General features: G+C 57.5%; 56 protein-coding genes (2 of these 56 cut by a window edge). 30 read left to right on the forward strand and 26 right to left on the reverse strand.

The features are described from left to right. Positions 1-864 carry the end of a DNA polymerase III subunit alpha gene (dnaE, locus tag BM320_RS01235; RefSeq protein WP_090195404.1) on the forward strand. The gene continues 2637 nt to the left of window position 1, outside the view, so only the last 864 of its 3501 coding nucleotides appear in the window; its start codon lies off the left edge, out of view; it ends in the stop codon at positions 862-864. Here the strand turns inward: dnaE and BM320_RS01240 are convergent. After that, positions 861-1160 carry a hypothetical protein gene (locus tag BM320_RS01240; RefSeq protein WP_090195407.1) on the reverse strand — a complete coding sequence of 100 codons (300 nt, stop codon included), beginning with the start codon at positions 1158-1160 and terminating at the stop codon, positions 861-863. The genes dnaE and BM320_RS01240 overlap by 4 nt on opposite strands. 339 nt (positions 1161-1499) lie before the next feature. On the opposite strand from BM320_RS01240, the gene BM320_RS01245 reads away from it, so the two are divergent. Next, entirely contained in the window at positions 1500-2408 is a 909-nt protein-coding gene (locus BM320_RS01245; protein ID WP_165614966.1) for a Hint domain-containing protein, read from the forward strand. Position 2409: 1 nt separating this feature from the next. On the opposite strand, the gene BM320_RS01250 is transcribed toward BM320_RS01245, so the two are convergent. After that, entirely contained in the window at positions 2410-2613 is a 204-nt protein-coding gene (locus tag BM320_RS01250) for a SlyX family protein (protein WP_090195414.1), read from the reverse strand. A gap of 165 nt (positions 2614-2778) precedes the next feature. Here BM320_RS01250 and hisS point away from each other — a divergent pair, with 165 nt between their 5' ends. The 4 genes from hisS to BM320_RS01270 are packed head-to-tail and all read left to right on the forward strand — an operon-like array spanning position 2779 to position 6575. Next, on the forward strand, positions 2779-4257 hold the full coding sequence (gene hisS / locus BM320_RS01255) for a histidine--tRNA ligase (RefSeq protein ID WP_090195416.1): 1479 nt from the start codon (positions 2779-2781) through the stop codon (positions 4255-4257). Continuing rightward, complete coding sequence (locus tag BM320_RS01260) at positions 4257-5330, forward strand: ATP phosphoribosyltransferase regulatory subunit (protein ID WP_090195419.1); 1074 nt, start codon at positions 4257-4259, stop codon at positions 5328-5330. Before hisS ends, BM320_RS01260 begins: the two co-directional genes overlap by 1 nt. Continuing rightward, positions 5327-6019 carry an ATP phosphoribosyltransferase gene (hisG, locus tag BM320_RS01265; protein WP_090195422.1) on the forward strand — a complete coding sequence of 231 codons (693 nt, stop codon included), beginning with the start codon at positions 5327-5329 and terminating at the stop codon, positions 6017-6019. The genes BM320_RS01260 and hisG overlap by 4 nt, the downstream gene beginning before the upstream one ends. 16 nt (positions 6020-6035) lie before the next feature. Then, positions 6036-6575, forward strand: a complete 540-nt coding sequence (locus tag BM320_RS01270; RefSeq protein ID WP_131802239.1) for a hypothetical protein — start codon at positions 6036-6038, stop codon at positions 6573-6575. A 21-nt stretch (positions 6576-6596) separates the two neighbouring features. On the opposite strand, the gene BM320_RS01275 is transcribed toward BM320_RS01270, so the two are convergent. Next, complete coding sequence (locus BM320_RS01275) at positions 6597-7028, reverse strand: DUF1489 family protein (protein WP_090195428.1); 432 nt, start codon at positions 7026-7028, stop codon at positions 6597-6599. 148 nt (positions 7029-7176) lie between these two features. Here BM320_RS01275 and BM320_RS01280 point away from each other — a divergent pair, with 148 nt between their 5' ends. Together BM320_RS01280 and BM320_RS01285 are read left to right on the forward strand one after the other, a co-directional pair. Further along, positions 7177-9459, forward strand: a complete 2283-nt coding sequence (locus BM320_RS01280) for an adenosylcobalamin-dependent ribonucleoside-diphosphate reductase (RefSeq protein WP_090195431.1) — start codon at positions 7177-7179, stop codon at positions 9457-9459. 19 nt (positions 9460-9478) lie between these two features. Further along, positions 9479-10093 (forward strand): exonuclease domain-containing protein, encoded by a 615-nt coding sequence (locus tag BM320_RS01285; RefSeq protein ID WP_090195434.1) that lies wholly within the window; start codon positions 9479-9481, stop codon positions 10091-10093. On the opposite strand, the gene BM320_RS01290 is transcribed toward BM320_RS01285, so the two are convergent. Further along, positions 10090-11601 carry a CRTAC1 family protein gene (locus BM320_RS01290; RefSeq protein WP_090195437.1) on the reverse strand — a complete coding sequence of 504 codons (1512 nt, stop codon included), beginning with the start codon at positions 11599-11601 and terminating at the stop codon, positions 10090-10092. The two genes, BM320_RS01285 and BM320_RS01290, sit on opposite strands and share 4 nt — an antisense overlap. 283 nt (positions 11602-11884) lie before the next feature. On the opposite strand from BM320_RS01290, the gene xylF reads away from it, so the two are divergent. From xylF to BM320_RS01305, 3 genes are all read left to right on the forward strand, one after another. Continuing rightward, positions 11885-12907: a D-xylose ABC transporter substrate-binding protein gene (gene xylF, locus BM320_RS01295; protein WP_375342062.1), complete on the forward strand. Its 1023-nt coding sequence runs from the start codon at positions 11885-11887 to the stop codon at positions 12905-12907. A 92-nt stretch (positions 12908-12999) separates the two neighbouring features. Then, on the forward strand, positions 13000-14304 hold the full coding sequence (locus BM320_RS01300) for a sugar ABC transporter permease (RefSeq protein WP_090195443.1): 1305 nt from the start codon (positions 13000-13002) through the stop codon (positions 14302-14304). Beyond that, entirely contained in the window at positions 14304-15056 is a 753-nt protein-coding gene (locus BM320_RS01305; RefSeq protein ID WP_090195446.1) for an ATP-binding cassette domain-containing protein, read from the forward strand. Before BM320_RS01300 ends, BM320_RS01305 begins: the two co-directional genes overlap by 1 nt. A 56-nt stretch (positions 15057-15112) precedes the next feature. Here BM320_RS01305 and glpK read toward each other — a convergent pair whose 3' ends face one another. Together glpK and glpD are read right to left on the reverse strand one after the other, a co-directional pair. Then, positions 15113-16606, reverse strand: a complete 1494-nt coding sequence (gene glpK, locus BM320_RS01310) for a glycerol kinase GlpK (RefSeq protein ID WP_090195448.1) — start codon at positions 16604-16606, stop codon at positions 15113-15115. A 20-nt stretch (positions 16607-16626) separates the two neighbouring features. After that, positions 16627-18219 carry a glycerol-3-phosphate dehydrogenase gene (gene glpD, locus BM320_RS01315; protein ID WP_090195451.1) on the reverse strand — a complete coding sequence of 531 codons (1593 nt, stop codon included), beginning with the start codon at positions 18217-18219 and terminating at the stop codon, positions 16627-16629. A gap of 266 nt (positions 18220-18485) precedes the next feature. On the opposite strand from glpD, the gene BM320_RS01320 reads away from it, so the two are divergent. Further along, positions 18486-19250, forward strand: a complete 765-nt coding sequence (locus BM320_RS01320) for a DeoR/GlpR family DNA-binding transcription regulator (protein ID WP_090195454.1) — start codon at positions 18486-18488, stop codon at positions 19248-19250. On the opposite strand, the gene purU is transcribed toward BM320_RS01320, so the two are convergent. The 7 genes from purU to BM320_RS01355 all read right to left on the reverse strand — a co-directional run bounded on the left by purU (position 19247) and on the right by BM320_RS01355 (position 27960). After that, positions 19247-20131 (reverse strand): formyltetrahydrofolate deformylase, encoded by an 885-nt coding sequence (purU, locus tag BM320_RS01325; RefSeq protein ID WP_090195457.1) that lies wholly within the window; start codon positions 20129-20131, stop codon positions 19247-19249. The two genes, BM320_RS01320 and purU, sit on opposite strands and share 4 nt — an antisense overlap. Positions 20132-20272: 141 nt before the next feature. Then, entirely contained in the window at positions 20273-23692 is a 3420-nt protein-coding gene (locus BM320_RS01330) for a YhaN family protein (protein ID WP_090195459.1), read from the reverse strand. Continuing rightward, positions 23692-24918 (reverse strand): metallophosphoesterase family protein, encoded by a 1227-nt coding sequence (locus BM320_RS01335; RefSeq protein ID WP_090200216.1) that lies wholly within the window; start codon positions 24916-24918, stop codon positions 23692-23694. The genes BM320_RS01330 and BM320_RS01335 overlap by 1 nt, the downstream gene beginning before the upstream one ends. Positions 24919-24973: 55 nt before the next feature. Then, the gene (locus BM320_RS01340; RefSeq protein ID WP_090195462.1) at positions 24974-25789 is read right to left on the reverse strand and encodes an amidohydrolase family protein; all 816 of its coding nucleotides are present in this window, start codon (positions 25787-25789) and stop codon (positions 24974-24976) included. Further along, positions 25786-26202 carry an RbsD/FucU family protein gene (locus tag BM320_RS01345; RefSeq protein ID WP_090195465.1) on the reverse strand — a complete coding sequence of 139 codons (417 nt, stop codon included), beginning with the start codon at positions 26200-26202 and terminating at the stop codon, positions 25786-25788. The genes BM320_RS01340 and BM320_RS01345 overlap by 4 nt, the downstream gene beginning before the upstream one ends. Positions 26203-26205: 3 nt before the next feature. Further along, positions 26206-27234, reverse strand: coding sequence for an aldo/keto reductase (locus BM320_RS01350; protein WP_090195468.1), 1029 nt, complete (start codon positions 27232-27234; stop codon positions 26206-26208). Positions 27235-27252: 18 nt separating this feature from the next. After that, entirely contained in the window at positions 27253-27960 is a 708-nt protein-coding gene (locus tag BM320_RS01355; RefSeq protein ID WP_242650928.1) for a GntR family transcriptional regulator, read from the reverse strand. A 109-nt stretch (positions 27961-28069) separates the two neighbouring features. On the opposite strand from BM320_RS01355, the gene BM320_RS01360 reads away from it, so the two are divergent. From BM320_RS01360 to fnrL, 7 genes are all read left to right on the forward strand, one after another. Beyond that, positions 28070-29584 (forward strand): D-arabinonate dehydratase, encoded by a 1515-nt coding sequence (locus BM320_RS01360; protein WP_090195471.1) that lies wholly within the window; start codon positions 28070-28072, stop codon positions 29582-29584. A gap of 24 nt (positions 29585-29608) precedes the next feature. Next, positions 29609-30355, forward strand: coding sequence for an SDR family oxidoreductase (locus BM320_RS01365; RefSeq protein WP_090195474.1), 747 nt, complete (start codon positions 29609-29611; stop codon positions 30353-30355). A 33-nt stretch (positions 30356-30388) separates the two neighbouring features. Beyond that, positions 30389-31903 carry a sugar ABC transporter ATP-binding protein gene (locus tag BM320_RS01370; protein ID WP_090195476.1) on the forward strand — a complete coding sequence of 505 codons (1515 nt, stop codon included), beginning with the start codon at positions 30389-30391 and terminating at the stop codon, positions 31901-31903. A 1-nt stretch (position 31904) separates the two neighbouring features. Beyond that, positions 31905-32912, forward strand: coding sequence for an ABC transporter permease (locus tag BM320_RS01375; RefSeq protein ID WP_090195479.1), 1008 nt, complete (start codon positions 31905-31907; stop codon positions 32910-32912). Between the two features lie 41 nt (positions 32913-32953). After that, positions 32954-33898, forward strand: a complete 945-nt coding sequence (locus tag BM320_RS01380) for an ABC transporter substrate-binding protein (protein WP_090195482.1) — start codon at positions 32954-32956, stop codon at positions 33896-33898. Between the two features lie 63 nt (positions 33899-33961). Beyond that, positions 33962-34816 (forward strand): fumarylacetoacetate hydrolase family protein, encoded by an 855-nt coding sequence (locus tag BM320_RS01385; RefSeq protein ID WP_090195485.1) that lies wholly within the window; start codon positions 33962-33964, stop codon positions 34814-34816. Between the two features lie 167 nt (positions 34817-34983). Continuing rightward, on the forward strand, positions 34984-35703 hold the full coding sequence (gene fnrL / locus BM320_RS01390; protein ID WP_090195487.1) for a transcriptional regulator FnrL: 720 nt from the start codon (positions 34984-34986) through the stop codon (positions 35701-35703). 1 nt (position 35704) lies between these two features. Here the strand turns inward: fnrL and BM320_RS01395 are convergent, their stop codons facing one another. Further along, positions 35705-36160 (reverse strand): hypothetical protein, encoded by a 456-nt coding sequence (locus BM320_RS01395; RefSeq protein ID WP_311135487.1) that lies wholly within the window; start codon positions 36158-36160, stop codon positions 35705-35707. Between the two features lie 417 nt (positions 36161-36577). Beyond that, positions 36578-37411 carry a universal stress protein gene (locus BM320_RS01400; protein WP_090195488.1) on the reverse strand — a complete coding sequence of 278 codons (834 nt, stop codon included), beginning with the start codon at positions 37409-37411 and terminating at the stop codon, positions 36578-36580. Positions 37412-37605: 194 nt separating this feature from the next. Here BM320_RS01400 and ccoN point away from each other — a divergent pair, with 194 nt between their 5' ends. From ccoN to ccoP, 4 genes are read left to right on the forward strand one after another with little or no spacing between them, the layout of a single operon-like run. Continuing rightward, positions 37606-39204 (forward strand): cytochrome-c oxidase, cbb3-type subunit I, encoded by a 1599-nt coding sequence (gene ccoN / locus BM320_RS01405; protein WP_090195491.1) that lies wholly within the window; start codon positions 37606-37608, stop codon positions 39202-39204. 12 nt (positions 39205-39216) lie between these two features. Next, on the forward strand, positions 39217-39966 hold the full coding sequence (ccoO, locus tag BM320_RS01410) for a cytochrome-c oxidase, cbb3-type subunit II (RefSeq protein WP_090195494.1): 750 nt from the start codon (positions 39217-39219) through the stop codon (positions 39964-39966). A gap of 12 nt (positions 39967-39978) precedes the next feature. Continuing rightward, positions 39979-40194, forward strand: coding sequence for a cbb3-type cytochrome c oxidase subunit 3 (locus BM320_RS01415; protein WP_090195497.1), 216 nt, complete (start codon positions 39979-39981; stop codon positions 40192-40194). After that, on the forward strand, positions 40191-41060 hold the full coding sequence (ccoP, locus tag BM320_RS01420; RefSeq protein ID WP_165614967.1) for a cytochrome-c oxidase, cbb3-type subunit III: 870 nt from the start codon (positions 40191-40193) through the stop codon (positions 41058-41060). Before BM320_RS01415 ends, ccoP begins: the two co-directional genes overlap by 4 nt. A 109-nt stretch (positions 41061-41169) precedes the next feature. Here ccoP and BM320_RS01425 read toward each other — a convergent pair whose 3' ends face one another. Together BM320_RS01425 and BM320_RS01430 are read right to left on the reverse strand one after the other, a co-directional pair. After that, a complete protein-coding gene (locus BM320_RS01425) occupies positions 41170-42312 on the reverse strand; it encodes a Hint domain-containing protein (RefSeq protein ID WP_090195504.1) in 1143 nt (380 codons plus the stop codon). 222 nt (positions 42313-42534) lie between these two features. Beyond that, positions 42535-43035, reverse strand: a complete 501-nt coding sequence (locus BM320_RS01430; protein WP_090200221.1) for an Lrp/AsnC family transcriptional regulator — start codon at positions 43033-43035, stop codon at positions 42535-42537. A gap of 167 nt (positions 43036-43202) precedes the next feature. Between BM320_RS01430 and trxB the strand changes: the two genes are divergently transcribed. From trxB to BM320_RS01450, 4 genes are all read left to right on the forward strand, one after another. After that, the gene (trxB, locus tag BM320_RS01435) at positions 43203-44144 is read left to right on the forward strand and encodes a thioredoxin-disulfide reductase (RefSeq protein WP_090195507.1); all 942 of its coding nucleotides are present in this window, start codon (positions 43203-43205) and stop codon (positions 44142-44144) included. Between the two features lie 228 nt (positions 44145-44372). Further along, positions 44373-46082 (forward strand): bifunctional sulfate adenylyltransferase/adenylylsulfate kinase, encoded by a 1710-nt coding sequence (locus BM320_RS01440; protein ID WP_090195510.1) that lies wholly within the window; start codon positions 44373-44375, stop codon positions 46080-46082. A 30-nt stretch (positions 46083-46112) separates the two neighbouring features. Next, entirely contained in the window at positions 46113-46928 is an 816-nt protein-coding gene (locus BM320_RS01445; protein WP_090195513.1) for a glycosyltransferase family protein, read from the forward strand. A 34-nt stretch (positions 46929-46962) separates the two neighbouring features. Then, the gene (locus BM320_RS01450) at positions 46963-47805 is read left to right on the forward strand and encodes a glycosyltransferase family A protein (protein ID WP_090195516.1); all 843 of its coding nucleotides are present in this window, start codon (positions 46963-46965) and stop codon (positions 47803-47805) included. Here the strand turns inward: BM320_RS01450 and BM320_RS01455 are convergent. Both BM320_RS01455 and BM320_RS01460 read right to left on the reverse strand, forming a co-directional pair. After that, positions 47802-48026: a DUF1150 family protein gene (locus BM320_RS01455; RefSeq protein WP_090195519.1), complete on the reverse strand. Its 225-nt coding sequence runs from the start codon at positions 48024-48026 to the stop codon at positions 47802-47804. The two genes, BM320_RS01450 and BM320_RS01455, sit on opposite strands and share 4 nt — an antisense overlap. Before the next feature lie 3 nt (positions 48027-48029). Then, positions 48030-48443 (reverse strand): Hsp20 family protein, encoded by a 414-nt coding sequence (locus BM320_RS01460; protein WP_090195522.1) that lies wholly within the window; start codon positions 48441-48443, stop codon positions 48030-48032. Between the two features lie 169 nt (positions 48444-48612). Here BM320_RS01460 and BM320_RS01465 point away from each other — a divergent pair, with 169 nt between their 5' ends. The 3 genes from BM320_RS01465 (at position 48613) to BM320_RS01475 (ending at position 50451) form a co-directional block, all read left to right on the forward strand. Beyond that, complete coding sequence (locus BM320_RS01465; protein ID WP_090195525.1) at positions 48613-48831, forward strand: YdcH family protein; 219 nt, start codon at positions 48613-48615, stop codon at positions 48829-48831. 68 nt (positions 48832-48899) lie between these two features. After that, a complete protein-coding gene (gene purE, locus BM320_RS01470; protein WP_090195526.1) occupies positions 48900-49388 on the forward strand; it encodes a 5-(carboxyamino)imidazole ribonucleotide mutase in 489 nt (162 codons plus the stop codon). After that, positions 49381-50451, forward strand: coding sequence for a 5-(carboxyamino)imidazole ribonucleotide synthase (locus BM320_RS01475; protein ID WP_090195529.1), 1071 nt, complete (start codon positions 49381-49383; stop codon positions 50449-50451). The genes purE and BM320_RS01475 overlap by 8 nt, the downstream gene beginning before the upstream one ends. Here the strand turns inward: BM320_RS01475 and BM320_RS01480 are convergent. From BM320_RS01480 to BM320_RS01510, 7 genes are all read right to left on the reverse strand, one after another. Further along, positions 50448-51170, reverse strand: coding sequence for an esterase/lipase family protein (locus BM320_RS01480; RefSeq protein WP_090195532.1), 723 nt, complete (start codon positions 51168-51170; stop codon positions 50448-50450). The genes BM320_RS01475 and BM320_RS01480 overlap by 4 nt on opposite strands. Positions 51171-51219: 49 nt before the next feature. Further along, a complete protein-coding gene (locus BM320_RS01485) occupies positions 51220-52050 on the reverse strand; it encodes a DMT family transporter (protein ID WP_090195536.1) in 831 nt (276 codons plus the stop codon). After that, positions 52047-52589 carry a GNAT family N-acetyltransferase gene (locus BM320_RS01490; protein WP_242650929.1) on the reverse strand — a complete coding sequence of 181 codons (543 nt, stop codon included), beginning with the start codon at positions 52587-52589 and terminating at the stop codon, positions 52047-52049. The genes BM320_RS01485 and BM320_RS01490 overlap by 4 nt, the downstream gene beginning before the upstream one ends. A 183-nt stretch (positions 52590-52772) precedes the next feature. Further along, positions 52773-54419 carry a chaperonin GroEL gene (gene groL, locus BM320_RS01495; protein ID WP_090200225.1) on the reverse strand — a complete coding sequence of 549 codons (1647 nt, stop codon included), beginning with the start codon at positions 54417-54419 and terminating at the stop codon, positions 52773-52775. A 70-nt stretch (positions 54420-54489) separates the two neighbouring features. Then, positions 54490-54774, reverse strand: a complete 285-nt coding sequence (locus tag BM320_RS01500; protein WP_090195539.1) for a co-chaperone GroES — start codon at positions 54772-54774, stop codon at positions 54490-54492. Between the two features lie 177 nt (positions 54775-54951). Then, on the reverse strand, positions 54952-55107 hold the full coding sequence (ccoS, locus tag BM320_RS01505; RefSeq protein WP_090195541.1) for a cbb3-type cytochrome oxidase assembly protein CcoS: 156 nt from the start codon (positions 55105-55107) through the stop codon (positions 54952-54954). Continuing rightward, on the reverse strand, positions 55104-56904 hold the 3' portion of the coding sequence (locus BM320_RS01510) for a heavy metal translocating P-type ATPase (protein WP_090195543.1). Its footprint extends 347 nt past the window's final position; the window shows 1801 of its 2148 coding nt (coding positions 348-2148); its start codon lies off the right edge, out of view; the stop codon is at positions 55104-55106. Before BM320_RS01510 ends, ccoS begins: the two co-directional genes overlap by 4 nt.

Raw genomic sequence — 56904 nt, forward strand, 5'->3', positions numbered from 1 at the left:
CTCAAACGGGTTGGCAAGCGTCCGTTGGAGATGCTCGCGCGGGCAGGGGCGTTTGATGTGCTGGACCGTAATCGCCGCCGCGTGATGCAAAGCCTTGATGCGCTGTCGGGGTATTCTGCCGCGATCCATGACCAGAAATCATCCAATCAGGTGTCATTGTTTGGCGAGGCGGGTGATGATCTGCCCGAACCGCGGCTTGCGGCCGGTGATGATTGGCTGCCTGCCGAACGGTTGGCCGAAGAATTCAAAGCGATCGGTTTCTATCTGTCGGGTCATCCGCTTGATGACTATATGGGCGCGCTTAAGCGCAAGGATGTGCTGACCTTGGACGAGGTGACAGCCAAGGCCGAACGCGGCGCTTGCGTTGTGAAAATGGCGGGCACCGTGTCGGGGCGGCAAGAACGCAAATCAGCGCGCGGCAACCGCTTTGCCTTTGCGCAACTGTCTGATCCAACAGGACAATATGAGGTGACCCTGTTTTCGGACACGCTCGAAAAAGCGCGCGATTTTCTGGAAACGGGCAGTCAGGTTGTGCTGACTTGCGAAGCGACGATGGAAAGCGATCAGTTGAAACTGCTGGGCCGGTCTGTCGCACCAATTGATAATGTGGTGGCCGATGCAGGTGGGGCCGCTTTGCGCGTGTTCATCGACACGCCCGATGCGATTGATGCGGTGGCCAGCATTCTGGCCAAAGCGGCCAATGACAACGTGCGCGCGGGGCGCGGGCCGGTGTTTTTCAACCTCATGCATCCGGATTTACCCGGCGAGGTGGAACTGGATCTGGGCGATGATTTTCCCGTCAACCCGCAAATCAAAGGCGCGCTGCGCAGCCTTGACGGCGTGATCGAAGTCGAAGACGCCTAGATCTCGAAAAACGGATCAAGCCGTGCAATGGCGCGCGCGTTTTGAATAATGCAGTAGTTGCGGCGATCACCTTCGAATTCGGGAATGGCCTTTGCGAGCCCTTCTAAATCTTTGACAGCTAGGATCATCGCCGCACCTGTTTCGCCATCGAATTCCGCTGTTTCCCTTTCTGTGAATGCGATCCCCATCACGATATCCGAAGCCGCGAACAGCTGGTGCGCCAAGTCTGGATCGAGCGCCGAAATTCGGTCGGAGAGCCGTTTGGCGGTTTGATTCGGAAGCGTTACGATAGCCATGATGAAGCCCTTTGTGTTTGAGCGCAGAAACGCGGCAAGCCCTATACTTTTGTCTAGTTTACGTAAGATTAGGGGTTTCCGTTCAGGTTGGGCAACAGATAGAGGAATTTTTTTCGAAGTTTATCAGATGGACTGGGGGCAATCATGCCATTTTTGTTCGATTGGACAACATTTTCGAGCCCGAATGGGTCGACCACCATCAACGATGGTGCAAATAGCACGACGTTTACGTCATCTGCGTTCAGCTCGTCCGGAGCAAATGACCCGCGTTATTACTCAAATTTTGGTGGTACCCTCTTTAGTCAAAACGTTGGTTCAGGCGAAGAATCGGGCATAAACATGACGTTTTCGACGCCGGTCGATAACCTGAGCTTTGCGATCGTTGATTTGGACCAAGGACCGGGCTGGGACGATCAGGTTCAAATTCTGGCCTACGACATTGACGGGAATCTGCTGACCCCAACATTCACGCTTGATCCAACCGTACACACGCAGATTAATGCAACCACGGTCGAGGCTAGCGGTAATAACAGTACAAGTATTGATGGACCAACCGCGCCGGATTCTGTGACCGTCACGTTTGATTCCCCCGTTGCGACAATTCAAATCATCACCTCGGGCAGCGACAGTAGTGGCGTAAGGTCTGCTGTCATCGGGATCAGTGATTTCACTGGCGACGTGGTTTGCTTTGCCCATGATACATTGATCGAAACGGATCGTGGTCAGGTTCCGGTTCAGGACCTAGCCCCATCGGATTTGGTGCAAACAATGGACAACGGCTTGCAGCCTATCCGCTGGGTCGGGTCGCGTCGGGTGGCCGCAGTTGGGAAATTTGCGCCAATCCATATCGCCAAGGATGTTTTGGGAAACACAATCCCGCTTGTTTTATCGCCGCAGCACCGTGTTTTGCTTCAGGGGTGGCAGGCTGAATTACTATTTGGCGAACCCGAAGTTCTTGTCGCGGCGAAGCACCTTGTGAATGGCGGTTCAATCACGCGCCGCGAAGGCGGTGAGGTGACATATTATCACATCCTGTTCGACCAGCACGAGGTTGTTTACGCCAACGAAGCCCCTTGCGAAAGCTTTCATCCCGGACAGGTCGGGCTTGATGGTATGGGGGGCGAACAACGCGCCGAAATATTTGCGCTATTCCCGGAGCTTGAACATGATATCGCGCATTTTGGCCCCTTGGCGCGGATGACCGTGAAAGCGACCGAGGCGAAGCTATTCACGCAGACCGCCGCCTGATCTACCAATGCGGCGGGCGTTGATCGGCAAGCGGAACAGAGCCGCCTGCGTCGAATTCGCGCGAGGCTTCGCGTTCCATCAGCATGGCAAGCCGCCGCATGGCAAGCGCCAGTTCGGTTTCCTGCCGCGCGATGATATCTGACAGGTCGTCAACGGTGCGTGTCAGATGCGCGATTTGTTCTTCAAGGTGCGTGATATCGGTCATGGCACTGCTCTAGCCTAATGCAGCCTTGCTGCATAGATGGGCCGGCGGCCCGTTTTTGAGTATTTTTGGAAAAAAGAAGATATGGCGCGAATTGCGGTGATTGCATTGCTCCTGTGACATTGGCGCGTTAAACGGCGTCCATGACCAGCGAAGGCAGATTCCGAAATGGCTAAAGTCAAGAAACAACCCCGTCCCAAGGCGCAGACCCCAAAGGGTTTTCGCGACTATTTTGGTGCAGAGGTGGCGCAGCGCACCGAGATGCTGACCAAGATTGCGGGTGTTTATCATCGGTACGGGTTTGACGCGCTGGAAACATCGGCAGTGGAGACGGTCGAGGCTTTGGGCAAATTTCTGCCCGATGTTGATCGCCCGAATGAAGGTGTGTTCGCATGGGAAGAAGATAATGACTGGCTGGCGCTGCGCTATGATCTGACTGCGCCCTTGGCACGTGTTGCGGCGCAGTATCGCAATGACTTGCCTTCACCCTATCGCCGCTATGCGATGGGCCCTGTCTGGCGCAATGAAAAGCCCGGCCCCGGCCGGTTCCGTCAGTTTTATCAATGCGATGCGGATACGGTTGGCGCGTCCAGCGTGGCCGCTGATGCCGAGATTTGCGCGATGCTTTCGGATACGCTTGAGGTTGTGGGCATCCCGCGCGGCGATTACGTGGTGCGCGTCAATAACCGCAAGGTGTTGAACGGTGTGCTAGAGGTCGCGGGTCTGGCGGGCGATGACAAAGAAGCCGAGCGCGGCATCGTGTTGCGCGCGATTGACAAGCTCGACCGGCTTGGCGTGGACGGCGTGCGTGCGTTGCTGGGCGAAGGCCGCAAAGATGCGTCAGGTGATTTCACCAAAGGTGCCGGGCTGTCGGATGAGCAGGCCGAGATCGTCGTGGGCTTTATGCAAGCCAAGCGCGCTGATGGTGCTGCGACGGTTGCGCGCTTGCGCGAATTGGTTGCGGGATCGCAGGTTGGTGCTGATGGTGTGGCCGAGCTGGAAACAATGGCAGAATTGTTGAGCGCAGGCGGGTATCAATCCGACCGGATCGAGATCGACCCTTCTGTTGTGCGCGGTCTTGGCTATTACACCGGCCCCGTGTTCGAGGCCGAGCTGACGTTTGAAGTGCTCGACGAAAAGGGGCGGCCGCGCAACTTTGGCTCTGTTGCGGGTGGCGGGCGCTATGATGATCTGGTGAAACGGTTTACCGGTCAGGAAGTCCCTGCAACCGGTGTGTCGATTGGTGTGGACCGTCTGCTGGCGGCGCTGCATGCCAAGGGACGGCTTGATAAAACGATGGATGGTCCGGTTGTTGTGACCGTGATGGATCGGGACCGCATGGCTGATTATCAAGGCATGGTCGCTGAATTGCGCAATGCCGGTATTCGGGCAGAGGTCTATCTGGGCAATCCCAAGAATTTTGGCAACCAGTTGAAATACGCGGATAAACGCAATTCACCGGCTGCGGTGATCGCAGGCGGCGATGAATTTGATGCAGGCATGGTGCAGATCAAGGATCTGATCTTGGGCGCTGAAATCGCCAAGAACGCGACCCTTGAAGAATGGAAAGATCGCCCCAGCCAATACGAAGTGCCGCGCGATCAGCTGGTCGCAAAGCTGCGTGAAATTCTGGATGGGCAGGGCTGATGCCAAATACACCCCAGACCCTGGCCGAGGCGCACCGCTTGCGTGATTTTTTTGCTGCCCAAGGCGCGCATGTGATTACGGCCGATGTGCTGCAACCGGCGGATACGCTGCTTGATCTTTATGGGGAGGATATCCGCGCGCGCGCTTATCTGACCTCTGACCCTTTGCGCGGTGAAATGGTGCTGCGCCCCGATTTCACGGTGCCCGTTGTGCAGATGCATATGCAGACCCACGCTGACCCTGCGCGCTATGCCTATGCGGGCAAGGTGTTTCGCAAGCAAGAAAACGACGAAACCCGCGCGAATGAATATATGCAGGCGGGCTATGAGGTTTTTGATGGTCAGAACCCTGCCGCGGCCGATGCCGAAGTTTTTGCCGTGATCGCGGATGCGCTGGCGGGCTTGCCCGTGCGCGCGGCCACGGGTGATATCGGCATTTTGACGGCGGCGGTGCATGGTTTGCGGACCAGTGACGCGCGCAAAGCGGCGCTTTTGCGTCATATCTGGCGGCCAGGGCGGTTCAAATCACTGCTGAAACGCTTTGCCGGCGGTAAGGTGCCTGCAGCGCGCACTGCACTTTTGGCGGCGGATGATCCGTTTGCAAATGCGGGGCCCGATATCGGGCTGCGCAGCCGCGCCGAAGTCGCGACCCGCATTGCAGCGCTGCGCGCCGATGCGCAAGAGCCGCCGATTTCCGGCGATGAAGTGCTGCTGATTGACGCCATTCTGGACCTGCGCGAAACCATGCCGAATGTGCTGAGCCATCTGCGCGATATTGCCGTTGATATGCCTGCGATTTCGGCTGCCGTGGCCCGTATGGATGCGCGTGTTGCGGCGTTGGCCGCGCGCGGCGTGGATGTTGAAAACCTGGATTTCGAAGGCAGCTACGGCCGCTCGTCGCTTGAATATTATGACGGGTTTGTCTTTGGCTTTTACGCCACCGCGCGCCCTGATTTGCCGCCAGTGGCGACAGGCGGGCGCTATGACGCGCTGACCGCGCGCTTGGGCGAAGGCCGTGCTGTACCCGCCGTGGGCGGTGTGATCCGCCCCGATCTAGCCTTGGGGATCAAATGATGTTGAAATTGGGTGTGCCGTCCAAAGGGCGGCTGATGGAAAAGACGTTTGACTGGTTCGGCAACCGTGGCGTGACCCTGCGCAAATCAGGGTCCGACCGCGAATATGCGGGCGAGGTCACCGGCATCGACGGGATCGAGCTGGTGCTGTTGTCAGCAGGTGAAATCCCGCGCGAACTGGCGGCGGGCAATATCCATTTGGGCGTGACCGGATCGGATCTGGTGCGCGAAAAGCTGGCCAATTGGGACAGTCAGGTCGGTGAACTGGCGCTGATGGGCTTTGGCGGTGCGGATTTGATTATTGCGGTGCCGCAGGCTTGGGTCGATGTCGATACGCTGGATGATCTGGATGCTGCCGCCGCCGCATTTCGTGCCAAACACGGGTTCCGGATGCGGATCGCGACGAAATACCACCGATTGGTGCGGGAATTTTTGCGCGAACAGGGCGTTGCCGATTACCAGCTGATTGATAGTCAGGGCGCAACCGAAGGCACGGTCAAAAACGAAACCGCCGAGGCGATTGCGGATATCACTTCGACTGGCGAAACCTTGCGTGCAAACGGGCTGAAGATTTTGAGTGACGGGTTGATCCACGCTTCGCAGGCGACATTGTTCCGTGGCCGCCGCAAGGACTGGACCGATGCGCAGCGCAAGACGCTAAAGGCCCTGCAAAAGCAGTTGGGCATCTAAGAAAATGGGGTTTGCGATGAAATCTTTCTTGGCGGCATTGGCGATTTTGCCCAGCATTGCGCATGCGGAAACCCAATATTGGGACTATGGCGCGTGGACAGTCATGGTTGAAACCGTCGATACCGGCGAGGATTTGCGGGTGTTTTGCACGGCTTTCACGGGGGGCGACGGCGCGCCGTCATTGCGCATTGACGTGTCAAACGGCGACGCGATGCCGCCTGATTTCTACCCCGCACCCGTGCTGCACGAATCCGCGCCGCGCGGCTATGCGACGATGATGCAAGACGGGGACCGGGTGCTTTTTGAATTTGACCGCGAAGGCGTGACAGAAGGATTTGTGCAGGCGTTTCATGATGAAGACGGGATCATGCAGGCCCAAGCCTTTGCGCATACCGCTGATAATCTGTGGCTTTTGCAAACCATGCGCCACGCGGATCAAATGTGGACCACTCGCGACGGCGAGGTCATCTATGGCGCATCACTGGCCGGGTTTACCGCAGCCTATGGCAAGATCGCGGAGCAGTGCGGATTTTCGACAGTTGGCGTGATTGAATAAATTTCGCGAAATTTATTGCGTCTAGCGCACACCGATATCGGCCAGCGCTTTGGACAGTTCCGGCGGCAGGGCGGTTTCGGCTTGTTGCTGCGCGGTCAGATCGGCGGGCGCGTCTTCGGCTGAAAGGTAGCGCCAGCCCTGAAACGCGCGCCGCGGTGTGGCTGCAACGCGGATCAACCCCGGTTTGCTGACAATCGCACAGCGGCGGATACCGTCATTGCCTATAACTTCGTCCAGCCGCAGGATCGGCTGGCGGCACTGGATCACGCCCTTGATCACCCAATAGATTGACCCGCCGTTCAGGATTTCGTCACCGCGCTTGGGCCACATGCGGGTGATATGGCGCGGGTAGCCGTCAGCGGTTTGCGCGTGGCGCGTATCCTGCCAAGCCGCAAGCCCAGCGACATCATCCGTCCCCACGGAAAGCTTTACTATATTTACCCAGTTTTTCACCGTGACCCCCTAGATATGGTGGTGTGCCTTCTTTATACGCGGCGATACAAGATTCTAAAAGCAGGTTTGCGACTTTGCTTTTAGCCCGTTCCGACCTATGCTTTGCCCCCCGACTTGTCCCCGTTCAGAATCAATCAAGGATCATCCCATGACCGCCTTTGCCGCCCCTATTGCCGCACAAATCTGGGACATGAAATACCGGTTCAAACAGGCGGATGGCACCCCGATTGACCGCGATGTGACCGATACCTGGCGCCGTATCGCCAAGGCTTTGGCCGTGGTCGAAAAAGATCCGGCGGCTTGGGAAGAAAAATTCTATGACGCGCTGTCGGATTTCAAATATCTGCCGGCGGGCCGGATCACGGCAGGCGCGGGTACAGCGCGGTCCGTGACGCTGTTCAACTGCTTTGTCATGGGCACGGTGCCCGACAATATGGGCGGCATTTTTGATATGCTCAAAGAGGCCGCGCTGACCATGCAGCAGGGCGGCGGCATCGGCTATGATTTCAGCACTATCCGCCCCAAGGGCGCTGCGGTGCACGGCGTGGCCGCAGATGCATCTGGCCCGCTGTCGTTCATGGATGTCTGGGACGCGATGTGCCGCACGATCATGTCCGCGGGGTCGCGCCGCGGCGCGATGATGGCAACAATGCGCTGTGACCACCCCGACGTCGGGGACTTCATTACCGCAAAATCAGACGCGGCGCGTCTGCGTATGTTCAACATGTCCGTGCTGATTACCGATCCGTTTATGGAGGCCGTCAAGGCAGACGGCCCGTGGGATCTGGTATTTGACGGCAAGACCTACCGCACCGTGCAAGCCCGCGAACTGTGGGACGCGATCATGCAATCGACCTATGATTACGCCGAACCTGGCGTGATTTTTATCGACCGCATTAACCAAATGAACAACCTGAATTATTGCGAAACGATCGCCGCAACGAACCCTTGCGGCGAACAGCCGTTGCCCCCCTATGGGGCCTGTCTGCTGGGGTCGATCAATATGGCGCGGCTGGTCAGTGATCCGTTTGGAGATGGCGCTGCGTTGGACGTCGATGCGATGGCGGATCTGGTCGCGACCGCTGTGCGGATGATGGACAATGTGGTGGATACATCCCGCTTTCCGCTCGCGGCGCAAGCGCAAGAGGCTGCCGCCAAACGCCGGATCGGGCTGGGCGTGACCGGATTGGCCGATGCATTGCTGATGGTCGGGTTGCGCTATGGATCAGAGGAAGCGGCGCGTCAGACAGACCAATGGATGCACGCGATCGCGCGCGCCGCCTATCTGGCCTCGGTGGATTTGGCACGCGAAAAGGGCGCGTTCCCGTTGTTCGACGCTGATAAATATCTGGCAAGCGGCGCAATGCAGAACATGGATTCGGATGTTTGTGATGCCATTCGTCAATATGGCATACGAAATGCGTTGCTGACCTCTATCGCGCCAACCGGCACGATCAGTCTTTACGCGGGCAATGTCAGTTCCGGGATCGAGCCTGTGTTTGCCTATGCCTATACCCGCAAAGTCCTGCAAAAGGACGGGTCGCGCACCGAGGAAGAGGTCGTCGATTATGCCGTGCAAATGTGGCGCGACCTGAAAGGCGACGCACCATTGCCGGATTATTTCGTGAATGCGCAGACATTGGCCCCGCTGGACCATGTGCGCATGCAGGCCGCTGCGCAAAAATGGATCGACAGTTCGATTTCAAAGACGATCAACTGCCCTGCCGACATCAGCTTTGACGATTTCAAAGAGGTCTATATGGCCGCTTGGGATCAAGGCTGCAAAGGCTGCACGACCTACCGCCCCAATGATGTGACCGGATCGGTGCTGTCGGTGTCCGAGGATGTGACCCCGTCCGAGCGCCCCGACCAGATGCGCGATGGCGATAACGGGTCCGAAGTGATTTATATGTCCGAACCGCTGGACCGCCCGAATGAATTGGAGGGCGCGACCTATAAAATAAAATGGCCGGAATCCGAACATGCGATTTATATCACCATCAACGATCTGGTGATCGCGGGCCACCGCCGCCCGTTCGAGGTGTTTATCAACTCAAAAAACATGGAACACTTTGCTTGGACTGTGGCGCTTACCCGCATGATTTCGGCCGTGTTCCGGCGCGGTGGTGATGTGTCGTTTGTGGTGGAAGAGCTGAAAGCCGTGTTTGATCCGCGCGGCGGCGCATGGATGCAGGGGAAATATGTGCCGTCGATCTTGGCGGCGATTGGCGGGGTGATTGAAAAGCATATGGTCGCTATCGGGTTTCTGGCGGGCGAGGGCATGGGCCTGAAAAGCGACCCGCAAGCCGATGTCGTTGCGATGAACGGCAAACCGCGCGGCAAGGCATGCCCGTCTTGCGGGTCTTACGATCTGCGGATGGTCGAAGGCTGCATGACCTGCGGATCCTGCGGACATTCGAAATGCGGCTGACCGGTTGAGGAAAGCGGGCATGGCACAAAACGGGCGGTTCACTTTGCCAAGCTGTTTTGCGCAGTCCGCGCCCTTTACTTCGGCGATCAGGTTTATCGCGGTGGATGTTGAAACGGCCGCCCATGACGTTGCAAGTATCTGTCAGATCGGGCTTGCTGTTGTCGGGTTTGACGGCGCGATTGCGACCTTTAGTGCCTATATTGATCCGCGCGTGCCCTTTGCGGCGGGCAATACCCGATTGCACGGGATTGACGCTGCGACTGTCAGCGGGGCCCCTGACTTTGCCGATGTGCTGCCTGATTTGCGCGCCATTCTGGAGGCGCATCCGCTGGTGCAGCACAGCCGGTTTGACGAAAAGGCATTTGATGCCGCCTGCGCCCTTGCAGGGCTGCCGGTTCTGAAATCACATTGGGTCGATAGCGTGGCCATCGCGCGCAAGGCATGGCCGGAATTTAGGGGCAATGGCGGGCACGGTCTGGGGCATCTCAAGCAGGCGCTCGGGCTGCAATTTCGCCACCATGACGCAGGCGAAGACGCGCGTGCGGCGGCGCAGGTGGTTCTGAAAGCCGAGGCCGTATTCGGCCGCAAGATCGAGAACCTGAATGCGACACGGCAGCTTTCGTTTGTGTTTTAAGGGGCTGCGTTGACCGTGATGCTTTGGTTTGCGCTGAAGGTTTCCCATGGTCCGATAGTCCCATCTGGCCAGACGACGCGGATATCGGCGGTCTCATGTGCGCCAACCCCGAAATGCAGCGGCACAAGGCTGCCGCTGGCATGCCCGCCGCCGATTGTGCGTTCAATCGTTTGCGTCCCCTCGGCCGTGCGCAGTTCCACAATCGCGCCGATTGCATAGATGTTACTGCCGGTTTGGCGCGGATCAATGCGCAGCCAGTTGCCGGTGTCTGTGCTGGTGTTTTGCCAAATCTCGAGCGGGGCGCGGCGGTTGACCACGATGATATCAAGCAACCCATCAGCATTCAGATCGGCCAGCGCGGCACCGCGCGCGCGATGGGTCGTGCCGATGCCTGAAGGTCCGGCGGATTCGGAAAATGTCCCATCCGCGTTTTGCATCAACAGGTTATTAGGGTCCAGCATCGCAAGGCCGGGCATCTGGTCTACATTGCCTTTGGCGATAAAAAGATCAGCGCGCCCGTCATTGTTGATATCGCCGAATTCGGCGTGCCAGCCGGTTGATGGCCGCCCGTCATCACCGGTAAAGGGGCGCTGCGCATAGGTGCCTGTCGCATAGGGAACCGCCGCAAATTGATGTCCGTCATTGGTCATCAAAATCTGATCGCCCATTGACGTCAGCATCACATCGGGCAGCCCGTCGCCGGTAATATCGCGGCTGGCGATCCCCATGCCCCAGATTTTTTGTTCGGCCCAGCCATCCGATGCGTCCAGCGCGCGCAGCGGATCAAGCGCCCACATTTGCTCGGAGCCGTCACGCAGATAATATTGCCGGTCATTGGAAATGCGCAGCATCGGGGTCCCGCTACGCTGCCAGTCGGAAAACAGCATCGACAGCGGGCAATAGGCGGGGTCAAGTGCTACAGGCGCGCCATAGCTGTCCCCGTCGGGGCGCAGCAGCCAGTTGGTATCACAGGTGCCAAACGGCCCGTTGGGGTCTGTGGTGTCGACGTAGTTCCCGATAGCGAGCGTCGGGCGGGTCTGCCCTGCTTCCCAAGTGGCCGAAAAGGCGGTTGTCCAGCGGTCGTCGGCGGGGATGTTCATTTGCGCAGTCGCATCGGTGAACCGGCAATCGCCCTGCCCAAGCAGCAGCGTATTTGGCCCATTGTGCAGGACCATCAAATCGATCACTGCGTCATTGTTGATGTCGATCGGGTAGGCGCCGGTGACGCCAAGCAGTGGCGCGATCTGGCCATCGTCAAATCGGACGTCAGCACCCGAGGCGTTGATCAACAGCCGCGCGGGGTTTGCGCCACCCGCGACAAACGCCTCGGGAAGCGAATCACCGTTGCAGTCAAAAACAGCCACGCCGCCACCGACAAAATGATCCCAGCCGCCAGCGTATTCATGGGGCGCGACCCCCGCCTGCGCACGGTCCGAAAACTGCGGCGGCGTCTGCGCGGCAGCGCCCGAAGCGGCCAACGTTAACGTTATAGTGATCTTTGAAAACATTGATAGATTTCGGGGCGAGCGTCCAAAAAATTGCGATCTGGCAGGGGCAAAATCTGCCGTCCATGCTGGTGTAAAACGATTGAATAAATTGTTCATGAACTGCCTGTCTGTTTGGCGAAAACCCGGGGAAATTATCGGACCATGCCGAAAACCCGCCAGATTAGTTAAGTAATTTTTCTTAATGTTTACAACGGCATTATTCAGTTTGACACGAATGTTAGCGCTACCTATAAGTTACGGTGCGGCCGAGAGAGCCGCATTTCTGGGAGGAAATACGATGAAGATGAAACTACTTATCGCTGCTGCGGCGGCTGCAACTTTGCCTGCGTCAATGTCATTTGCTGACACGCTGACTATCGGTGTGAGCTGGTCCAACTTTCAAGAAGAACGCTGGAAGACAGACGAAGCGGCAATCAAAGCGGCGCTTGAAGCGGCTGGTGCGGAATATGTATCTGCGGACGCGCAATCATCTGCGGCAAAGCAGCTGACAGACATCGAAAACCTGATTGCGCAGGGCGTTGATGCGCTGATTGTTCTGGGTCAGGACACGCAGGCGGTTATCCCCGCCGTGCAGGCCGCTGTGGATGAAGATATCCCTGTTGTGGCTTACGACCGTCTGATCGAAGATGACCGCGCGTTCTATCTGACATTCGACAACGTCGAAGTGGGTCGCCTTCAGGCTGCTGCTGTTCTGGCGGCACAGCCAACAGGTAACTACGTGATGATCAAAGGGTCACCAACCGATCCAAACGCGGACTTCTTGCGTGGCGGTCAGCAAGAAGTGCTGCAAGCTGCAATCGATTCCGGCGCGATCACCATTGTGGGCGAAGCCTACACCGACGGTTGGCAGCCTGCGAACGCACAGCGCAACATGGAGCAAATCCTGACCGAGCAAGGCAACAACGTTGATGCGGTTGTGGCGTCTAACGACGGCACCGCCGGTGGTGTTGTTGCTGCGCTGACCGCACAAGGCATGCAAGGCATTCCTGTGTCCGGCCAAGACGGTGACCACGCGGCCCTGAACCGCGTTGCTGCGGGTACACAGACCGTGTCTGTCTGGAAAGACGCGCGCGAGCTGGGTAAAGCGGCGGGTGAAATTGCTGTTGCGCTGGCTGGCGGCACTGCCCCTGCGGATGTTGCGAACGCTGTTTCATTCACCACGCCTGGTGGTAACGTGATGAACGCTGTCTTCCTGGCCCCTGTGCCTGTGACTGCTGAAAACCTGTCTGCTGTTGTTGATGCTGGCTGGATCACACAAGAAGCACTGTGCCAAGGCGTCGAAAACGGCCCAGCACCTTGTAACTAATTGCAGTGAAACTGTGAACTAAACGCGCCGCCCTGATGGATCCATCGGGGCGGCGTATTCACTACAGCAACTCTGATATACCGGGACAGCACATGACTGACAGTACCGAACCCACTGGATCGACCCCGACCCAGTCGCCCCGCAACTTTATCCAAAGCCTTGAACTTGATACGCGCCTTCTTGGGATGATCGGCGCCTTCATCGTAATCGCCATCGGCTTTAGCATCGCGACGGGGGGCACGTTTTTAACCCCGCGCAACATCTTTAACGTCACCATTCAAACCGTATCGGTTGCCATCATGGCGACAGGCATGGTGTTTGTTATTGTGACCCGCAACATCGACCTGTCGGTTGGTGCGCTGCTGGCGATTTCATCTGCCGTGATCGCAATGGTGCAGGCCCGCTGGCTGCCCGGCTATTTCGGGCTCGAATATGGCTCTGTCTGGATCGCGCCATTGGCCATTCTGTCGGGTCTTCTGGTCAGCACGTTGATCGGCGCGTTTAACGGCTGGCTGATCGGCTATCAGATGATCCCTGCGTTTATCGTCACATTGGGCGGGTTTCTGGTCTGGCGTTATGCCGGCTGGTATCTGACCGACGGGCAGACGATTGCGCCGCTGGATAGCACATTTATCCTTCTTGGCGGGGCCGAAGGCACATTGGGCGAATTCTGGAGCTGGGTCGTGGGCGGTCTCGCCTCAATCTTTGCTGTCTGGAGCGTCTATAACGCCCGCAAGAACCGCGTGTCGCACGGGTTCCCGACCAAACCGATGTGGGCCGAATACACCATCGGCGGCATCTTTGTGGTTGCGATCATGGGTTTTGTGGCCACGCTGAACGCCTATGATATCCCCAAAGGCAAATTGCGCCGCATGTTCGAAGCCCGCGGCGAGGTCATGCCCGACGGGTTCACCCAAGGGCACGGTTTGCCGATCTCGGTTCTGATCCTGATTGCAGTGGCGGTTGTGATGACCGTGGTCGCACGCAAGACGCGCCTTGGCCGCTATATTTTTGCAACCGGCGGCAATCCTGATGCAGCAGAATTGTCCGGCATTAACACCCGGCTTTTGACCGTAAAGGTCTTTGCGATCATGGGGTTCTTGTGTGGCCTGTCCGCGATCGTGGCACAGGCACGTTTGCAGGCGCATACGACCGATATCGGGACGCTGGACGAGCTGCGCGTGATTGCGGCGGCTGTTATCGGTGGTACGGCGCTCGCGGGTGGTGCAGGCACGATTTACGGGGCCATCTTGGGCGCGTTGATCATGCAATCGCTGACATCCGGCATGGGGATGGTCGGCGTTGATAGCCCGCTGCAAAACATCGTTGTTGGCGGCGTGCTGGTCTTTGCCGTCTGGGTCGACATTGTGTACCGTCGCAAAACAGGAGACGTATAATGACTACGCCACTTCTTGAAATGAAGAACATCTCGATCCGTTTTGGCGGTATCAAGGCGGTTGATAATGTATCCATCAGCCTGATGCCGGGCGAAGTTGTAGGCCTTTTGGGTCACAACGGCGCGGGTAAATCGACATTGATCAAGATCCTTGCCGGTGCATACAAGGCCGATGAGGGCGAGATTTTTGTCGATGGCAAAAAGGTTGAAATCAACAACCCGCGTGACGCACGTGCGCAAAATATCGAGACGATTTACCAGACGCTTGCGCTGGCAGATAACCTTGATGCGGCGTCAAACCTGTTCTTGGGGCGCGAACTGACAACCCCGTTCGGTCTGGTCGATGATGCAAAGATGGAGGCTGAATCGCGCAAGATCATGGCGCGCCTCAACCCCAACTTTAACCGCTTTTCCGAACCCGTCCGGTCGCTGTCGGGTGGTCAACGCCAGTCGGTCGCGATTGCCCGTGCCGTGTATTTTAATGCACGCATCCTGATCATGGATGAACCCACGGCGGCGCTTGGTGTACATGAAACCGCGATGGTCGCGGATTTGATTAAGGAGCTGAAGTCCCAAGGTTTGGGCATTTTCCTGATCAGCCACGACACCCGCGAAATGATGGAACTGTGTGACCGTGTGTCGGTGATGAAGAACGGTCAGATGATCGGGAACGAGCGCGTCGAGGACGTGACCGAAGACGATATTCTGTCGATGATCATCATGGGCAAGAACCCAAAACGCGACGCGGCTTAAGCCCGCTGCGATCTGCATGATTGGGGCGGCAGGGTCATACCTTGCCGCCCTATTTCTTAGCTGCTGACCGACATTGTGGCCGCGACGGCCTTTTTCCAAGCGCCATAGCGGCGGGTTCTGTCGCTGTCTTTCATCGCGGGGTCAAATGTGCGCTCGCAGCGCCAGCGCGCGGCGAATTCGTCCTTGACCGGATAAAGCCCGACATGTTGCCCCGCCAGCCATGCGGCCCCCAGCGCCGTCGTTTCCAGCACCTCGGGGCGGTCCACGGGTGCGCCGATGATATCGGCCAGAAATTGCATAGCCCAATCTGATGCGCTCATCCCGCCGTCAACGCGCAAAGTGGGCTGCACGCCTTCGCCTTGCCAGTCGGCATGCATGGCTTCGATCAGGTCGCGGGTCTGAAAACCAACGCTTTCAAGCGCTGCACGGGCCAGTTCCGCAGGCCCCGTGTTGCGCGTCAGCCCATAGATTGCGCCACGGCATTCAGGATCCCAATAGGGGGCGCCAAGACCGGTAAAGGCAGGCACAAGGATTACGTCTTGGGTATCGTCGGCAGTTTGCGCCAGCGGTTGGGTTTCCGCCGCATCACGGATGATTTTCAGCCCGTCGCGCAGCCATTGCACCACGGCACCTGCGACAAAAATAGACCCTTCAAGCGCATAGGTCGGTTTGCCATCCAACTGATAGGCAATCGTCGTCAGCAGCCGGTTTTGCGAGGCAACGGGCGTATCGCCCGTGTTCAACAGCGCAAAGCACCCTGTTCCATAGGTCGATTTCAGCATGCCGGGTTCAAAGCAGGCCTGCCCGACGGTCGCCGCCTGCTGGTCGCCCGCAACGCCGGTGATCGGCACAGCGCGGCCGAACAGATCGGGGCGGGTTGTGCCAAAATCGGCGGCGCAGTCTTTGACCTCTGGCAGCATGTTTTGCGGGATATCCAAGAGGGCGCAGATTGTTGTGCTCCAGCGGCCCTTGTGGATGTCATAAAGCATGGTGCGCGCGGCGTTTGTCGCGTCGGTCACATGGGATGCGCCGCCTGTCATCTTCCAGATCAGGTAGCAATCGACCGTGCCAAACAGCAGATCGCCCTTGGCGGCTGCGTCGCGTGCGCCCGGGGTATTATCCAAAATCCATTTCAGCTTGGTCGCCGAAAAATACGGGTCAAGTAATAGCCCCGTGCGCGCGGTGATCATATCGGCGTGGCCCGCCGCGGTCAGTTCGCGGCAATAGGCGGCGGTGCGGCGGTCCTGCCAGACGATCGCATTATGGATTGCTTGGCCTGTGTGTCTGTTCCAAACCACGGTGGTTTCACGCTGGTTGGTGATCCCGATTGCGGCAATGTCATCGGGGCCAAGCCCCGCGCGTTCAATTGCGGATCGGGCGGTGCCTGCCACGGTCGACCACAGATCATCGGGGTTGTGTTCAACCCAGCCGGACTGCGGGAAATGCTGGGTGAATTCTTCTTGGGCGGTGGCCACAACCTGCATGTCTTGGTCAAATATTATCGTGCGCGATGATGTGGTGCCCTGATCAATGGCAAGAATATGTGTCATTTCGTTTCCTCCCCCGCGGCCTAATTTGCCGTGTCGTCGTTGGTCTGCGCGCGCAGAAGGGTTTGCATCCACGCATCAAGCGCCGCGATTTCATCCGGCGACAATCTTAGCCCCAGTTTGCTACGCCGCCAGACGATATCTTCGGCCGTGCGCGCAAATTCATGAGTGATTAGCCAGCTGATTTCCTTGGCATAAAGATCAGCGCCAAAATGCGGCCCCAAATCATCAAGACTGGTCGCATCGCCGATCATTTTTACCGCGTCGGTACCATAGGCGCGGACCAGGCGGCGCGCGTGGGCGGGCGTCAGGAACGGGTAGGTGGTTGCCAGATCGCTGACCTTTTTGTCGAAATCCGCCACTTCGAAATCGCCGCCGGGCAGGGGGACGCCTGCGGTCCACTTGCTGCCTGTTTCGGGGAAATAGGTCTGCACCTTTTCCAGCGCGCTTTCCGCAAGCCGCCGGTAGGTGGTGATCTTGCCGCCAAAGATATTCAGGATCGGCGCACCATCGGCGTCGACTTTCAGCGTGTAGTCGCGGGTCGCGGCGGTGGCGGATGTCGCCCCGTCATCATAAAGCGGGCGAACACCGGAATAGGACCAAACCACATCATCCGCAGAAATGGGCGTTTTGAAATAGCCGTTCGCGAAATTGATCAGATAGTCGCGCTCGGCCTCTGTACAGGTCGGGCGCTGGTCGGGGTCTGAGTGGTCTGCGTCCGTGGTGCCGATCAGTGTAAAGTCGTTTTCATAGGGGATCGAAAAGATGATCCGCCCGTCAGTGCCTTGAAAGAAATAGCATTTGTCATGGTCATAAAGCTTGGGCGTCACGATATGGCTGCCGCGTACAAGCCGCACGTCTTCGGTGCTGTCCACGCCGATCTTGTTGTGGATGACATCGCCAACCCAAGGGCCAGCCGCGTTGATCAACATGCGCGCGCGGTGGGTTTTTGTGGCACCTGCGTAATCTTCAGTCGTGATTTCCCAGATGTCACCCACCCGTTCGGCATTGGTCACCTTGGTGCGGATCATGATCTGCGCACCGCGCAGCGCCGCGTCACGGGCGTTAAGCGCAACAAGGCGCGAATCTTCGACCCAGCAGTCAGAATATTCATAGGCTTTGGTGAATTTATCGTTCAGCGGCGCGCCCTCGGGGCTGTTGCGCAGGTCAACGGTGGATGTTGGCGGCAGGATTTTGCGCCCACCCAGATTGTCATAAAGAAACAGACCAAAGCGGATCAGCCACGCAGGCCGCCGCCCGCGCATCCACGGCATCACCGTGTTCAGGATTTTTGACGCAGGCGTGCTGCCTTCGAACCGCATATCCTTGTGATAAGGCAGCACAAACCGCATCGGCCACGAAATATGCGGCATGGCGCGCAGCAGGGTTTCGCGTTCGATCAGGGCTTCGCGGACCAAGCGGACTTCGAAATATTCAAGATAGCGCAATCCGCCGTGGAACAATTTGGTCGAGGCCGACGAGGTGGCCGAGGCAAGGTCGGACATTTCCGCCAGACGCACATTCAGCCCGCGCCCTGCCGCATCCCGCGCGATGCCGCAGCCATTGATGCCGCCGCCGATAATAAACAGATCGCAGGTTTCATCGGAGGGGGACAATGCTGACACGTTTTTGGTCCTTTATAGGCGGGGTTCATAGCGCGATTTTATGCGGCGGGGCGTCGGTGATTGGAAGAAAAATGGGATCATTTGCAGTCGGATATCTACAATACATTGATTTTTAATAATTAATTATCATTTCTGGTATAGAGTCGACGCGATTTACGGCCGAAATCGAACAAAAACGAAAATATGTTATGGTTTTGAATCCTAAATCGAACTATTTCTGCCAGTGAATCGCACCCATACGCGGCAAGGAAACCCCGATGGCCAAGACATTCCGCGCGCCTGAAATTGTCGAAATCGCCCGCCGTGAAGGCAAGGTCACCGTCGAGGATCTAGCCGCGCGGTTTGGCGTGACATTGCAAACTATCCGGCGCGATCTGACGGAACTTGCGGATGCGGGGCGGCTTGAACGGGTGCATGGCGGCGCGATCCTGCCGTCAAGCACGACCAACATCGGCTATGAGGACCGGCGCGTGCTAAATAGTCAGGAAAAGGTTGATATCGCCCGCGCCTGCGCGCGCGAATTGCCCGAAGATTGTTCGGTTTTCCTAAATATCGGCACCACGACAGAGGCGGTGGCCGCCGCATTGTTGCACCACCGCAATCTGATGGCGGTGACCAACAATATGAATGTCGCGCATATTCTGGCGGCAAATGCGGATTGTCAGGTCATTTTGACTGGCGGCAGTTTGCGGCGCTCCGACGGCGGGTTGGTCGGTGGTATTACCACTGATACCATCGGCAGGTTCAAATTTGACTATGCGATTATCGGCTGTTCGGCATTGGATGAGGACGGTGATCTGCTGGATTACGATATCCACGAAGTCGGCGTCAGTCAGGCGATTATCGCCCGCGCCCGCCATGTGTTTGTCGTGGCGGATCATACGAAATTCGGACGTTCGGCCCCTGCGCGGATCGGATCACTGGCGTCGGTCGATATTCTGTTTACCGACCGACCTGTGGCCAACAGGCTGCGCGCAAGCTGTGATGCTTGGGGGACCCGCGTGATTTACGGGCGGGCCTAGCCCATCCGTTCCGAAGCAAACGATCCGGGTGAGGCGGGGAAAACGACCGTTTTGTTGCCGTTCAGAAAAACCCGCCCGTGGATATGCGCATGGATCGCGCGCGACAGCACCTGCGCTTCGACATCGCGGCCAAGCGAGACATAATCTGCTGGCGATTGCGCATGGGTGACGCGGGTAATGTCCTGTTCGATAATCGGCCCTTCGTCCAGATCGGCGGTGACGTAATGCGATGTCGCGCCGATCAGTTTCACGCCACGCTCGAACGCTTGTTTATAGGGGTTTGCACCCTTGAAGGATGGCAGGAATGAATGGTGGATATTGATAATCCGGCCTGACATCTGCTTGCACATCTGGTCCGACAGAATTTGCATGTAGCGCGCAAGCACGATCAGATCGGCGCCCGTGTCATCGACAACCTGCATGATGCGGGCTTCGGCTTCGGGTTTGTTTTCTTTGGTGACTTTGATGCAGTGGAAAGGGATGTCGTGGTTCACGACGACCTTTTGATAATCCATATGGTTGGAAATCACCGCAACGATATCAATCGGCAGCGCGCCAATCCGCCAGCGATAAAGCAGATCGTTCAGGCAATGCCCAAAGCGCGATACCATGATGATCACTTTGGGTTTGACGGATTCGTCGAAAAATTCGGCTTGCATCCCGAATTGTTCAGCAATCCCTGCAAAGCGATCTTCGAGATCGGCCAGCCCCACGCCTTCTTCGGAGCGAAAGCTGTTGCGCATAAAGAAATTGCCGGTGTCGGTGTCGTCGAACTGCGCGGAATCAGTGATGTTGCAGCCCTGTTCGCTAAGAAAGGTCGACGTCGCAGCAACGATCCCGCGGGTTGATTTGCATTTTACGCGAAGGGCGAAATTGGTCATGGCATTAACTTTTCTGGCTGGGTGAACCTGTTTGCCCCTGATAGTGGTCTTCGCGGTCGGTTGACTAGATCAAAGCGACGTCTCAGACACCGGAATAGACACGCGCGAATTTCCGATCCGACACAGCAGGCGCGGATGCGGTCAAATTTCATGAAATTGCACGGCGTCGCCGCAGGTGGCCCTTGCGATATCAACGACATGTTGGTGATGGGTGAGATAGATCGCCTGCCCGCGCCGGCCAATGCGCGCCATAAGCCGGCAAGCGGATGCGGTGCGCGCCTCGTCGAAGGTTTCAAAAATGTCGTCGCAAAAGAACGGCAGGCATGTCCCCTGATCGGCAAGCTGTTCATAAGCCGCGGCGCGCAGCGCAAGATACAGCTGGAACCGCGTACCTTTTGACATGTCTTGTGCGTGTTTTGCGCGCCCGTTCGCGTCGATCCCGACCAGCGTTTCATGGCTGCCAAGGTTTTGCGTTTGCAGGGCGCTATAGGCCCCGTTTGTCAGTTCGCTAAATGCGGTTTGCGTGGCGTGCATCATCGCGCTGCGGTGCTTGTCGCGGTAACGGCGGATCGCCTCTTGGGCCAGCATATGTCCGGTACGCAAGCTGATATAGCGCAGCGCCGTGTCCTGCATTGCCAGTTCCAGCGTCACCTTGCGTTCGGTCAGTGCAGCGATACTGTCGTCGCCGGTGACAGCGCCCAGATCGCGCGCGGCTTCGGCGCGGGTTGCGATGGCGGCACGGTAGTCTTGTTCGATCGCGTCCAGATCGGTCTGGGCCTGCATCGCGCCTGCCGCGAGACCGGCGGCGGTCTGGCCCTCAAGGCGCGTGCGCGCATGATCCAGATCGTCAATGCCAAGCTGCAACAGTATTTGGGCCGCCAGTTCCGTGCGTTCCTTGCGGGTCGCAATTGCGGCATGCGTGCCCAAAACGGCGCTGCGCAATGCGTCAATTGTGTCTGACGGTATTTGCGCGGCAAAGCGCGTGCCCAGATCGGTGACCTGCCTTGCGATGCTGTCGATTTCGCGCTTGGCCTGCGCGATTTCGTGGTTCGTTTCGGCGGTCTTGTTTTGCAGTGCGGCACGTTTTGTTTCTTGTTCGCTGGCATCATCGGCAAGTTGGCGCAGCGCGGCAAACGCGACAAGCGGGTCATCGGCGGCAACCGCATGCTGCGCGGCCAGTGGCGCCACAAGTGCTGCAAATTGCGCCTGATCGTCCTGCATTGTTGCGACCTGCCGTGCGGCCATGCTGCGCCTTGTGTCCAGTTCGCGCAGGCTGCGCAGCGGCGCGAAAGACAGCATAAGGCGGTCCGCCTGCACGTGGTCTTGCAGGTGGCTGTGGACCAGATCTGCCCATGCGGTCTGTGCGGCCTGTGCGGCGCGGTCCAATGCAGCATATTGTTCTTGCCGCCGCAGCTGATCGGCTTGCAGGACGGCCAGTGCTTTTTGGCTGGCCCTTTGTGCTGCATCCTGATCCAGCGCTGTTTTTGCCCGCTGGCGCGCGCGGATGACCAGCGCGTCGAAATCGGGGCTTTCTTGCGCGATATGCGCGCCCAGCGCCTGTGTCAGCCGTTCTGCTTTTTCGCAGGTGACGGCGTGGTCCTGTTCAGCAAGCCAAAGCGTTTGCGCAGCCGTTTCGGCCTGTGTGCGGCGCTGTGCCCATTGCGCAAATGTGGCGGGCGGCGGCGTGTCGGAAAGGCCCAGTTCAACGGCGATCGCCCCAAGCTGCGCTGTAATTTCCGCCTGTTCGGCGGCCAGTCTTTGGTGCCGCTTGGCGTGGTGATCCAGTCGGGCGGCTGTCTGTGCCAAGCTTTGCGAAAGCTGCCGCAACAGCCCCAAATCGCTGGCTTGGGTCAGGCGTTGTGCGGCGGTGCTGTCGGTCTTTTGCAGCGCAGTTTCAAAGGCGTCGGCGGTGGCGTCCGACAGCGCTGCGCGGTGCGCCTGCCACGCGGCATCGCGGCGCGCGGTGATTGCTTGGGCGGTTGTGTCGTCGATGATTGCGCTATTGTCGCGCAATCCCGCGATCTGTGCCGCAAGCGCTGCGTGATCCGCGCGCATCTGGTCCAGTGCATCCGTCGATTCGGCGATTTTGCGGCTATGTTCTGCGTGGGCTTGGGCAAGTGCTGTGATTGTTGTTTCTGGCGCGCCTGTCGGGGGGGAGGCAAAATTCTGCCCGTTGATCGAAAGTGCTGCCAAAGCTTTGGCAAGCGCGCTGCGGGCGCTGTCGATTGCCTGTCGGGCAGTCGCATAGGCGGGGGTAAATGTGTCGATGCCAAAACTGTCCAGAATTCCGGCGATTGCCATATCGGCCGGTTCAGGGTGCGGGCCGGCGCCGGATTTTGCTTGCGCGATCTTGTCGGATATTTGGGCCAGTTCGTCTGCCGCGGTTTCGCGGTCGCGCAGGGTTGCGCGCAGACTGTCGCGCGCGGTTTCCAGTTCGGCAAGCGCGGCTGAGGTCACCACAAGCAGCGCTGGATCACAGGTTGCACCCAATGCGGCGGCAATGGTTTGCATGTCCTTGTCAACCGTTTCAACGGCGTCGATGCGGCGGGCCAGATCAAGCTGCGCGGTTGCATGGCGGCTGCGCGCGGCGTCCAGATCAGCCAGCTGTTGCGACAGCCCTAACTGATCGGGGCAAATGTGGATTTGCGCCAGTGCGGCTGTTTGCGCGGCGTGGTCGGCCTCTAGCCGTGTGATGTCATGCATGGCTTGGCTTTGGGCGCTGACAAGCTGCTGCAAATCATCGGGGCCAATATCGAGCTGCGCGGGATAATCGGGCATAGCCGCCAGCGCCGCGTCACATTGCGCAAGCTTGTGCATCAAAGGCAGCGCCGTCTGCATGGATTTGATTTGTGACAGCTGCAACATGCACGCATTGCGCTCCGTGCTGGTTTGTTCTTCGGCTTGGCAAGCGGCGGCCAGCGACTGGCGCAATTTGCGAAACGCGGCGGCTGGCACGTCTTGGGCTTTGATCTGCGCAGCTATTTCGGACAATTCCTTTTTCAGCTGCGCCATTTCCGATTTGCTCGAACGTTTGAGGAAAAGTGCGTTTGCCTGCGCATCGACCCCGTCTAGGACAGCCGTCAAATCGCTGACCCCCGCTGCCGCCGAAAACAAAAGCCGCCCGATATCGCCTTGGCTATTGGCGATTTCGTCTCCGCCGCGTTCGATCGTGTCGTCGTCAAGGCAAAGCAGTTTGCGGTAGTCATCAGCGCCAAGCCCGCCCAGATGCGCGGCAATTGCGGCTTCGGGCAAGGGGGTGCCGTGGGCGTCTTGCAAGGATGCGTTGCGGGTGGGCAACCGCGTGAGCGCCAGATCGCCCTGCGCCGTTTCAAACCTGCCCGAGACCCGCAAATTCTTGCGCTGGTGCTGGAAATCATAGGATTCGCGTGCGTCAAACCCGTAAAGCAGACGCAGATAGGCTTCCATTGTTGTGGTTTTGCCTGCTTCGTTCGGGCCGTAGATAATGTGGAAATCGGGTGCGCCCTGCAGCGCTGCGCCAAAGTCATAGGACTTGCCGGCAAAATGCCCGAACAGATCAAGGCTGAGCGAACGCAGGCGCATCAGACCCCCGCCCCTTTCATCTGCGCGACTATCTGTGCGCAGCCGCTCTTGGCCAGATTCTGGGCAAGCCTGCCTGCGGCATCCTTGTCAGGAAGCAGCGCAGCACGCATCTGTGCGGGCAGTTCCGATAATGTCGTGTCGACCACATCGTCCAGCGCTGCGATCATCCCCGGTTCGGCGCACATGGCTTGCATGATCTGCGCCAGTTCATCCGTGGCGCCGACCGTATTACCGGCAGGGGTCGCAAGGTCAAAACTGATCTTGTCGATCCAGACCTGCCCTATTTCTTGCGCCAGGCTACGCGCGGTTTCCACCCAAAGCGCCTGATCGCGCAGAATATGCCAGTGGCGGTCTGACTGTCCCGTGAGGGCCAGCCGCACGATGCTATTGCTTGCTTGCGCGTGTTGATCGCGCAGTGTTGCGCGCAATTTATCGCGCAGCATCTCGTCGGTTGTGCAGGCGCTGATATCACAGGCGACCTGCTGGAAAACCACGGCGGCGGTCGGGATTTCGTGCACGGTTATTGCACCGTCATTGATGCATAGCATCGTGGCCGATTGTGGGCCTGCCTCGCCGATGTCGCGGCCTTGGGGGATGCCGGGCATCACGATCCACGGGGCATTGCAATAGACCTCGCGTTTATGGATGTGGCCCAAGGCCCAATAATCAAACCCCATGGCCTGCAGGTCAGTGACTGAACAGGGCGCATAGGTGTCATGCCCCGCCGCCCCCGCAAGCGATGTATGCAGCATGCCGATATTGATCGCATCCGCGACAGGGTCGTCGAATTTGTCCAGCAGGCTTTCGGGCGCGTGGCGGTCGCGAAAACTGACCCCGTGAATCCAGATATCGGTGCCTGCCAGCTGCACCTTGCCGCCGCGCCCGTCAAAGACATGCACATTTGCGGGCAGTGCGGTTTCGCCGGTCACGGGGTTTTCGGCGTCGTGGTTGCCTTTGATATAAAAGACAGGGATGTCCGCTGCCGCGAGCCGGTCAAGCTGGGTGACCAGAAAGGCCGCGGTTTTGGCACTGCGCGCGGCCCCGTCGAACAGATCGCCCGCGATCAAAAGCGCCGCGACATTTTCCGCAAGCGCCGTGTCGATGATCGTCACAAATGCCGCGCGTGTTGCGGTTTGCACGGCGTCACGCATGTCTTCATCACGCAGCGCCAGCGATTTGAGCGGTGAATCGAGATGTAAATCGGCCGTGTGCAAGATGCGGATCAAAGGTTGTTCCCCCTTGCCGCGAACTTGCGGGGTTTTTGGCCCGAGCGCAATCGGATCACGCGAGCCGATAGGCCTTTTGTGCGTTGCCGCCAAAGATTTTCGCATGATCTGCGCCCGCAAACCCGAGCGCCACATCATGCCATTGCTTATAGCTGGCCGCCAATGTCGATACCGGCCAGTCGCTGCCCCAAATAATCCGGTCCGGTCCAAAGCTGGTCAAAAGATGCGTCACATAGGGGGCAATGTCATCGCGGGTCCAGTCTGCATTTGCTTCAGTTACAATGCCCGATAGTTTGCAAAAAGCCTGAGTTTCGTTTGCCAGCCGCGCCATGCCGGCAGCCCAGTCGTCAAATTTTCCATCCCGAATTTCCGGCTTGGCGCCATGGTCGATGACGGTGCGCAACTGCGGGTGCTGACCTAGCAAGGTATTCAGGTTGTCCAGATGGCGCGGCAGCACCAGCGCGTCAAAGGTCAAATCATGGGCGATCATCGCGGCAAACGCGGGTGCAAGCGCGGGGCGCAACATCCAGCCAGCATCGGCAATATCCTGAATCATCGGGCGCAGCCCGACAAGTTTGGGATGCTTTGCGAGCGCGGCAATCTGGTCTGGTGCGTCGTCCGCTTCAAAATCAACCCAACCGACCACGCCGCGAATGAAATCTGTCTTATCGGCCAAAGCCAGCATATAGGCTGTTTCCGCAGCGGTGGGTGCGGCCTGCACAAGCACCGTGCCGTCAATGCCGCAACCTGCCAGCAGCGGCGCCAGATCGGCGGGCTGGAAATCACGGTAAAGCGGCGCGATATCCGCCGTCAGCCATCCGTAGTCGCCCCGCGCGAGCGCCCAAAAATGCTGGTGCGCGTCGATCTTCATGTGCCGATCACCCCTTTGGTCAGAATGATATTGCCATAAAGCCGCGTTTCACCTGTCTGCACCACGGCAAAGGCCTTGGCTGCGCGTTCATAAAAGGCAAACCGTTCGATGGATCCGATTTTATGGTCGGGGATCATCGTTTGGAACTGCGCAACGATTTCGGGAACCGCGTCCGGTTCGCCAACAACCTGCATCGTGTGCGCGGGTGTCGGCACATGGGTATCAAGCGGCAGCAATTGGACCACGGCGGCCAGCGTATCGGTGGCGCTGATCCCGTCAAGGCGCATGGTTTTCGGGCCCAGCCCATGGGCAGGGAAATTTGCATCGGCGATCACGATTTCATCGCCGTGCCCCATTGCGCGCAATGTCCACAGCAGATCGGGCGACAGGATCGGGGGGATGTTGTATAACATGGGTTACTCCTTGGGGCAGGGGGCGTCGGCGCGGACCAGCCCTGCGGATTTGAGATCAGACCAAAGACCTGCGGGAATAGCGGTTTGGAACACCGCCAGATTGCTGGCAATTTCAGCGGGGTTTGCGGCACCCGGAATAACGCTGCGAATGGCCGGATGACCCATCACAAATTGCAGCGCGGCGGCGATCAGCGGCACGTTATGGGCGGCGCAAATATCTGCGATGCTTTGCACCTTTGCCAGAATATGCGGCGGCGCGGGTTCGTAATTATAACGGGCACCGGCAACCGCCCCTGTGGCCAGAATCCCCGAATTATAAGGCCCGCCCAAGATGATCCCGACATCGCGCGCCTCGCAAAGCGGCAAAAAGCTGTCGAGCGCCTCTTGTTCAAGCAAGGTGTAACGCCCCGCGAGCAAGAAGCAGTCAAAATCCGCTTCTCCCAGAAGCTGTTCGCAGATTTTCCAATCGTTCACGCCGGCGCCGATGGCCGCAATATCACCGTTTTCGCGCAGCTCGGACAGCGCGGCATAGCCGCCACGGTCAAACAGGTCGCGCAGATGCGCGTCGGATTTTTCCTTGCCGTGGGTGCCCGCATCAATGTCGTGCAGCAAGAGAATCTGCGGGCGCGCGCTGCCCAGCCGGTTCAGACTGCTGGCAAAACTGCGCATGATCCCGTCATAGGTATAGTCGAACGTGATCTTGCGCGACGGTACATCGACATACATTTCCGGCGTTGCTTGTGCGGGCGGGCAATCATGCAGCAAGCGGCCTACTTTGGTCGATATGACAACATCCTTGTGGGGCGCCAGTGCTTTGCCGATTCGTTCTTCGGACAGGCCAAGCCCGTAAAACGGCGCGGTATCAAAATAGCCGACACCGGCGTTCAGGGCGGCATCGACAGTCTCGCGGGCCTGCGCATCTGTCATTGCGCGGTAAAGATTGCCCAAAGAGGCAGCGCCAAAACCCATCGCGGTTAACGGGACAGGTGTTTTGGTACGATGGTTCAAAAGGTTTTTTTGCGTCACGCGCATGATGATATTCCTAACGTGCTAGCGAAAATAATCCGGATATTGCCGTTCAAGCGGTTCGATGCGCACGATAAGCTGGCCCAAATGGTGGCGCATAGCACGTGCGGCGGCGTCTTCGTCGCCTGCGCGGATCGCATCAACGACGGCGGTATGTTCAATAACAGTGCCTGCAGGCCGGCCTTCTTCGGGAAGCATCAAAACCCGCGCGCGGCGCAATTGTAGTGACAGTTGCTTTGCAATGGCGGTCACAGAGGGAAAGCCGGTAAATTCAAGCAGCATCGCATGAAAGGCTTCGTCGGCCTCGAAAAACCCGTGAAAGTCTTTGTCTTCGACCAGCAGGGCTTGCAGTCGCAAATTGCGCGAAAGCTGCAAAAGCTGGTCTTCGGTACGGGTTGTTGCGACCCGTTTGACGGCTGCGACCTCGACTGCGTCGCGCAAGAAACACTCCTCGCGGATTGCGGCAAGCGAAAACCGCGTGACCCGTGTTGCCGACTGCGGGATGATATCGACCAGACCTTCGCCCGACAGCCGCGTCAGCGCCTCGGCCACGGGCGAGCGTGACACCCCGAACTGTTCACAGATCGCCGATTTGCGCAGGACTTCACCCGGGGCAAGCGCCATATCAAGAATGGCGTCGCGCAGGGCGGCATAAACCCGCTGTGCAAGCGGGCCATCGAGATTTTCAATATCGGCGCGCGCGCCGCTAATGATTTGCGTTGTATTCGCCAAATTGTTTCCTCCGGTCTCAACTGACATGTTAGTTGACAGATGCCGCATGTAAAGCTAATTGTGTTTCCACTACTTAACGAATTGTTTCGCCCCTTGATAGGACGCCGATATGCCTGATGTGATCTGCCTTCATGACGACGACAACATTGTCATTGCCCTTGCAGACTTGGACGCAGGCAGCGTTGTTGAAGGGGTCGCGGCCCCGTTGGTCGGGTCGATCAAGCGCGGCCACAAGATCGCGCGCCGTGCTATTGCAAAGGGCACAAACGTGATTCGCTATGGTCAGACGATCGGCCAGACCAAGGCGGATATTGTCGCGGGCGAACATGTGCATGTGCATAATCTGGGCATGGGCGACCACACCCGAGACTACGCCTTTGCCAGCGAAGTCAAACCGCTTGCGCCCGCCGCCGACGCGCGCACATTTGATGGTTATCACCGTGCGGATGGTGGCGTGGGCACCCGCAATTACATCGGCATTCTGACATCGGTGAACTGTTCAGGGTCTGTGGCGAAATTTATCGCAGAGGCTGCCGAAAAATCGGGGCTTCTGGATGCGTTCCCGAATGTCGACGGCATCGTGCCGATTACCCACGGCACCGGCTGCGGCATGTCAGGCGAAAACGAAGGTTATGACGCGCTGTTTCGCACGCTATCGGGCTATGCGTGCCATCCGAATTTTGGCGGCATTCTGCTGATCGGGCTTGGTTGCGAGGTGATGCAATTGTCTGCGTTGGTTGACGGGCGGCCCATCCGCGCCGATGGCGCGCTGCGTTATATGACCATCCAACAAGAAGGCGGCACCCGCAAAACCATTGAAAAAGGCCTTAAAGAATTGGCCGGTGTTGCCGCGCTTGCCAATCAGGCCACCCGCCAGCCCGCGCCCATTTCCAAGATCATGGTCGGCATGCAATGCGGCGGATCTGACGGCTATTCTGGGATTACGGCCAACCCCGCGCTGGGCGTGGCCTCTGATCTTTTGGTGCAGCATGGCGGCACGACGATCCTGTCGGAAACATCCGAAATCTACGGCGCTGAACATTTGCTGACCCGCCGCGCGGTCTCGGCCGAAGTTGGTGAAAAACTGATCGCGCGCGTGCGCTGGTGGGAAGATTACACCGCGCGCAACGGCGGCGAGATGGACAATAACCCAAGCCCCGGCAACAAGCGCGGCGGGCTGACCACGATCTTGGAAAAATCACTGGGTGCGGTCGCCAAAAGCGGCAGTGCGCCGCTGTCGGATGTCTATAAATTCGCCGAAAAAATTACGACGCCCGGTTTTGTCTTTATGGATAGCCCCGGCTTTGATCCTTGTTCGGTGACTGGCCAAGTCGCATCCGGCGCAAACCTGATCGCGTTTACCACCGGGCGCGGGTCGGTGTCTGGATACATGCCAACACCGGGCATCAAGATTGCCACCAATAGCGAAATGTATGCGCGCATGTCCGACGATATGGACCTGAACTGCGGCGATATCGTCTCGGAGGGCGTCGCGATCGAAGACAAGGGGCGCGATCTGTTCGAATTGTTCATTCGCGTGGCCTCTGGCGAAAAAACCAAAAGCGAAGAATTGGGCTATGGCGGCGTTGAATTCGTGCCATGGCAAATCGGCGCAGTGATGTAAGCGGCCATCGGGGAGGAACCAAATATGCGCCTAAATAACAAGACAATCCTGATCACCGCAGCGGGCCAAGGTATGGGGCGCGCATCTGCGCTCGCCTGCGCCGCTGAAGGGGCCAAAGTTTATGCAACGGATATGAACCGTGACGCGCTGGCCACCCTGGATGGTATCGATGGAATCGAGACACGCTTCTTCGACGTGACCGATGCCGCCGCGACAGTGGCGCTGGCCCAAGAGTTGCCCGATCTGGACGGGCTGTTTAACTGTGCGGGCATCGTGCATCACGGCACGATCTTGGATATTTCTGATGCTGACTGGGAGTTGTCGCTGAACGTGAATGTCACCTCGATGCTGCGGATCAGCCGCGCGTTTATTCCAGGCATGTTGCGCCGCGCCGAAATCACCGGCACGGCGTCTATTTTGAACATGTCGTCGATGGCTTCGTCCATTAAAGGATTTCCCGTGCGCACGGCTTATGGTGCCACCAAAGCCGCTGTTTTGGGCCTGACCAAGGCGATTGCCGCCGATTTTGTGGCCCAAGGGCTGCGCTGTAATGCGCTTTGCCCCGGCACGGTTGATACGCCGTCCTTGCGCGGGCGGATCGCGGCCGCCGCCGATCCGGTGCAGGCCGAAAAAGATTTCATCGCACGCCAACCGATGGGCCGTCTGGCAACGGTCGACGACATGACGCCCACGATTATTCATCTGCTGTCAGACGACAGCCGCTTTGTCAGCGGCCAAGCCGTTTGTGTTGATGGCGGTGTCACGATCTAGCACCGCGCCAAGGCTTGGGAGGGCCGTAGCAATATGACAAAACTTGTCGAAATGAGCGGCATCGAAAAGCGGTTTCCGGGCGTTCACGCCCTGAAAAATGTGCAGTTTGATCTGCACAGTGGCGAAGTCCACGCGCTGATGGGCGAAAACGGTGCGGGTAAGTCGACTCTGATGAAGATCCTGTCAGGTGTTTACACGCGCGACGGCGGCACCGTCGATATTGACGGCTTTGACACCCCGCCCGACAGCCCGCGCGCCGCGCAAGATATGGGGATCGGCATTATCCATCAGGAACTGAGCCTGATGAATGATCTGACGGCAGCGCAAAACGTGTTTATCGGCCGCGAGCCGCGCCGCAGTTTTGGCCGTTTGGACGAAAACGCGCTGAACACGCAAACTGCCGAAATTTTTGCGTCGATGAAGCTGGATATGGACCCACGCGCGCAAGTGGGCGACCAAACCATCGCCCGCCAGCAGTTGATCGAAATCGCCAAGGCGCTGTCGTATAAGCCGCGCGTCTTGATCATGGACGAACCAACAGCGGCGCTAAACGACGTTGAGATTGCCGAACTGTTCGAGGTCATCCGCCGCCTCAAGGCAGACGGCGTTGGGATCATCTATATCAGCCACAAAATGGACGAGATTAAGCGCATTGCCGACCGTGTGACGGTGATGCGTGACGGCGCGTGGATTGATACGCTTGATGCAGCGCAGACGCCGCTGGCCAAGATTATCGAATTGATGGTCGGGCGCGAAGTCAAAGACGAGCCGCCTGTTATTCCCGATACATCGGGTGCCGAAACTGCGCTTGAGGTCCGCGGACTGCGCCGCGGCCGCGAAATTCATGATGTGAGTTTCAGTATCAAACAAGGCGAAATTCTGGGCTTTGCGGGTTTGATGGGCGCGGGGCGGACCGAAGTTGCGCGCATTATCTTTGGCGCTGATCCGCGTGATGGCGGCGAAATTCTGGTGCATGGGCAGCCATGCAATATTCGCAGCCCCTATGACGCGGTGGGCGCGGGCATCGGGTATCTGTCCGAGGACCGAAAACACTTTGGTCTTGCGCTGGATATGACTGTGCGGGCCAATATCGCGATGGCCGCGATGGGCAAGTTTACCAGCAAGACAGGTGTGCTGAACGAGGCCGCGATGAAGCAAACCGCGGACGGGTTTATCAAACAATTGGGCATTCGTACCCCGTCGGATTTGCAGGACGTCGGGCTGCTGTCAGGCGGCAACCAGCAAAAGGTCGTTATTGCCAAATGGCTGCTGCGCGACTGCGATATTCTGATCTTTGACGAACCAACGCGCGGCATTGATGTCGGTGCAAAATCCGAAATTTACAGGCTGCTCGAAGATCTTGCCGCCCAAGGGCGTGCGATCATCGTGATCAGCTCTGAATTGCCCGAAGTTATGCGCCTAAGCCACCGGATCGCGGTGATGTGCGAAGGCCGGTTGACCGGAATTTTGCCGGGCGGCGCAGACACCACACAAGAACAAATCATGGAACTGGCAACGCGGCGCGAAGCCGCGCCAGTGGGAGAATAGTATGACAAGTGTAACCACACAGCCTGCGCCATCGCGCGCATCCAAGATCCTCGGGGCGTTGATGCACCAAAGATTGTTGGCTTTCGCATCCTTGATTGTCTTGCTGATCGTGTTTTCGCTGGCCTCGCCGAACTTTATGCAAACGTCCAACATGATCGCGATTTTGCAGGCAACCAGCGTGAATGGCGTGCTGGCGATTGCCGCGACACTGGTGATTATCACGGGCGGCATTGATCTGTCGGTCGGCACAATGATGACGTTTTGCGCGGTCATGGCAGGCGTTGTCCTGACCAAGGCGGGCCTGCCCTTGCCCTTGGGCGTTGTTGCCGCAATCGGGGCGGGGGCGTTTTGCGGGCTTTGTTCAGGGACATTTGTCGCCAAGCTCAAGATCCCGCCGTTCATCGCGACCCTTGGCATGATGCTGATCCTCAAAGGGCTGAGTCTTGTGATTTCGGGCACCCGTCCGATCTATTTCAACGACACGCCGGGGTTCGATCTGATTTCGCGCGGGTCACTGATTGGCGAAGTTCTGCCGTTCTTGCCGATTCCCAACGGTGTGCTGATCCTGTTTATCGTGGCGGGGGCCGCGTCCTATATTCTAAGCCGCACAGTGCTGGGCCGCTATTGTTTTGCCTTGGGATCAAACGAAGAAGCGGTGCGCCTGTCGGGCGTCAATACCGACCGCTGGAAAATCGCGATCTACGCGCTTTCAGGGGCAATTGTCGGCATCGGTGGCCTGTTGATCGCGTCACGTCTGAATTCCGCGCAGCCTGCACTTGGCCTTGGTTACGAGCTTGAGGCGATTGCGGCCGTGGTTATCGGCGGCACGTCGCTGTCGGGCGGGCGCGGCACCATTATAGGCACTTTGATCGGGGCCTTGATCATGGCTGTGCTGACCAATGGGCTGCGCGTGCTGTCAGTGGCCCAAGAATGGCAGACCGTTGTCACCGGGGCGATCATTATTCTGGCGGTCTATGCCGATATGATGCGCCGCCGCAAAGCGAACTAATTACCAACGATACGACCAAAACAACATTGGAGGAGAAAAACATGTTGTCACGCCGTACTTTGATGGGTGCTATCAGTGCCCTTGCCCTGATGGGCACCACCCCTGCGCTGGCTCAGGATGAACTATACATCCCGCTGGTGTCCAAAGGGTTCCAACACCAGTTCTGGCAGGCGGTTCAGGCCGGCGCCGAACAAGCCGCTGCCGAGGCAGGTGTGCGGATCACCTTTGAAGGTCCAGACAATGAAACCATGGTTGACCGCCAGATCGATATGCTGGCTGCTGCTTTGGCAAACAACCCAGCCGCGATTGGTTTTGCAGCGCTTGATAGCCAGGCGGCTATTCCGCTGCTGCGCCAAGCACATGAGGCCGGCATCCCGATTGTCGCCTTTGACAGCGGTGTCGACAGCGACATTCCTGTGACCACAGCCACCACCGATAACCGCGCTGCTGCTGCGCTTGCTGCTGATAAAATGGCCGAACTGATCGGCGGCGCAGGCAAAGTGGCCGTCGTGGCGCATGACCAGACCAGCCGCACCGGCATCGACCGCCGCGACGGGTTCCTTGACCAAATGGCCGCCAACTATCCCGATATCGAAGTAGTCAGCGTGCAATACGGCCAAGGCGACCAGTTGCAGTCAACCGAAGTCGCCAAGGCGATCTTGATTGCGAACCCTGATCTTGACGGGCTGTTTGGCACCAACGAAGGCTCTGCCATTGGTGTGGTCAACGCTGTGCGCGAGCTTGGTTCCGAGGGTGTGACCATCATCGGTTACGATTCCGGCAAGGCGCAAACAGACGCGATCCGCGAAGGTCTGATGGCCGGTGCGATCACACAAAACCCTGTCGGGATCGGTTATGAAACCGTGATGGCCGCCGTCAAAGCCACCAACGGCGAGACGCTGCCCGCGATCATCGACACGGGCTTTTACTACTACGATCAATCCAATATTGACGACGCCGAAATTCAGGCCGTTCTTTACGATTGATTGCAATCACCGGGCGGCCCGCTATGTTTCGCGGGCCGCTAATTTTATGTCGAAAGGGCAAAGATGAAACTGTTGCGTTATGGGCCTGCGGGTCAGGAAAAACCGGGTCTGTTGGATGATCAAGGTCAGGTGCGTGATCTCTCGGGAATTATTACCGACCTGTCGGGTGACGCGCTGACCGCGCAAGGGATCGACAAGTTGCGTGGCGTTGACATTAACAGCCTGCCCGTCGTTGCGGGCACACCGCAAGACGATCTGCGCCTTGGTGCCTGTGTTGGCAATATCGGCAAATTTATCTGCATTGGCCTGAACTACGCGGATCACGCCGAAGAATCAGGGCTGGATGTGCCGCCAGAGCCGGTGATTTTTAACAAATGGACTTCGGCGGTTGTGGGACCAAATGATGACGTATTGATCCCGCGCGGGTCCGTCAAAACTGACTGGGAGGTCGAGCTGGGCGTGGTGATCGGCACCGGCGGGTCCTATATTGACGAAGCCGACGCGATGAACCATGTCGCGGGTTTTTGCGTGGTGAACGATGTATCCGAACGTGAATACCAGATCGAACGCGCCGGTACATGGGACAAGGGCAAGGGCTGCGATACGTTTGGCCCGACCGGCCCGTGGCTTGTGACACCCGACGAGGTTGGTGATTACGACAATCTGGCGATGTGGCTTGATGTTGATGGCAAGCGTTACCAGAACGGCAACACGGCGACGATGGTTTATAAGGTGCCGTTTCTTGTGGCCTATTGCAGCCGGTTCATGTCGCTACAGCCTGGTGATGTGATTTCAACCGGCACGCCGCCGGGTGTGGGTTTGGGACAAAAGCCACCTGTGTATTTGCAAGGCGGCGAAGTCATGCGCCTTGGCATTCAGGGGCTTGGCGAACAACGGCAAAACGTCGCGCATGCCTAGCGGGTTCTGGTGGCCAATTTCTTGAAAAGAAATTGGTCCCAAATCCTGTTAAGGATTTGGATGCAGACTATCGTTGATAGTCTGCATCACGGCCTGCCCATTTAACGATGGAGTTCCTTGACCATTTGGGCGATAATTGCAGGCAATTGCCGCTAGGGTCTGCGCACATGAATTTATCTGTTCCATCAATCAAGTCCTGCGATGACTGTCCGATCCGCTACAATGCGGTCTGTTCAAAGTGCGAACCCGACGAGATGAAGGATCTTGAGGCAATCAAGTATTATCGGTCTTTTGCCGCGGGCCAGCCGATTTTCTTTGCGGGCGACCCATTGGAATTTGTCGGATCTATTGTATCGGGGGTTTCCAGTCTGACCCGCACTATGCCCGACGGGCGCGTGCAGATGGTCGGGCTTTTGCTGCCCGGAGATTTTATGGGCCGCCCCAACCGCGAAACGATCGAATGTGACGTTGTTGCCGAAACCGATGTGATGCTTTGTTGTTTTCGCCGTCGCCCCTTCGAGCGATTGATTAATGACACACCCCATGTCGGCCAGCGCCTGTTGGAAATGACATTGGATGAACTGGACGCAGCCCGCGAATGGATGCTGGTACTTGGCCGCAAGACCGCGCGCGAAAAGATTGCGTCGCTGCTTTATATGATCGCCACCCGCATGGCAAAACTGTCCAAAAACACTGGGGCGGCGACGACATTCACGCTTCCGATCACGCGCGAGACAATGGCGAATTATCTGGGGCTCACGATTGAGACCGTAAGCCGCCAAATGTCGGCCCTGAAACGTGATGGGTTGATTGCCTTTAGCGACCGCCGCGATATTGCTGTACCAGATGTTGAGTCCCTAAAGGCCGAAACGGGTGAATACGCCTAGGTCAGGCAATCCTATCGCGGACCACGTCGCGCCACATCGCGTCCAGCCTGTCTATTTCGGCTGGGTCAAAGCGGTTTTCTTCCTGCCAGTATTTGCCCGACGGCACATAATAGCCAAGCTTGCGTTCCTCGCTTAGTGCAGAATCTATTGCTGTTTTGTCCAATATCGGGGGCGATAGTTGCGGCAGATCGGCTGGCGTGTATCGCGGAAAGACCAGTCGGCTTTCTTGCTCAGACAGGTTGATGGCGGCGCATCCAGCCAGTGCAGCAATTGCCATAAAGCGCGCTGACTTAGCCTCGAGTGATCGCAGCGTCACGTCCGACCGCAACGGATCTGCGGTCCCCGTGCCGTAAAAATGTGTCTGGTCGGTCTTGGAATAGACCATGTCACAGCCGAAAAACGCGATGACCCGCGGCCTGAGCGCCGCCAACGTCCAGTAGGCCGCCGTAAATGCCATCGTCCCGCCTGCATAAACAAAGCCCCCGAAGTCATTTTGCAAAGGGACATAATCAGCCGAGGTCACGATAAGCTGGTTGCTGTTTATTTCGGATGGGCACCGATCCGGCCCAAAATCATCCGGATGTATGAGGTAATCCCAATCGCGACGGACCTGCCATGCGTTGTTAATTGCGACGATTTTGTCGAAGGGTGACCGTGGCCATTGGCGACACGCCATCACAGCCGGTGCGCTTCCCAATATCAGTACAATGCTCAAGACAAACCCTTTTCACGATGGTTTTCGCATTGTTTAGAGCGGCGCAGTCACCCGAAGTCTAGCTAAAAGGGGTGCCCTGATCATCATGGGATTGGAGGGGGGCATTACTTGCGATCCTCCCAAAACGCAGCAACGCCCACCCTACATATGTCGCGGATATCAGCGCGACATCAAGATCGGCCGGTCAGCCAGTTCCAACAGGCTGCGTGTAGCACCGCCCAGGACGGCTTCGCGCAGGCGCGAATGCCCATAGGCTCCGGTTACGATCATCTGCGCGCCAACCTCCCGAGCATGGCGCAGCAGTATCTCGCCGACATGTGGCTCTGTTTTTGCGAGAACGTCAACCTGAGTCTTTGCCCCGTGGCGCATTAAATACTGCGCCATCGCCCCGCCGGGGTCGGATCTGTCCGCTGCATGCATGGGCGGATCAATAATGCAGATATCGGTAAGGTCCGATTTTTCCAACAACGGTAATGCCGCGCGCGCTGCGGCCATTGCTTCGCCGCCGTCATTCCAGCCCATCAGGATACGCCCACCGCGTTCAGGTGCCTTACAGCCTTTGGGAATCATCAAAACGGGGCGCTCTGCCGCGAAAAGACAGGCTTCGACGACTGTGGCGGTCTCGGGGTTGTCCTGATAGGGGCGCGGCAGCACCACGAGGTCGGAAAACCGCAACGAACGGCCCAGATATCCGGTCAGCGCAGGACCCTGAACGGTGGCCGCTTTGGAAGACCAGCGAATGATCTCGCCTTTCATCCGGTCTTCAATCCATGTTTCAAGCGCATCGCGCGCGGCCATCGCATCGCGGGTTTGCTCGGCAACCAGAATCGCCTCGGCACCAAGGTAGTAATTGTTGGTTTCCGTATGGCTGATTGTGGTGATGTAGATGTCCAGATGCGCGTCCATATCCGACGCGAGCGCGATGGCGGCTGTCAAAGCGTCTTGCGCGTCGTCTTGACGGGTTAGAACAGTCGCAATGATTTTGTAATCCATTGGCGGGTCATTCCCTTTAGCGTTTCAATTGCGGGCAGCCGTTCGCGCAAAACTGCCGTTAACGCCCAGTATTCCCCAACCAACAGCCCTGCGTGTTGATCCATGTCAAAGACGCGACGCAAATCAGAACGCATTAGGGAAATGTAAGAAGATGCCGTGCCGGTTCGGGTGCGGCAAACGAAGGGGATTCTCTGATGGGGAACTATGTTAAGCTGGTCGTGCTGGGGATTATCACCCTGCTTGCGGCTATCGCGGCCAACTGGGGGCGTGACATCGCCTATGTGGTGCATGCGGTTATTATTATGCTGGTTGCGGGCTATTTGTTTTTGCGCACGTTGCGCCAGACCGATGAGCCGGTAAAAGCATTCGCAACCGATGGCTATATGGATGATGTTGTCCGCGCGGGCGTGATTGCAACGACGTTTTGGGGCGTTGTCGGATTTCTTGTCGGGGTTGTCATTGCGTTTCAGCTGGCGTTCCCTGCGCTGAATTTCGAATTCCTTCAACCGTTCGGCAATTTTGGCCGGCTGCGCCCACTGCACACGAGTGCGGTGATTTTTGCTTTTGGCGGTAACGCGCTGATCATGTCGTCTTTCTATATCGTGCAGCGCACCTGCGGGGCACGGTTGTGGGGCGGAAACCTGTCGTGGTTCGTGTTTTGGGGATACAACCTGTTTATTGTGCTTGCCGCGACAGGTTACCTTCTTGGGTCGACACAGTCGAAAGAATACGCGGAACCTGAATGGTACGTCGATATCTGGCTGACAATCGTCTGGCTTGCCTATCTTGCCGTCTATCTGGGTACGATTTTCAACCGCAAAGAAAAGCACATCTATGTCGCGAACTGGTTCTTGCTGTCTTTCATCATTACCGTGGCGATGCTTCACCTTGTGAACAACATCTCGATCCCTGTCAGCATCTGGGGCAGCAAATCTGTGCAGCTGTTCAGCGGTGTTCAAGACGCCATGACCCAGTGGTGGTACGGCCATAACGCGGTTGGCTTCTTCTTGACTGCGGGTTTCCTTGGCATGATGTATTATTTCGTGCCCAAGCAGGCGGGTCGTCCGGTTTTCTCTTATAAACTGTCGATCATCCACTTCTGGGCGCTGATCTTTCTCTATATCTGGGCGGGTCCGCACCACCTGCACTATACCGCGTTGCCTGACTGGGCATCGACGCTGGGCATGGTGTTCTCGATCATTCTCTGGATGCCTTCTTGGGGCGGGATGATTAACGGCCTGATGACCCTGCAAGGGGCATGGGACAAGCTGCGCACCGATCCGATTATCCGGATGATGGTCATCAGCCTTGCGTTCTACGGCATGTCCACATTCGAGGGTCCGATGATGTCGATCCGTGCGGTCAACAGCCTGTCACACTATACCGACTGGACCATTGGTCACGTGCATTCCGGTGCGCTGGGCTGGAACGGGATGATCACATTCTCGGCCTTGTATTTCCTCGCGCCACGTCTTTGGGGCAAGGCAAGCATGTATTCCATGTCCGCGATCAACTGGCACTTCTGGTTGGCCACAATCGGCATCATTCTTTATGCCGCATCCATGTGGGTCACCGGTATCATGGAAGGCCTGATGTGGCGTGAAGTCGACGCCAACGGGTTCCTTGTGAACAGCTTTGCCGACACCGTTTCTGCCAAATTCCCGATGCTTGTTGTCCGTGGACTGGGTGGTGTCTTGTACTTGGTTGGTGCGCTGATCATGGCGTGGAACATCTTTATGACCATCAAGGGTGGCGAACGCCAAAAAGCCCTTGTCGGCGTCCCATCAGTATAAGGATCAGGAAACATGTCTGATACACAAGAAAACAAAGGCTTCCTGGCCAAACACGGCATCCTAGAGCGGAGTCCAACCCTTCTCCTTGTAAGCTCGCTCTTGGTTGTTACCGTCGGGGGTATCGTCGAAATCGCACCGCTGTTCTATCTTGAGAACACGATCGAAGAGGTCGAAGGGGTGCGCCCTTATTCGCCTCTCGAACTGGCAGGGCGCGACATTTATATCCGCGAAGGCTGTTATGTCTGTCACAGCCAGATGATCCGCCCGATGCGCGACGAAGTCGAACGCTATGGCCATTATTCGCTGGCGGCGGAATCCATGTATGACCACCCGCACCAGTGGGGGTCAAAACGGACGGGGCCTGATCTGGCCCGTGTCGGCGGCAAATATTCGGACGCTTGGCACGTGGATCACATGATTGATCCGCAATCCGTGGTGCCTGAATCCATTATGCCGGGTTACGGCTATCTGATGGATGTCATGGTCAACGCGGAATATGCGGCGGATGTTGTGGCAACGCACCGGATCGTTGGTGTGCCTTACACTGAAGATATGATCGCGGCCGCTGCATCCGATGTTCTGGCGCAGATCGACCCTGACAGCGATTCCTATGATGACCTGCTGGAGCGCTATCCCGGTGCACAAATCCGCAACTTTGATGGCGCGCCTGGCGTGTCTGAAATGGATGCGCTTGTGGCCTATCTGCAAATGCTGGGGACAACGGTTGATTTCTCGACCTTTACCCCTGACGCAAGCCGCTAAGGAGACTTGAACATGGATACCTATTCTATCCTGCGTGAAATCGCCGATAGCTGGGTTTTGTTGGCGATGACCCTGTTTTTCCTTGGGGTTATCGCTTGGGCCTTTCGCCCCGGCAGCAAATCGGTGCACGCCGAGACCGCCAACATCCCGTTTCGCAACGAAGTTAAGCCCGGCAGCGTGGAAGCGCCCGCCAGCACAGACGCTAGTATCAAGGAGCTGCAATCATGAGCAGCGAAAATAAAGACATCGACGACGTCACAGGCACTGACACAACAGGCCATGAATGGGACGGGATCAAGGAACTGAATAACCCGCTGCCGCGCTGGTGGCTCTATTCGCTGTACCTGACAATCATCTGGGGGATCAGCTATACGATTGCCTATCCGGCTTGGCCGATGATTTCAGGCGCGACAACAGGGGTTCTGGGCTATTCCACACGCGCCGAAGTGGCCGCAGATATCGCGCATTTCGAGGAAGCAAACGCCGAGATTTCCGCGCAGCTTGCCGCCGCGGATCTGAACACGCTGTCAGAAAACGAAGAGCTGATGCGCTTTGCGACATCCGCAGGCGCAGCCGTGTTCCGCACCAATTGTTCGACCTGTCACGGGTCGGGTGCTGCGGGTGCCAAAGGCTATCCGAACCTTTTGGATGATGATTGGCTTTGGGGCGGTGACTTTGAAAACATCAGCTACACGGTCCGTCACGGCATCCGCAACGAAGAAGACTGGGATGCGCGCTATTCTGAAATGACTGCGTATGATGAAATCCTGACGAATGATGAAATCGACGCAGTTGTGCAGCACGTGCGCGCCATTTCCAGCCAAGAGCATGACGCGACATTGGCCGCAGCCGGTGCAGAAGTGTTTTACGACAACTGCGCGGCCTGCCACGCAGATGACGGCACCGGCAGCCGCGATATGGGTGCGCCGAACCTGACTGATGCCATCTGGCTGTTTGGCGGGGACGTTGCCGCCTTGGAAGAAACCGTGCGCTATGCCCGCTTTGGTGTGATGCCAAGCTGGGGCACACGTCTGACCGAAGCCGAAATTCAGGCGGTCACAGCCTATGTCCACCAGTTGGGCGGCGGCGAATAGGGATCACAAGGCCCGTACCTTCTGTTCGCGCAATGGTACGCACCCAGTGAAGGAAAGGGCACCTACGCAAGTAGGTGCCCTTTTTCGTTGTGCGCGATTTCGGGTGCGGCTACTTTCCAGCGCAGTGTTGCACATGATCAACCGCCCCGAACAATGGTTTTCGGTTGGCTTGGTGCCGCTGCACCAGCTTTTTCATATGTTTGCCCTTTGTCGGGATGAACCGCGCAGGGGAGGGCTGGAAACCGTCTGCGCAAATCTCGGGGAATAGCGTTTGAATTTCCGCTCGGCTTGCGGGGGATACCGCCTTTAGCGCCGCAGGTCCGGTAAACAGGCTTTCTGTCGGGGTGCCATTGGACCAGATGATTTCGTGCCGATCAAACAGGATGTGCCAGTATTCCACCCCGTCGGGGTTGTCGTGCTGCACGGTGATCCCGTCGAGCGGCAAGAGCTTGTTTGCGGGAACCAGTACTTCCTCGCGGCCGAACATCCGCATTGCTATGACCGAAGAAACCAGCACCCGATGCTGCGGTGAAACGACCAGATCTTGTTGTGGGTATCCTGCGCCCAATGCATCCGCGCGGATCAAGATTGGTTTGAGGTTCGGATTTTCGTCAAGCTGGCTGCGGGTAACGTGGCGCGAACCGATCCACCGGATTGGGGCATAACCGCGATCATAGGTCAGCACCTGATCGGCGGGTTGCAATTTTCCAACCGTAACCGGCCCTTGCGCGGTTGCAATATTGGTGCCCGCCGCAAAGCAAATGATGTCGCTGATTTCACCGCTGGCATTTGTCGGACCGGTGATTACCTGATCAATCACGATGGTATTGTTGCCGCTATCATTCCAAGCGGCGTCAATTGCGGCGGTGTTGACCGATAGCCCGTTGGTCAGCGTCAGCAGTTCGAGCGACCCGCCATTCGCCTTTATGCCATACAGCGCGATTGTCCCGTCGGGGTTAATCACCAAGCGGACAACCGGATCGGTGTTGGTGCCCGAAAGCTGCCAGATCTGCGGCGTGTTGATCCCGTATTGGTCGCCATCCGCAAAAGCGACGGTTTGTCCCGACGTGGACGCTGTCTGGAACTGAAGCTCGTTCGGCGCGCCGGCGGGGCCGCCGACAAAAAGGTCAACACCGTTGATCTGCACGCTGAGACTATTGTCGAGAAGCGCAAAATCAATGGTCAGCCCGCCATTGGGTGTCGTATCGGTGAATGTGGTTGAATTGCCGTTAGCGATACTGAATGTGGGCATAAATCTGCTACTTTAAATTTCTTTATCCATCGGACGGGCATATTGCGCGCCAGCACTTGCCTGATGCACAGTGCAATAGCGGACATCGCTGTACACAGCAAACCTGTACTTTAGGCAGGTCGTTGGCACGCATAGGCCATTACCGCCGTTAAAACCGCAGGGACAAAAAAGCAGAATTGCGCCAAGATTTCGTTAATGCCGGAAAACCGGCGTCAGTTGCGGCTAGGCTTTTTGCGCAAGCCGCGCTTCGAGCACGTCAAACGGCACACCGGGTTCGTCTTTGGCGCCGCGTATTACCAGCGATGTCTTGACGGATGCAACGTTATCGGCGCTGGTCAGTTCTTCGGTCAGGAACCGCTGAAAGCTGCGCAGATCAGGGGCCACACATTTGAGAATAAAATCGACTTCGCCATTCAGCATGTGGCATTCGCGGACCAGCGGCCAGCCGGCGCAGCGTTTTTCAAAGGCGCTGAGGTCAACTTCGGCTTGGCTGACGAGGCCAACCATCGCAAAAACCTGTACTTCGAAACCCAGTTCGCGCGCGTTCACATCCGCATGATAGCCGTGAATGAACCCTTGTTCTTCCAGCGTGCGCACACGGCGCAAGCAAGGCGGGGCCGAAATTCCGACACGTTTGGCGAGTTCAACATTGGTCATACGTCCGTCGGCCTGTAATTCAGCCAGAATCATACGGTCGATTTCATCAAGTTTCGTGCCCGGCATCGGGGATCCTTTGTGTTTTTTCCAAATACTACGCAACTGCGCGGGTGGGCGCAATATTATTTCAAACATTGGTAACAATTGTCATGTGCATGTTTGCTATGCGCGGTCTTTCATCCGCGCTGCCGCGCCGCTATATCAAGACGGATTGAAAAACAAAGAGGCCACCCATGTCTGCGACACGCCACACCAAAGTTCTGATTATCGGCTCTGGCCCGTCGGGCTATACCGCCGGCGTCTATGCCGCGCGCGCCATGCTGGAACCAATCCTTGTGCAAGGCATCGAGCCGGGTGGTCAGTTGACCACAACCACCGAGGTTGAAAACTGGCCCGGTGACACCGAAGTGCAAGGCCCCGATCTTATGCTGCGCCAAGAGGCGCACGCCCGCGCGATGGGCTGCGAGATTATCGGCGACATCATCACCGAACTTGACCTGCAAAACCGTCCCTTTACTGCGCAATCCGACAGCGGCACGGTCTATACGGCTGACGCGGTAATTTTGTGTACGGGTGCGCGCGCGAAATGGCTGGGCCTGCCCTCCGAGGAAAAGTTCAAGGGGTTTGGCGTCAGCGCCTGTGCGACCTGCGACGGGTTCTTTTATCGCGGTCAGGAAATCGTGGTGGTCGGTGGCGGCAATACCGCCGTCGAAGAAGCGCTGTTCTTGACCAATTTTGCGTCCAAGGTAACGCTTGTGCATCGCCGCGACGAATTGCGCGCGGAAAAGATCTTGCAAGACCGGCTGCACAAGAACCCCAAGATCGAAACGCTCTGGTTCCACGAGATTGAAGAAATCTATGGCACCGATGCGCCGCTTGGTGTCGAAGGCATCAAGGTCAAACACACGAAAACCGGCGAAATTACCGATATTCCGGCCAAAGGCGTGTTTATCGCGATTGGCCATGCGCCCGCGTCCGAATTGGTCAAAGACCAGTTGGAATTGCATAGCGGCGGCTATGTCGCCGTTGAACCGGGCAGTACCCGCACGGCGATTCCCGGCGTCTTTGCCGCAGGTGATCTGACGGATCATATCTACCGGCAGGCGGTGACCTCTGCGGGGATGGGCTGTATGGCTGCTTTGGACGCTGAACGGTTTATCGCGGAACAAGAATAACATTGCGCCAATGATTGTTTCAGGCCGGGCAATACGCGCCCGGCCTTTTATTTTGCGCAGTGACTATTACAAGACCCACAGTCCAATTGCGCTGCGCAGGCGCCGCTTTGGTTCTATGTACCGGCCTCACGCGCGAACACCTGTCTTTTCTGCATTGTTGTGCTAGACATTGGCCGCAACGCGGGTCTATTCCCGCCCTAAATTGCACATTATTGTCAGAGAGTATTCATGACCCAAGACCTGGCCCCGATCCCCGAATTATACGTGTCTTATGACAGCGCCCAGAAACTCAAGGCCGAAGCCGGCGATCTGATTAGCCACGATCTGACGCCGCGCCAGATTTGTGATCTGGAACTGTTGATGAACGGCGGCTTTAACCCGTTGAAAGGGTTCCTGTCCGAAGCCGATTACAACGGTGTTGTCGAAAACATGCGCACTGCTGATGGCACACTTTGGCCGATGCCGATCACGCTCGATGTGACCGAAAAATTTGCCGATACGGTCGAGGTTGGCCAGGACATCGCGCTGCGCGACCAAGAAGGCGTGATCCTTGCGACGATGACTGTCACCGACAAATGGGTGCCGAACAAGTCACGCGAAGCCGAAAAAGTATTTGGCGCGGATGACGTAGCGCACCCTGCGGTGAACTATCTGCACAACCACGCGGGCGCGGTTTACCTTGGCGGCCCTGTCACGGGTATCCAGCAACCTGTGCATTATGATTTCCGTGCGCGCCGCGATACGCCCAATGAATTGCGTGCCTATTTCCGCAAAATGGGCTGGCGCAAGGTCGTGGCCTTCCAGACCCGCAATCCGCTGCACCGCGCGCATCAGGAACTGACATTCCGCGCCGCCCGCGAAGCCCAAGCCAACCTGTTGATCCACCCCGTTGTTGGCCTGACGAAACCCGGCGATATCGATCACTTTACCCGCGTGCGCTGCTACGAGGCGGTGCTTGACCAATATCCTGCATCCACCACCGCGATGTCACTGTTGAACCTTGCGATGCGTATGGCCGGCCCGCGCGAGGCCGTTTGGCACGGGTTGATCCGCAAAAACCACGGCTGTACCCACTTTATCGTTGGGCGTGACCATGCAGGCCCCGGCAAAAACTCTGCCGGCGAAGATTTCTATGGCCCCTATGATGCGCAGGACCTGTTCCGCGAACATCAGGCCGAAATGGGCATCGAAATGGTCGACTTTAAGCACATGGTTTATGTGCAGGACCGTGCCCAATACGAGCCCGCAGATGAGATTGCGGACAAAGACGATGTGACCATCTTGAATATTTCCGGTACAGAATTGCGCCGCCGCCTGTCCGAAGGGCTCGAGATTCCGGAATGGTTCTCTTTCCCCACTGTGGTTGAAGAACTGCGCAGAACCCGTCCACCACGGGCAAGTCAGGGCTTTACCGTATTTTTCACAGGCTTCTCGGGTTCTGGCAAATCGACAATTGCAAACGCGTTGATGGTCAAATTGATGGAAATGGGCGGGCGTCCCGTGACATTGCTGGACGGCGATATCGTGCGCAAGAACCTGTCGTCGGAACTTGGCTTTAGCAAGGAACACCGCGATCTGAACATTCGCCGGATCGGTTATGTTGCGTCCGAGATCACCAAAAACGGCGGCATCGCGATTTGCGCGCCGATCGCGCCCTATGCGGCAACCCGCCGTGCAGTACGTGAAGATATCGAACAATTCGGTGCCTTCATCGAAGTCCACGTCGCGACATCAATCGAAGAATGCGAACGCCGCGACCGCAAGGGGCTGTATAAACTGGCCCGCGAAGGCAAGATCAAGGAATTCACCGGCATTTCAGACCCTTACGACGTGCCTGAAAACCCTGAACTAAGCCTTGAAACCGAAAGCGTTGCCGTCGACAATTGCGCACATCAGGTGATCCTGAAGCTTGAAAGCATGGGTCTGATCAAGGGTTAAACCCTGAAGCCAAGATACTGGAGAAGCGGTGTGCCCACGATTGTTTCGTTGACAGCGATCCCGCCCCGCTTCGCCCATCTTGGTCCGGTTTTTGATGCGCTTTTGGCCCAGACCGCCAATATCGACGAAATACGCCTATATGTGCCAAAGCGGTTCCGCCGCTTTCCCGAATATGACGGGCAAGCCCCCGCTGTGCCAAAAGGCATACGGGTCATCCAGCCCGACGATGACCTTGGTCCAGCGAGCAAGGTTCTATTCGCGGTCGATGAGATGCGCGGAACCGACTGCAACATAATCTATTGCGATGACGATATATCCTATGAGCCAACCCGCTTTGCGCGCTTGATCGCTGAAGCAAAAGCGCGTCCGGATCAATGTATCGCTGCCGATGGCGATCATGTTGCCGGCGGGGGCAAACGCCAAATGCCGCGCGCGGTTCGTGCCAAAAAAGATTTGGCTTATCGTGGCAGGCGTGCGCTACAGATCGGGAGCGAATTGGTCACGTTGACACGGCGGCCACGGCCGCAAATGCCACATATGGCAGTTTCCGGATTTGTTGATGTTGCGCGCGGATGGGGCGGTGTTTTGGTCAAACCATCGTTCTTTACGTCCGATGTCTTTGATATCCCTCAAGTTGTCTGGACGGTTGACGACCATTGGTTGTCCGGAAATATGGCGCGAAACAATGTGCCAATCTGGTCGCCAGCCGGTATTCCCAAACCGCAGTATGCCGGTGGCCGAGATGTGCATGCCTTGGTTGATGCGACCATTGAGGGGCATGGTAGATCAAGCGCGAGCGCGTTTTGCATTAAGTACATGCAAGATACATATGGAATTTGGCTCTAGGCAGGGCGGCAGTGCAAGAATAGGAAGCAAGAAAATGAGCCTTATTGTATCTCTTTCTACAATCCCGCCGCGGTTTTCCGACCTTCAGCCCGCACTTGAGGGATTGTTGCGGCAAACCGCGCCCGTTGACGAAATTCGGCTCTATATTCCCAAGGCATATCGCCGTTTTCCTGATTGGGACGGGCAATTGCCCGATGTCCCTAAGGGGATCAATATCATCCAGCCCGAAGAGGATATCGGGCCTGCAACAAAGGCATTATTTGCGGCGCGTGAACTTGCGGGCACTGATGCAGATTTAATCTATTGCGATGATGACCGCATTTATCATCCGCGCTGGATCGAACAGATGATCGCCGCGCGTGGGCCGCGCAGCGATATTGCCGTAACAACAAGTGCGTTGGGGCAGGCGCATAGGGCTGGCATTCTGGCGCCGTCACGCCACGGCCCGCCACCCGTGCGCGCACGGTTCACCGATTTTACACAGGCGCATATGTGGGCGCTGCTTAAGCGTAAATTGCGACAACTGCTGACCGGTCATATCGTTCCAAAGCCGAACGGGCTTTTGCGCTATGCAAAGCCCGGGTTTGTGCATGTTGCCGAAGGTTTTGGCGCGGTTTTGGTCAAGCCCGACTTCTTTGACGAAACGATGTTTGATATCCCGCCTGTGCTTTGGTCGGTTGATGACATCTGGCTGTCAGGGCACCTTGAACGCAAGGGTATTGGTATCCTTTGCGCGTCCGGATTCGCAATACCGCCAACAACGGGAGCGCATGATCAGGCCGCGCTGGCTTCCAATGTTTTTGACGGCGCGGACCGGTCAGAGGCCAACGCCGCTTGCGTCAAATATATGCAGGAAACCTACGGTATCTGGCTTTAGTGTACGGTGACCGGCACCATGTCGTTTTCGCGGGCAAGGTGAAAGGCCAGTTTGCGGTTGGCAACAAGCGCAAGCTGTTCGCCTTCGGCGTTATGGACTGAAAACAGTGTTTCCAGATCACCGATCTGTTCGCGCATATCCGCGGGCAGGTCAGCGGCCAAAACGGGTTTCACGTAAACGATGTCCGACGCGAGAGCGTCCATGTCAAACTTGGTGTTCATGGCTTATCCTTTCCGGATGTTGATTGTTTGCACGACGCGATCAGGCACAGCGCGGGTCAGGTCGACATGCAGCAACCCGTTTTCGATGGTTGCTTCACCGACATCGACCCCGTCGGCCAGCACAAATGACCGCTGGAACTGCCGCGCGGCAATGCCCCGATGCAGATAGACCCGCCCTTCGGCTTCGTCGTTCTGGCGGCCACGGATCACAAGCGAGCTATCCTCGACGGTGATCGCAAGATCGTTTTCGGAAAAACCGGCAACCGCCAGCGTAATCCGGTAGGAGTTTTCAGATGTCTGTTCGATGTTGTAGGGCGGATAACCGTCATTGCCGGTTTTCGCGGTGCGTTCGACCAGCCGTTCAAGCTGTTCAAATCCAAGAAGGAACGGATGGGTTCCCAAAGCCAGTTTTGTCATTAGACACGTCCTTTGCTAAGCGACTGTCGCGTTTGCGGCCCCGATTGCGGCGACCTTTCCTAAAATATGGGGGGCTGCGTGCAATTGATCAAGTGTAAGTATTAAGATGTTTTGTGCTAAGGCTTGGCATATAGTCGACTTGAATACAGGGAAACGGGCACAGGTATCTATGAACAGCTCTTCTAAAATGGATCAGGTAGAGGTTTTGCGCGTTGAGCTGGCCGTCATGAAACAGGAACATCGTGATCTTGATACGGCGATTACAGCGCTGAATGAACGCGGTGCGCCGGATATGCTGACGCTCAAGCGGCTCAAACGGCAAAAGCTGCTTCTCAAGGACAAGATTGTCCGTCTCGAAGATCGCATTTTGCCTGATATTATTGCGTGAAATGGCGTTGCAGCGCGGCGCGCCTTGGCTATAGTGCCGCTTCCTTTTGAAATCAGGGATATCTGAACATGACGCAACCGATGGTCGGCATTATAATGGGCAGCCAATCCGATTGGCCCACCATGCGCGAGGCGGCAGATGTGCTTGATGAATTGGGTGTCGCTTACGAGACCAAAATCGTTTCGGCGCACCGCACCCCAGACCGGTTGTGGGATTATGGCAAGACAGCGGTCGACCGCGGTTTGCAGGTGATTATTGCAGGCGCTGGCGGGGCTGCGCATTTGCCAGGCATGATGGCGTCCAAAACCCGCGTGCCGGTGATTGGTATCCCTGTGCAAACCAATGCGCTGTCGGGTGTTGATAGTCTTTATTCGATCTTGCAAATGCCGCGCGGCTTTCCCGTGGCCACTATGGCCATTGGCGCAGCCGGTGCCAAGAATGGCGGGTTGATGGCCGCAGGTATCCTTGCGTTGCAAGATCCTGCGCTGGCGGCCCGTCTTGATGCGTGGCGCGCCGCACTTTCTGCCTCTATTCCGGATGAACCGACAAATGACTAAGCCTTTGCCCGTCGGGGCCACAATCGGTATTTTGGGCGGTGGCCAGTTGGGCCGCATGCTATCAGCTGCCGCATCACGTCTGGGGCTGAAAACCCACATCTTTGAACCGGGCGCAAACCCGCCCGCCGCCGATGTTGCCCATGCGGTGACAACGGCAAGCTACGATGATCACGCGGCTCTCACGGCCTTTGGCAATGCGGTGGATGTGATCACCTATGAGTTCGAAAATATCCCGACCTCTGCGCTGGACCTGCTTGAATCGCTTGCGCCGATCCATCCGGGCCGTCAGGCGTTGGCGACAAGTCAGGACAGGCTGACCGAAAAGAATTTCTTGCAAAGCTTGGGTCTGCAAACCGCGCCCTTTGCGAATGTGGAAAACGCAGGTGATCTGGCCAAGGCGATTGCCGAAATAGGCACGCCCGCGATCCTGAAAACGCGGCGCATGGGTTATGATGGCAAGGGCCAAGCGCGGATCATGGCACCCCTAGATGCCGATCAGGCACTGGCCGATATGGCTGGCGCACCCGCGATCCTTGAAGGGTTTATCAACTTTAGCCACGAGGTGTCGATCATTGGCGCGCGCGGCGCTGACGGTGCGGTTGCCTGTTATGATCCGGGCGAAAATGTCCATGAAGACGGCATTTTACGCACCACAACCGTGCCTGCCAACCTCAAGCCGAGCCAACGCACAGATGCGGTGTTGCTTGCTGCGAATATCCTGAACGCGCTTGATTATGTTGGTGTGATGGGGGTTGAATTATTCGTGACCCCAAACGGGTTGATCGTGAATGAAATCGCGCCGCGTGTGCATAATTCGGGGCATTGGACCCAGAATGGCTGTACGGTCTGCCAGTTTGAACAGCATATCCGTGCCGTTGCGGGCTGGCCTTTGGGCAGCGGTGTGCGCCATGCGGATGTCGTGATGGAAAACCTGATCGGTGACGATATGGACCGCTTGCCGGAACTTGCGCACACGGATGCGGCGATCCACCTATATGGCAAGGCGGATGTCAAACCGGGCCGTAAGATGGGCCATGTGAACCGGATTGTCACAAAGGGTTAATCAAGCCCCAAGATGATGTCGGTCAGGCTCAGGCTGTGGTCAAAGCGTCCGTTCTTGAGGAACAGCAGAACCTCTTCCATGACCAGCGGATTGTTCATCATGAACGTATGGGTGACGGGCAGGATGATCATGTCGGTCATCCCGTCGAGCCGCGTAGAGGCGACTGAAACCTTGCCGTCGTCCGGCCCCTCGATTAGGGCGGAATAGACAAGGTTCAGGCTGCGGTCGCCGGCGATAATGCCGATCTCGACTGGCAGATATGCGATGCTATTGGGTACGCTGCTGGGTTCGGTGCCCAGCTGCAGGCCGGCAGGGCCGTTCACCCATTGAAACGGCTCGAACTCGCCGAAAATATCAACCAGTTCCGACCCGCCGTTAGGTGGCCCGAGCATAACCACGCGGCCCATCTGTTCGGGGCGGTTTTCGGTCAGCCAAAGCCGCACCAGAATCCCGCCCATCGAATGGGTCACAAAGTTGATCCGCGCGTCACCACAGGCGGCAACATCTTCGGTCAGATGGTCATTCACAAGCGTTTCAATCGGGGCTTCGGTGGATGGGTAGCCACGGTTCACCACCCTATAGCCCGCATCCTCGAGCACCAGCTGCATCGGGGTCAGCGACATTTCCGAACGGGCAAGCCCGTGCAAAAGCACAACGCAATCCTGCGCCGCGGATGCGGACCCGAATAGGCAAGCGAAGGCTGCAATGACGTATTTCATACAGCTATAGATAGCAGGCTTGCGGCATAGGAAAAGGGCAAACCATGCGTCACCTTTGTGTGATCAGCGACAATCCGATGCCGCCCAGCACAAGAATGCCCGCAACCACCATCCGCGCGCTAATCGGCTCTCCCAGAAACAACGCGCCAAAGCCAACGGCAATTACGGGCACGCTCAGTTGTGCTGTGCCTGCGACGGGCGTCGCGAGTTTGGGCAAGATCTGATACCACAGCGCATAGCCCAGCCCGGACGTGAGCGCGCCCGCGGTCACGGCGGTAGCGATCCCCATCATCGGCACCGCGCCCATGTCCAGCAGCCCGATCGCCACCAGAGGCACACACAAAAGAAAATTGCTTGCCGTCGCGCCCAGCGGATCGGTTTCGCGGCGCCCAAGGAGCGTGTATGCCCCCCAGCCCACGGCGGCGGCAATCATCGCCGCAACGCTGACCAGCGGTGTCGGGCTGGATTGCGTGGGCCAGAGCAAGACACAAAGCCCGATGAGCGACAGCGTCACGCCCAGCCAGCGCAGCGGTGCGATCGGCTGCTTTTCAACGATGGCCCAGCCAAAGATAACAACCTGAAGCGCGCCAAACAGGATCAACGCGCCGAAGCCAGCATCTAGCCCCTGATAGGCCCATGAAAATCCGATCATATAGGTGGCCAAGCTCGCGGCTCCGGCAAGACGTTTGCGGGTGAATACGGTCGGGGCGGACTTGCTGCGCAGTGCAATCAACAGCCAAAGCATGCCCGCACCCGCAATTACCCTGATCGCGGCAAAGCCAAGCGGGTCCATGCCAAATCGCGCCACGCCTATACGGTTCAGTACCGAATTTGCGGCAAAAGCTGTCATCGTCAGCGTCACAAGCACAAATAGCCTCATTGTGTGAAGGCCGCCGGATAGACAAGCGTTTGCGCGGGCGCTTGGTCGATGCCTGCGACCAGCGTGTTTTTGATCGGGTAGGGGGATTGCAGGTTTTTGGCCAGTTCATGTGAAAACCCTGCGCGGGCATAGAAATCTGGGTTCCCCAAGACCACCACCGGGGTTTTGGTCAGCCGCGCCCATTCTGTCAGCACGCCAAGCATCCGTCTGCCATAGCCGCGCCCCTGCACATCGGAATGGATCGCCACAGGCGCCAGACACAGCCAGCCTTTGGGCTTCACCAGATATGACAGCGCGTAGTAGCCGATGATTCGCCCGCCCATCGGCAGGACCGTTTCGCCCGCAATGACGCGCGCCTTGCGGAGTTTGGCCACAAGCTGCGCTTCGGCAGGGCTGCCAAAAGATTGGGTCAACAGCGCATCAACCGCGGCTTCTTCGCCGTGCTTCATATCGCGCGCAAATTCGGGGGATTGGAACAGGTTCATCCGCGCGACGTTATCTGTGGCAAACGGTGGCGTCCAGCGCTGGCAAAATCTCATCGAGATTTTGTGACCAGAGTTTCGATGAAACTCTGGCGTGCAACGCAAAAAGGGCGGCCCCGGATGGGACCGCCCTTCAATTAGTTTTATGTGTTTGGCAAATAGACTTCATGGCTCTCGTCGTTTCTGGAGAAACGACTGCCGCCCTGCAGTCTGAGCCGAATTTCCTTGCGGAAATTCTGCTTACATCATGCCGCCCATGCCGCCCATGCCGCCCATGTCAGGCATGCCGCCACCGGCGCCTTCTTTGGATGGCTTGTCGGCAACCATTGCTTCGGTTGTGATCAGCAGGCCAGCCACAGATGCGGCGTCTTGCAACGCTGTGCGTACAACTTTGGCAGGGTCGATCACGCCGAATTTGAACATGTCGCCATATTCTTCGGTTTGTGCGTTAAAGCCGAAAGCCTTGTCGCTGCTTTCGCGGATCTTGCCCGCAACAACCGCACCGTCAACACCTGCGTTTTCAGCGATCTGGCGCAGTGGCGCTTCGATTGCTTTGCGGATGATCGCGATACCAACGTCTTGGTCAGAGTTCAGACCTGTCAGCCCGTCCAGTGCTTTGGCGGCTTGGATCAGCGCAACGCCACCACCGACAACAACGCCTTCTTGGACCGCAGCGCGTGTCGCGTTCAGCGCGTCATCAACGCGGTCTTTGCGTTCTTTGACTTCCACTTCGGACATGCCGCCGACACGGATAACAGCAACACCGCCAGCCAGTTTGGCAACGCGTTCTTGCAGTTTTTCACGGTCGTAGTCGGATGTTGTTTCTTCGATCTGGCCGCGGATCTGGTTGACCCGTGCTTCGATCTCGGCCTTGTCGCCTGCGCCGTCAACGATTGTTGTTTCGTCTTTGGTGATCGCAATGCGCTTGGCTGAACCCAGCATGTCGATTGTGACGTTCTCAAGCTTCATGCCCAGGTCTTCGGAAATCACTTGGCCGCCGGTCAGGATCGCGATGTCTTGCAACATGGCTTTGCGACGGTCGCCGAAACCAGGTGCCTTAACAGCCGCAATTTTCAGCCCGCCGCGCAGTTTGTTCACCACGAGAGTTGCCAGCGCTTCGCCTTCAACATCTTCCGCGATGATCAGCAAAGGCTTACCGGACTGGATCACAGATTCGAGAAGCGGAACCATTGGCTGCAGCGACGAAAGTTTCTTTTCGTGCAGCAGGATGATCGCGTCTTCCAGCTCGGTTGTCATTTTCTCTGTGTTGGTCACAAAGTAAGGGGACAGGTAACCGCGGTCGAACTGCATGCCTTCAACAACATCGGTTTCTGTTTCCAGACCTTTGTTTTCTTCGACGGTGATCACACCTTCGTTGCCAACGCGCTGCATGGCGTCCGCGATCTGACGACCGATTTCAGCTTCGCCGTTTGCTGAAATGGTCCCGACTTGGGCCACTTCGTCGCTGTCGTTGACTGGGCGTGCTGCGGCTTTGATCGCTTCAACAACTTTGGCTGTTGCCAGATCGATGCCGCGCTTGAGATCCATTGGGTTCATGCCCGCAGCAACTGATTTCATGCCTTCGCGAACGATGGCTTGGGCCAGAACTGTTGCGGTTGTTGTACCGTCACCAGCTTCGTCATTGGTCCGGGAAGCAACTTCCTTAACCATTTGTGCGCCCATGTTTTCGAACTTGTCTTCCAGTTCGATTTCTTTGGCAACCGATACACCGTCTTTGGTGATGCGCGGCGCGCCGAAAGATTTGTCCAAAACAACGTTACGGCCTTTTGGGCCAAGGGTGACTTTCACAGCGTCAGCCAGAATGTTCACACCCTTGAGCATTTTATTGCGGGCGTCTGTGCCGAACTTTACGTCTTTAGCAGCCATTTTCATGTGCTCCTTAAATTTCTAATTGCGTGACATGCGTAGGGTGGATCTTGATCCACCTGCGCCGGAATTACAGAATTCCGAGAATGTCGCTTTCTTTCATGATCAACAGGTCTTCGCCGTCGATCTTGACTTCTGTGCCGGACCATTTGCCAAACAGCACCTTGTCGCCTGCTTTCACAGCCATCGGGATCAGCTCACCGCTGTCTTTGCGCGCGCCTTCGCCAGTGCTTACAACTTCGCCTTCAGCGGGCTTTTCTTTTGCGCTGTCAGGAATGATCAAGCCGCCAACAGTCTTTTCGTCGCCTTCAATGCGACGAACGAGTACGCGGTCGTGAAGTGGTGTAAATGCCATTTCAGAACTTCTCCAGTTCGGGTTTCTCTTGTGTTAGCACTCAGCACGTCCGAGTGATAACGTATCGTAATTAGGCATGCAAAACCCCCGAGTCAACAGCGGCGAGGCGGTGACGATACATTTTTTGTGATTGCACGCTTGATAGCGCAAAGACGGGTCGTCAGCCGACGAGCGTCATCAGTCGCGCGGCTTGTCTTCGTCTTCGGACAAGATGCGCCATGCGTCCCCGTCTAGGTCTTCGTATTGCGCGCTGCGCAGGCTCCACAGGAAGGCGGCAAGCCCGAGCCCGCCAAGCACAAGCGACACCGGAATCAAGATGACCAGAATATTCATAGACGCCCCCGCAGTCGCAGCGCGTTCAATAGCACTGTAATTGATGATGTCGACATTGCAATCGCCGCCAAAAGCGGCGTGGCAAATCCCAAAAGCGCGACCGGAATGGCAATCGCGTTATAGCCCGCTGAAATCGCAAAGTTTTCGATGATCCGCCGTTTTGCCGCACGTGCAACCCTTGGCAATTCGATCAGCGGGAGCAAGCTGTCATTGAGCAGCACGATATCGGACGCCGCGCGCGATGCATCCGCCGCCGTGGCAGGCGATACGGATGCATAGGCCGCGGCCAGCGCGCCGGTATCGTTGAGCCCGTCTCCGACCATCAGCACCTTTGCGCCCGCATCCGACAGCCCGTTGATATAGGCAATTTTGGCGTCGGGTTTGGCATCTGCCTGCCACTGCGTGATCCCGAGCTGGCCTGCGATTTTGGCGGTTTCATCCGCGTCATCACCTGACACAAGATGCACATCCAGCCCCGCATCCTGCCATGCTTTGACCAATCCCGCTGCGCCTTCGCGCAGTTCTGATCGCAGGGAAATTTTTTGCGGCGCGGCTTCGCCGATTTGCAAATATGTGCCCGCCTTTGCGCCCAGCCATGCGCCAGACCCAAGCCGCACGGTTTGCCCGTTCCATGTAGCGCGCAGCCCGCGCCCTGACAGTTCTTCTTGCGCTGTGACCATCGCAGGGCTGACCCCTTGCAAGGATGCGGCGATGGCTTGGGCGATGGGGTGGCTTGAATCTTTGGTCAGCGCCAATGCGACCGCTTGCGCCTGCGCGTCAAGCGCGTCGCGCGCCGCGGCGGGCATGGTCAGCGTGCCGGTCTTGTCGAAAACAACGGTGTCGACCTCGGCCAGACGTTCAAGCGCGGTGCCGTCCTTGACCAATAGCCCCGCGCGAAACAGCCGCCCTGCGGCGGTGGTTGAAACCGCAGGCACCGCCAGCCCAAGCGCGCAAGGGCAGGTGATAATCAGCACCGCAACCGCGATATTGAGCGAGAGCCGCACATCGCCCGAAATTGCGACCCAAGCCATAAACGCGACCAGCGCCAGCAGATGCACCACAGGCGCATAGATTGCGGCGGCGCGGTCGGCGATGGCGGTATAGCGGTTGCGCACCGCTTCGGCCTGATCAACCATTGTGACCATCTTGCGCAATGTCGTATCAGCACCAACGGTGGTCGCGCGGATGGTCAGCGGTCCGGTCATATTGACCGCGCCTGCCGTGACGACCGTGTCGACATGCGCATCGGCCACGCGGCTTTCACCAGTCAACAAGGAACGGTCGATTTGGCTGCTGCCATCGGTCACAACCCCGTCAACCGGAATACGGCCACCGGGCAAAACCTGAATCAGATCGCCAATTTCAAGGGCCGCGAAATCCACCATTTCGCGCGCGCCATTGCGCAGGCGCATGACGCGTGGCACTTCAAGCGCGGAAAGCTGTGCTGCCGCGGATGCGGCGGCTTTGCGGCTGCGGTGATCAAGATAGCGCCCGATCAGCAAAAAGAACGTCAGCGACAAGGCCGCGTCAAAATAGGCCTGCGCGCCGCCGACGAATGTTTCAAACAGTGACATGCCCGCCGCCAGAATGATCGCCAGCGAAATCGGCACATCCATATTCAACCGCCGCACCGAAAGCGCGGACCAAGCGTTATGGAAAAACGGCTGCGCGGCATAGACCAGCGCGGGCAGCGCGATCATCGCGCTGATCATATGGAACAGATGTTGCGTGGCCCCGACCGCGCCCGACCAGACAGCAACGGACAACAGCATGACGTTCATCATCGCAAAGCCGGAC

The sequence above is a fragment of the Yoonia tamlensis genome, from assembly GCF_900115105.1.
Taxonomy (GTDB): Bacteria; Pseudomonadota; Alphaproteobacteria; order Rhodobacterales; family Rhodobacteraceae; genus Yoonia; species Yoonia tamlensis.

Excerpts from the sequence above, each read along its gene's own strand:
- groL (WP_090200225.1), bottom strand. The coding sequence starts at position 54,419 with ATGGCTGCTAAAGACGTAAAGTTCGGCACAGACGCCCGCAATAAAATG.
- BM320_RS01240 (WP_090195407.1), bottom strand. The coding sequence starts at position 1,160 with ATGGCTATCGTAACGCTTCCGAATCAAACCGCCAAACGGCTCTCCGAC.
- BM320_RS01260 (WP_090195419.1), top strand. The coding sequence starts at position 4,257 with ATGCCAAATACACCCCAGACCCTGGCCGAGGCGCACCGCTTGCGTGAT.
- BM320_RS01350 (WP_090195468.1), bottom strand. The coding sequence starts at position 27,234 with ATGCGCGTGACGCAAAAAAACCTTTTGAACCATCGTACCAAAACACCT.
- BM320_RS01500 (WP_090195539.1), bottom strand. The coding sequence starts at position 54,774 with ATGGCATTTACACCACTTCACGACCGCGTACTCGTTCGTCGCATTGAA.
- BM320_RS01450 (WP_090195516.1), top strand. The coding sequence starts at position 46,963 with ATGAGCCTTATTGTATCTCTTTCTACAATCCCGCCGCGGTTTTCCGAC.
- BM320_RS01270 (WP_131802239.1), top strand. The coding sequence starts at position 6,036 with ATGAAATCTTTCTTGGCGGCATTGGCGATTTTGCCCAGCATTGCGCAT.
- BM320_RS01460 (WP_090195522.1), bottom strand. The coding sequence starts at position 48,443 with ATGACAAAACTGGCTTTGGGAACCCATCCGTTCCTTCTTGGATTTGAA.
- BM320_RS01400 (WP_090195488.1), bottom strand. The coding sequence starts at position 37,411 with ATGGATTACAAAATCATTGCGACTGTTCTAACCCGTCAAGACGACGCG.
- BM320_RS01345 (WP_090195465.1), bottom strand. The coding sequence starts at position 26,202 with ATGTTATACAACATCCCCCCGATCCTGTCGCCCGATCTGCTGTGGACA.
- BM320_RS01385 (WP_090195485.1), top strand. The coding sequence starts at position 33,962 with ATGAAACTGTTGCGTTATGGGCCTGCGGGTCAGGAAAAACCGGGTCTG.
- BM320_RS01415 (WP_090195497.1), top strand. The coding sequence starts at position 39,979 with ATGGATACCTATTCTATCCTGCGTGAAATCGCCGATAGCTGGGTTTTG.
- BM320_RS01360 (WP_090195471.1), top strand. The coding sequence starts at position 28,070 with ATGCCTGATGTGATCTGCCTTCATGACGACGACAACATTGTCATTGCC.
- BM320_RS01475 (WP_090195529.1), top strand. The coding sequence starts at position 49,381 with ATGACTAAGCCTTTGCCCGTCGGGGCCACAATCGGTATTTTGGGCGGT.
- BM320_RS01365 (WP_090195474.1), top strand. The coding sequence starts at position 29,609 with ATGCGCCTAAATAACAAGACAATCCTGATCACCGCAGCGGGCCAAGGT.
- BM320_RS01290 (WP_090195437.1), bottom strand. The coding sequence starts at position 11,601 with ATGTTTTCAAAGATCACTATAACGTTAACGTTGGCCGCTTCGGGCGCT.
- BM320_RS01430 (WP_090200221.1), bottom strand. The coding sequence starts at position 43,035 with ATGCCGGGCACGAAACTTGATGAAATCGACCGTATGATTCTGGCTGAA.
- ccoO (WP_090195494.1), top strand. The coding sequence starts at position 39,217 with ATGTCTGATACACAAGAAAACAAAGGCTTCCTGGCCAAACACGGCATC.
- BM320_RS01490 (WP_242650929.1), bottom strand. The coding sequence starts at position 52,589 with ATGAGATTTTGCCAGCGCTGGACGCCACCGTTTGCCACAGATAACGTC.
- BM320_RS01440 (WP_090195510.1), top strand. The coding sequence starts at position 44,373 with ATGACCCAAGACCTGGCCCCGATCCCCGAATTATACGTGTCTTATGAC.
- ccoP (WP_165614967.1), top strand. The coding sequence starts at position 40,191 with ATGAGCAGCGAAAATAAAGACATCGACGACGTCACAGGCACTGACACA.
- hisS (WP_090195416.1), top strand. The coding sequence starts at position 2,779 with ATGGCTAAAGTCAAGAAACAACCCCGTCCCAAGGCGCAGACCCCAAAG.
- BM320_RS01375 (WP_090195479.1), top strand. The coding sequence starts at position 31,905 with ATGACAAGTGTAACCACACAGCCTGCGCCATCGCGCGCATCCAAGATC.
- BM320_RS01330 (WP_090195459.1), bottom strand. The coding sequence starts at position 23,692 with ATGCGCCTGCGTTCGCTCAGCCTTGATCTGTTCGGGCATTTTGCCGGC.
- BM320_RS01425 (WP_090195504.1), bottom strand. The coding sequence starts at position 42,312 with ATGCCCACATTCAGTATCGCTAACGGCAATTCAACCACATTCACCGAT.
- fnrL (WP_090195487.1), top strand. The coding sequence starts at position 34,984 with ATGAATTTATCTGTTCCATCAATCAAGTCCTGCGATGACTGTCCGATC.
- hisG (WP_090195422.1), top strand. The coding sequence starts at position 5,327 with ATGATGTTGAAATTGGGTGTGCCGTCCAAAGGGCGGCTGATGGAAAAG.
- BM320_RS01245 (WP_165614966.1), top strand. The coding sequence starts at position 1,500 with ATGACGTTTTCGACGCCGGTCGATAACCTGAGCTTTGCGATCGTTGAT.
- BM320_RS01395 (WP_311135487.1), bottom strand. The coding sequence starts at position 36,160 with ATGGCATTTACGGCGGCCTACTGGACGTTGGCGGCGCTCAGGCCGCGG.
- trxB (WP_090195507.1), top strand. The coding sequence starts at position 43,203 with ATGTCTGCGACACGCCACACCAAAGTTCTGATTATCGGCTCTGGCCCG.
- BM320_RS01250 (WP_090195414.1), bottom strand. The coding sequence starts at position 2,613 with ATGACCGATATCACGCACCTTGAAGAACAAATCGCGCATCTGACACGC.
- BM320_RS01465 (WP_090195525.1), top strand. The coding sequence starts at position 48,613 with ATGAACAGCTCTTCTAAAATGGATCAGGTAGAGGTTTTGCGCGTTGAG.
- BM320_RS01480 (WP_090195532.1), bottom strand. The coding sequence starts at position 51,170 with ATGAAATACGTCATTGCAGCCTTCGCTTGCCTATTCGGGTCCGCATCC.
- BM320_RS01305 (WP_090195446.1), top strand. The coding sequence starts at position 14,304 with ATGACTACGCCACTTCTTGAAATGAAGAACATCTCGATCCGTTTTGGC.
- xylF (WP_375342062.1), top strand. The coding sequence starts at position 11,885 with ATGAAACTACTTATCGCTGCTGCGGCGGCTGCAACTTTGCCTGCGTCA.
- BM320_RS01285 (WP_090195434.1), top strand. The coding sequence starts at position 9,479 with ATGGCACAAAACGGGCGGTTCACTTTGCCAAGCTGTTTTGCGCAGTCC.
- BM320_RS01280 (WP_090195431.1), top strand. The coding sequence starts at position 7,177 with ATGACCGCCTTTGCCGCCCCTATTGCCGCACAAATCTGGGACATGAAA.
- ccoN (WP_090195491.1), top strand. The coding sequence starts at position 37,606 with ATGGGGAACTATGTTAAGCTGGTCGTGCTGGGGATTATCACCCTGCTT.
- BM320_RS01485 (WP_090195536.1), bottom strand. The coding sequence starts at position 52,050 with ATGAGGCTATTTGTGCTTGTGACGCTGACGATGACAGCTTTTGCCGCA.
- BM320_RS01320 (WP_090195454.1), top strand. The coding sequence starts at position 18,486 with ATGGCCAAGACATTCCGCGCGCCTGAAATTGTCGAAATCGCCCGCCGT.
- ccoS (WP_090195541.1), bottom strand. The coding sequence starts at position 55,107 with ATGAATATTCTGGTCATCTTGATTCCGGTGTCGCTTGTGCTTGGCGGG.
- purE (WP_090195526.1), top strand. The coding sequence starts at position 48,900 with ATGACGCAACCGATGGTCGGCATTATAATGGGCAGCCAATCCGATTGG.
- BM320_RS01370 (WP_090195476.1), top strand. The coding sequence starts at position 30,389 with ATGACAAAACTTGTCGAAATGAGCGGCATCGAAAAGCGGTTTCCGGGC.
- BM320_RS01380 (WP_090195482.1), top strand. The coding sequence starts at position 32,954 with ATGTTGTCACGCCGTACTTTGATGGGTGCTATCAGTGCCCTTGCCCTG.
- BM320_RS01300 (WP_090195443.1), top strand. The coding sequence starts at position 13,000 with ATGACTGACAGTACCGAACCCACTGGATCGACCCCGACCCAGTCGCCC.
- purU (WP_090195457.1), bottom strand. The coding sequence starts at position 20,131 with ATGACCAATTTCGCCCTTCGCGTAAAATGCAAATCAACCCGCGGGATC.
- BM320_RS01340 (WP_090195462.1), bottom strand. The coding sequence starts at position 25,789 with ATGAAGATCGACGCGCACCAGCATTTTTGGGCGCTCGCGCGGGGCGAC.
- glpK (WP_090195448.1), bottom strand. The coding sequence starts at position 16,606 with ATGACACATATTCTTGCCATTGATCAGGGCACCACATCATCGCGCACG.
- BM320_RS01455 (WP_090195519.1), bottom strand. The coding sequence starts at position 48,026 with ATGAACACCAAGTTTGACATGGACGCTCTCGCGTCGGACATCGTTTAC.